Origin of the sequence: Nocardia crassostreae, from assembly GCF_001613405.1 — a bacterium.
In the GTDB taxonomy this organism is placed as follows: domain Bacteria; phylum Actinomycetota; class Actinomycetes; order Mycobacteriales; family Mycobacteriaceae; genus Nocardia; species Nocardia crassostreae.
In genome coordinates this window covers 1-57671 of record NZ_BDCH01000001.1, presented here as the reverse complement: position 1 = coordinate 57671, position 57671 = coordinate 1, and the positions used below count along the sequence as shown (strand labels likewise).

The 57671-nt window shown below is 69.3% G+C and carries 42 protein-coding genes and 6 pseudogenes (1 of these 48 running past the window's edge); 28 read left to right on the top strand and 20 right to left on the bottom strand.

All coding sequences use genetic code 11. From position 1 onward, the window contains the following. The 6 genes and pseudogenes from ctaD to NC4_RS42040 all read left to right on the top strand — a co-directional run. On the top strand, positions 1–934 hold the 3' portion of the coding sequence (gene ctaD, locus NC4_RS00220; RefSeq protein ID WP_067531087.1) for an aa3-type cytochrome oxidase subunit I. Its footprint begins 803 nt before the window's first position; only the last 934 of its 1737 coding nucleotides appear in the window; its start codon lies off the left edge, out of view; it ends in the stop codon at positions 932–934. A 208-nt stretch (positions 935–1142) separates the two neighbouring features. Next, complete coding sequence (locus NC4_RS00215; protein WP_067530961.1) at positions 1143–2582, top strand: condensation domain-containing protein; 1440 nt, start codon at positions 1143–1145, stop codon at positions 2580–2582. Next, positions 2558–6106: pseudogene (locus tag NC4_RS38565) on the top strand (amino acid adenylation domain-containing protein); the annotation flags it as partial. The gene NC4_RS00215 and the pseudogene NC4_RS38565, both read left to right, overlap by 25 nt. 142 nt (positions 6107–6248) lie before the next feature. Further along, a pseudogene (locus NC4_RS42045) lies at positions 6249–13778 on the top strand (amino acid adenylation domain-containing protein); the annotation flags it as partial. A 32-nt stretch (positions 13779–13810) separates the two neighbouring features. Continuing rightward, positions 13811–14173: pseudogene (locus NC4_RS44330) on the top strand (thioesterase domain-containing protein); the annotation flags it as partial. A gap of 54 nt (positions 14174–14227) precedes the next feature. Then, positions 14228–14509, top strand: coding sequence for a hypothetical protein (locus NC4_RS42040; protein ID WP_245721413.1), 282 nt, complete (start codon positions 14228–14230; stop codon positions 14507–14509). A 1-nt stretch (position 14510) separates the two neighbouring features. On the opposite strand, the gene NC4_RS00200 is transcribed toward NC4_RS42040, so the two are convergent. Together NC4_RS00200 and NC4_RS00195 are read right to left on the bottom strand one after the other, a co-directional pair. Further along, positions 14511–15440: a hypothetical protein gene (locus NC4_RS00200; protein ID WP_157554094.1), complete on the bottom strand. Its 930-nt coding sequence runs from the start codon at positions 15438–15440 to the stop codon at positions 14511–14513. A gap of 54 nt (positions 15441–15494) precedes the next feature. Beyond that, entirely contained in the window at positions 15495–16766 is a 1272-nt protein-coding gene (locus tag NC4_RS00195; RefSeq protein WP_169814708.1) for a M28 family peptidase, read from the bottom strand. A 115-nt stretch (positions 16767–16881) separates the two neighbouring features. On the opposite strand from NC4_RS00195, the gene NC4_RS00190 reads away from it, so the two are divergent. After that, positions 16882–18093: an FAD-dependent monooxygenase gene (locus NC4_RS00190; protein ID WP_169814707.1), complete on the top strand. Its 1212-nt coding sequence runs from the start codon at positions 16882–16884 to the stop codon at positions 18091–18093. On the opposite strand, the gene NC4_RS00185 is transcribed toward NC4_RS00190, so the two are convergent. Continuing rightward, positions 18063–18650, bottom strand: coding sequence for a hypothetical protein (locus NC4_RS00185; protein WP_067530949.1), 588 nt, complete (start codon positions 18648–18650; stop codon positions 18063–18065). The two genes, NC4_RS00190 and NC4_RS00185, sit on opposite strands and share 31 nt — an antisense overlap. 71 nt (positions 18651–18721) lie before the next feature. Here NC4_RS00185 and NC4_RS00180 point away from each other — a divergent pair, with 71 nt between their 5' ends. Both NC4_RS00180 and NC4_RS00175 read left to right on the top strand, forming a co-directional pair. Next, positions 18722–19954 carry a sensor histidine kinase gene (locus NC4_RS00180; protein ID WP_067530948.1) on the top strand — a complete coding sequence of 411 codons (1233 nt, stop codon included), beginning with the start codon at positions 18722–18724 and terminating at the stop codon, positions 19952–19954. Beyond that, on the top strand, positions 19951–20586 hold the full coding sequence (locus NC4_RS00175; protein ID WP_067530944.1) for a response regulator: 636 nt from the start codon (positions 19951–19953) through the stop codon (positions 20584–20586). Before NC4_RS00180 ends, NC4_RS00175 begins: the two co-directional genes overlap by 4 nt. Positions 20587–20591: 5 nt before the next feature. Here NC4_RS00175 and NC4_RS00170 read toward each other — a convergent pair whose 3' ends face one another. After that, positions 20592–21500, bottom strand: coding sequence for an NAD(P)-dependent oxidoreductase (locus tag NC4_RS00170; protein WP_067530942.1), 909 nt, complete (start codon positions 21498–21500; stop codon positions 20592–20594). 63 nt (positions 21501–21563) lie between these two features. Between NC4_RS00170 and NC4_RS00165 the strand changes: the two genes are divergently transcribed. Then, on the top strand, positions 21564–21950 hold the full coding sequence (locus NC4_RS00165; protein WP_067530940.1) for a MerR family transcriptional regulator: 387 nt from the start codon (positions 21564–21566) through the stop codon (positions 21948–21950). A gap of 13 nt (positions 21951–21963) precedes the next feature. Here the strand turns inward: NC4_RS00165 and NC4_RS00160 are convergent, their stop codons facing one another. From NC4_RS00160 to NC4_RS00155, 3 genes are read right to left on the bottom strand one after another with little or no spacing between them, the layout of a single operon-like run. Beyond that, positions 21964–23325: an aldehyde dehydrogenase family protein gene (locus NC4_RS00160; RefSeq protein WP_067530938.1), complete on the bottom strand. Its 1362-nt coding sequence runs from the start codon at positions 23323–23325 to the stop codon at positions 21964–21966. After that, on the bottom strand, positions 23325–23612 hold the full coding sequence (locus tag NC4_RS42035; RefSeq protein ID WP_245721412.1) for a hypothetical protein: 288 nt from the start codon (positions 23610–23612) through the stop codon (positions 23325–23327). The genes NC4_RS00160 and NC4_RS42035 overlap by 1 nt, the downstream gene beginning before the upstream one ends. Then, positions 23613–24383 carry an acyl-CoA synthetase family protein gene (locus NC4_RS00155; protein WP_245721411.1) on the bottom strand — a complete coding sequence of 257 codons (771 nt, stop codon included), beginning with the start codon at positions 24381–24383 and terminating at the stop codon, positions 23613–23615. A 216-nt stretch (positions 24384–24599) separates the two neighbouring features. Here NC4_RS00155 and NC4_RS00150 point away from each other — a divergent pair, with 216 nt between their 5' ends. From NC4_RS00150 to NC4_RS00125, 6 genes are read left to right on the top strand one after another with little or no spacing between them, the layout of a single operon-like run. After that, on the top strand, positions 24600–25064 hold the full coding sequence (locus NC4_RS00150; protein WP_067530936.1) for an SRPBCC family protein: 465 nt from the start codon (positions 24600–24602) through the stop codon (positions 25062–25064). Positions 25065–25092: 28 nt separating this feature from the next. Beyond that, positions 25093–26061, top strand: a complete 969-nt coding sequence (locus tag NC4_RS00145) for a cucumopine synthase-related protein (RefSeq protein WP_067530934.1) — start codon at positions 25093–25095, stop codon at positions 26059–26061. Further along, positions 26058–27161, top strand: a complete 1104-nt coding sequence (locus NC4_RS00140; protein WP_067530932.1) for an NAD(P)/FAD-dependent oxidoreductase — start codon at positions 26058–26060, stop codon at positions 27159–27161. Before NC4_RS00145 ends, NC4_RS00140 begins: the two co-directional genes overlap by 4 nt. Next, complete coding sequence (locus NC4_RS00135; RefSeq protein ID WP_067531085.1) at positions 27109–28908, top strand: carbamoyltransferase family protein; 1800 nt, start codon at positions 27109–27111, stop codon at positions 28906–28908. Before NC4_RS00140 ends, NC4_RS00135 begins: the two co-directional genes overlap by 53 nt. Beyond that, positions 28905–29543, top strand: a complete 639-nt coding sequence (locus NC4_RS00130; protein ID WP_084528301.1) for a histidine phosphatase family protein — start codon at positions 28905–28907, stop codon at positions 29541–29543. Before NC4_RS00135 ends, NC4_RS00130 begins: the two co-directional genes overlap by 4 nt. A gap of 28 nt (positions 29544–29571) precedes the next feature. Next, complete coding sequence (locus NC4_RS00125) at positions 29572–29922, top strand: hypothetical protein (RefSeq protein ID WP_067530931.1); 351 nt, start codon at positions 29572–29574, stop codon at positions 29920–29922. Positions 29923–29929: 7 nt separating this feature from the next. On the opposite strand, the gene NC4_RS00120 is transcribed toward NC4_RS00125, so the two are convergent. From NC4_RS00120 to NC4_RS00110, 4 genes and pseudogenes are all read right to left on the bottom strand, one after another. After that, positions 29930–30394 (bottom strand): (2Fe-2S)-binding protein, encoded by a 465-nt coding sequence (locus NC4_RS00120; RefSeq protein ID WP_067530929.1) that lies wholly within the window; start codon positions 30392–30394, stop codon positions 29930–29932. A gap of 7 nt (positions 30395–30401) precedes the next feature. Next, the gene (locus NC4_RS00115) at positions 30402–31955 is read right to left on the bottom strand and encodes a molybdopterin cofactor-binding domain-containing protein (RefSeq protein ID WP_245721410.1); all 1554 of its coding nucleotides are present in this window, start codon (positions 31953–31955) and stop codon (positions 30402–30404) included. A 133-nt stretch (positions 31956–32088) separates the two neighbouring features. Continuing rightward, positions 32089–32478: pseudogene (locus NC4_RS42030) on the bottom strand (molybdopterin cofactor-binding domain-containing protein); the annotation flags it as partial. A 176-nt stretch (positions 32479–32654) separates the two neighbouring features. Next, positions 32655–33866: a PucR family transcriptional regulator gene (locus NC4_RS00110; protein WP_245721409.1), complete on the bottom strand. Its 1212-nt coding sequence runs from the start codon at positions 33864–33866 to the stop codon at positions 32655–32657. Positions 33867–34040: 174 nt separating this feature from the next. Between NC4_RS00110 and NC4_RS00105 the strand changes: the two genes are divergently transcribed. Next, the gene (locus NC4_RS00105) at positions 34041–34913 is read left to right on the top strand and encodes a bile acid:sodium symporter family protein (RefSeq protein ID WP_067530926.1); all 873 of its coding nucleotides are present in this window, start codon (positions 34041–34043) and stop codon (positions 34911–34913) included. A gap of 12 nt (positions 34914–34925) precedes the next feature. On the opposite strand, the gene NC4_RS00100 is transcribed toward NC4_RS00105, so the two are convergent. Both NC4_RS00100 and NC4_RS00095 read right to left on the bottom strand, forming a co-directional pair. Next, the gene (locus NC4_RS00100) at positions 34926–35423 is read right to left on the bottom strand and encodes a nucleoside deaminase (RefSeq protein ID WP_067530925.1); all 498 of its coding nucleotides are present in this window, start codon (positions 35421–35423) and stop codon (positions 34926–34928) included. A 141-nt stretch (positions 35424–35564) separates the two neighbouring features. After that, positions 35565–36881 carry a tyrosine-protein kinase domain-containing protein gene (locus NC4_RS00095; protein WP_067530924.1) on the bottom strand — a complete coding sequence of 439 codons (1317 nt, stop codon included), beginning with the start codon at positions 36879–36881 and terminating at the stop codon, positions 35565–35567. 125 nt (positions 36882–37006) lie between these two features. Here NC4_RS00095 and NC4_RS00090 point away from each other — a divergent pair, with 125 nt between their 5' ends. From NC4_RS00090 to NC4_RS00055, 8 genes are read left to right on the top strand one after another with little or no spacing between them, the layout of a single operon-like run. Further along, a complete protein-coding gene (locus NC4_RS00090; protein ID WP_067530923.1) occupies positions 37007–38098 on the top strand; it encodes a glycosyltransferase in 1092 nt (363 codons plus the stop codon). Next, positions 38095–39237, top strand: coding sequence for a glycosyltransferase family 4 protein (locus NC4_RS00085; RefSeq protein ID WP_084528299.1), 1143 nt, complete (start codon positions 38095–38097; stop codon positions 39235–39237). Before NC4_RS00090 ends, NC4_RS00085 begins: the two co-directional genes overlap by 4 nt. A gap of 32 nt (positions 39238–39269) precedes the next feature. Further along, on the top strand, positions 39270–40250 hold the full coding sequence (locus NC4_RS00080) for a glycosyltransferase family protein (protein ID WP_169814706.1): 981 nt from the start codon (positions 39270–39272) through the stop codon (positions 40248–40250). Then, a complete protein-coding gene (locus NC4_RS00075) occupies positions 40247–41419 on the top strand; it encodes a hypothetical protein (protein ID WP_067530918.1) in 1173 nt (390 codons plus the stop codon). The genes NC4_RS00080 and NC4_RS00075 overlap by 4 nt, the downstream gene beginning before the upstream one ends. After that, positions 41416–42096, top strand: coding sequence for an acyltransferase (locus NC4_RS39835; protein ID WP_157554088.1), 681 nt, complete (start codon positions 41416–41418; stop codon positions 42094–42096). Before NC4_RS00075 ends, NC4_RS39835 begins: the two co-directional genes overlap by 4 nt. Next, positions 42093–42782, top strand: a complete 690-nt coding sequence (locus tag NC4_RS39830; protein WP_067530915.1) for an SGNH/GDSL hydrolase family protein — start codon at positions 42093–42095, stop codon at positions 42780–42782. Before NC4_RS39835 ends, NC4_RS39830 begins: the two co-directional genes overlap by 4 nt. Further along, positions 42782–44152, top strand: a complete 1371-nt coding sequence (locus NC4_RS00060; RefSeq protein WP_084528297.1) for an O-antigen ligase family protein — start codon at positions 42782–42784, stop codon at positions 44150–44152. Before NC4_RS39830 ends, NC4_RS00060 begins: the two co-directional genes overlap by 1 nt. Then, positions 44122–45555 carry a glycosyl hydrolase family 28-related protein gene (locus NC4_RS00055; protein WP_067530912.1) on the top strand — a complete coding sequence of 478 codons (1434 nt, stop codon included), beginning with the start codon at positions 44122–44124 and terminating at the stop codon, positions 45553–45555. Before NC4_RS00060 ends, NC4_RS00055 begins: the two co-directional genes overlap by 31 nt. Positions 45556–45559: 4 nt before the next feature. On the opposite strand, the gene NC4_RS00050 is transcribed toward NC4_RS00055, so the two are convergent. Next, entirely contained in the window at positions 45560–46882 is a 1323-nt protein-coding gene (locus NC4_RS00050; RefSeq protein WP_067530910.1) for a UDP-glucose dehydrogenase family protein, read from the bottom strand. Positions 46883–47109: 227 nt separating this feature from the next. Between NC4_RS00050 and NC4_RS00045 the strand changes: the two genes are divergently transcribed. Then, positions 47110–48603 (top strand): sugar transferase, encoded by a 1494-nt coding sequence (locus NC4_RS00045; RefSeq protein WP_084528296.1) that lies wholly within the window; start codon positions 47110–47112, stop codon positions 48601–48603. A gap of 19 nt (positions 48604–48622) precedes the next feature. On the opposite strand, the pseudogene NC4_RS00040 reads toward NC4_RS00045, so the two are convergent. The 6 genes and pseudogenes from NC4_RS00040 to NC4_RS00015 all read right to left on the bottom strand — a co-directional run. Further along, positions 48623–49546, bottom strand: a pseudogene (locus NC4_RS00040) (alpha/beta hydrolase); the annotation flags it as partial. Positions 49547–49558: 12 nt separating this feature from the next. Beyond that, the gene (locus NC4_RS39825; RefSeq protein WP_157554082.1) at positions 49559–50233 is read right to left on the bottom strand and encodes a hypothetical protein; all 675 of its coding nucleotides are present in this window, start codon (positions 50231–50233) and stop codon (positions 49559–49561) included. A gap of 198 nt (positions 50234–50431) precedes the next feature. Next, positions 50432–52741 (bottom strand): carbamoyltransferase HypF, encoded by a 2310-nt coding sequence (hypF, locus tag NC4_RS00030; RefSeq protein WP_067530903.1) that lies wholly within the window; start codon positions 52739–52741, stop codon positions 50432–50434. 9 nt (positions 52742–52750) lie between these two features. Beyond that, positions 52751–53767 (bottom strand): hydrogenase expression/formation protein HypE, encoded by a 1017-nt coding sequence (hypE, locus tag NC4_RS00025; RefSeq protein WP_067530901.1) that lies wholly within the window; start codon positions 53765–53767, stop codon positions 52751–52753. Continuing rightward, a complete protein-coding gene (locus NC4_RS00020; RefSeq protein WP_067530899.1) occupies positions 53764–54348 on the bottom strand; it encodes a cysteine hydrolase family protein in 585 nt (194 codons plus the stop codon). The genes hypE and NC4_RS00020 overlap by 4 nt, the downstream gene beginning before the upstream one ends. A 43-nt stretch (positions 54349–54391) precedes the next feature. Next, complete coding sequence (locus NC4_RS00015) at positions 54392–55393, bottom strand: ParB/RepB/Spo0J family partition protein (RefSeq protein ID WP_169814704.1); 1002 nt, start codon at positions 55391–55393, stop codon at positions 54392–54394. Positions 55394–55820: 427 nt separating this feature from the next. Here NC4_RS00015 and fni point away from each other — a divergent pair, with 427 nt between their 5' ends. Together fni and NC4_RS00005 are read left to right on the top strand one after the other, a co-directional pair. Next, positions 55821–56930: a type 2 isopentenyl-diphosphate Delta-isomerase gene (gene fni, locus NC4_RS00010; protein ID WP_067530897.1), complete on the top strand. Its 1110-nt coding sequence runs from the start codon at positions 55821–55823 to the stop codon at positions 56928–56930. Between the two features lie 69 nt (positions 56931–56999). After that, positions 57000–57671, top strand: a pseudogene (locus tag NC4_RS00005) (Fe-S oxidoreductase); the annotation flags it as partial.

Here is a 57671-nt window from a genome sequence, read left to right as displayed (position 1 = left end):
GTACATCATCGCGCTGCCGTTCTTCGGCATCGTCTCCGAGATCTACCCGGTGTTCAGCCGTAAGCCGATCTTCGGTTACACCACCCTGGTCTACGCGACCCTGGGTATCGCGGCGCTGTCGATCGCGGTGTGGGCGCACCACATGTACGCCACCGGCGCGGTGCTGCTGCCGTTCTTCTCGTTCATGACCTTCCTCATCGCGGTCCCAACCGGTGTGAAGTTCTTCAACTGGATCGGCACCATGTGGCGCGGCCAGCTGACCTTCGAATCACCCATGCTGTGGTCGGTCGGGTTCCTGGTGACCTTCCTCTTCGGTGGCCTGTCCGGCGTGATCCTGGCCAGCCCGCCGCTGGACTTCCATGTGTCCGACAGCTATTTCGTGGTGGCGCATTTCCACTACGTGCTCTTCGGCACCATCGTGTTCGCCACCTTCGCGGGCATCTACTTCTGGTTCCCCAAGATGACCGGCCGCATGATGGACGAGCGCATGGGCAAGTGGCACTTCTGGGCCACCTTCGTGGGCTTCCACACCACGTTCCTGGTGCAGCACTGGCTGGGTAACGAGGGCATGCCGCGCCGATACGCGGATTACCTGGAAATGGACGGATTCACTGCGCTGAACACCATTTCCACCATCGGCGCCTTCATTCTCGGCGCGTCCATGCTGCCGTTCGTGTGGAACGTCTTCAAGTCCTACCGCTACGGCGAGGTCGTGACCGTGGACGATCCGTGGGGTTACGGCAACTCCCTCGAATGGGCCACCTCCTGCCCGCCGCCGCGGCACAACTTCTACGAATTGCCCCAGATCCGTTCCGAGCGCCCGGCATTCGAATTGCACTATCCGCACATGGTCGAGCGCATGCGCGCCGAGGCCCATGTCGGCTGGGGCTCCAAGTCGCATCGGATCGAGGAGTCGGAAACGGTCTCCAGCTAGCTTTCGGTTCACCGGAATCCGGCGGCTGTCACAAGGACAGCCGCCGGATTTTGTATTTTCACATGGATGTCGCTGTGCCCCAGCAGACTTTCAGCAACAGTGCGGTACTGTCCGGCGTATTCCGCAGGTCCGGACTTCGGGAGGGACAATGCTCGCCGATTCGCCTGACGTTTGCGACGCCGTACCGTTCGAATTGTCCCGCGCCCAAATGGAATTGTGGCTCGCGGACGATATCGGAGCGGGGGACGGAGCCGGACTCCGTCCGCGCGCATTACCCGGACAAGCGCATTACCTGGAACTACACGGCGAATTGGATGCGGAGCTGTTCGATACCGCCGCACATCGCGCCTTCGAGGAGTTCGGCGTCGGGCGGCTGCGCATCGGCCAGGCCGACGGCCGCCCGTATCAGTGGATGGCGCCCGATATCGGCGGCGCCCTGGAACGCGTCGACCTGGCCGACCGGCCCGATCCCCAACGGGCCGCGCTGGATTGGATGGACCGGCGGCACCGGGTGCCCATCGAACTGCTCGACGCCCCCCTGTGGGCGGCGGCGCTGCTGCGGCTCGGGCCGGACCGGCACATCTGGTACGCGCAGATGCACCATGTGGCCATCGACGGCTACGGCGGCCTGAGCCTCATCGCGCGCATTGGCCAGTGGTACGAGGCCCTGCTCGGCGGTATCGAGCCATCGGTCTTCGGCGGGCTCTCCCCGGCCGAGATCCAGGCCGCCGACGCCGAGTACCGGGCCTCCGCCCGCTTCCTCGCCGATCGCGCCTACTGGCGGGAACGCTTCTCGGACTGGACCACTCCGATCCCCGCGCCCGGTGCGCACCACCCGCGCCGTACCGGCGCGCTGCCGACCGCCCTGCGCGCCGCCGGTGCGCTCGCGGCCGAGGACTGGGCCGCGCTGGAACGCCGCGCCGCCGCATGCGCCGTCAGCCCGGCGCAGGTCCTGGTGGCGGTCATCTGTGCGTTCCGGGCGGGCATGACCGGCGAGGCCGAACCCCTGGTGCAGTTGGCCGCCTCGGCGCGAACCACCGCGGTGCTGAAGAAGTCCGGCGGCATGCTCGCGAATGTGCTGCCCGTCCGGTTGCGCTGCGGGGGCGCGGTGACGCTGCGCGAGCTCATCGCGGCCGCCGCCCGCGATATCACCGGCGGGCTGCGGCATCAGCGCTACCGATTCGAGGAGTTGCGCCGGGATCTGGGCGTGGGCGCGGATCAGGCGCTGGGGCCGAGCGTGAATCTCATGTTCTTCGATCGCACCAGCCGTTTCGGCAAGGCGATCGGCGAGTACCGCATTCTCGCTTCGGGTTCGGTGGCCGATCTGCATTTCAATCTGTATCGCGCGGGCACCGAGGCGGGATTGTCGGTCGATCTGCTGGCCAATCCACAGCGCCACGGTCAGCGGACCGTCGACGAGCAACTGCACCGGTTCCTCTTGTTCCTGCGCACCGTGATCGCCGCCGATCTGGACGAACCGATCGGCCGCATCAGCTTGCTGACACCGGCGGAACACGAACTCGCCGTGCGCACCCCGCACCGCGCCGGGCCGGGCGATCCAGTGCTGCTGCCGGATCTGCTCGCCGCCGCGGCCGCCCGTGATCCCGGTGCGCAGGCCGTGGTGTGTGGGGATGCCGCGCTCAGCTAGATTCGCTGTCGAATCGATTGGCGCGCACGCTGTGCGGGCACGGTATCGGCCCGGAGGATGTGGTGGCCGTGCCCATGGGCCGCTCCGCCGAATGGGTGGTGGCGGTCTGGGGCGTGGCCAAATCCGGTGCCGCGTATCTGCCGGTCGATCCGGGTCATCCCGGTGAGCGGCTGGCGGAGATGCTGGGGAAGGCCGGGGTGCGCTTCGGAATCACCACGGCCGCAACCGTATTGCCCGAGCCGGTGCGCGCCGGGCGGGATTGGCTGGAGCTGGACGCCACCGAACGCCTGCTCGCCCACGTCGATGCCGCCGCCCTCACCGACGCCGACCGCACCCGCCCGCTGCGTGCCCGGCACCCGGCCTACGTCATCCACACCTCGGGTTCCACCGGAATGCCCAAGGGCGTCATGGTCACCCATGCCGGTCTGGCCGATCTGCTCGCGGCGCAATCGGAGCGGATGCCCACCGCACCGGGTGACCGGGTGCTCTGCGCGGCGGCAACCGGTTTCGACGCCTCGCTCTGGGAACTGCTGGCCGCCGCCACCGGCGGCGCGACCCTGGTGGTCGCGGGCGGCGATGCCTACGCGGGCCCCCGGCTGGCCGACCTGCTGCGCTGGGAGCAGGTGACACACGCCTTCCTCACGCCCGCCGTGCTGGCGAGTACCGATCCCACCGGACTCGATGAGCTGCACCACCTCTCGACCGGCGGCGAACCCTGCCCGCACGCGGTGGCCGCCTCCTGGGCCCCCGGCCGCACCCTCCTGAACGTGTACGGCCCCACCGAGACCACCATCGCCACCCACCTCGGCCACCTTGCCCCCGACCGTCCCGCCGTCCTCGGCGCACCCGTGCCCGGCATCCGCGGGTACGTCCTCGACCCATGGCTGCGCCCCGTCCCGCCGGGCGTGCGTGGCGAGCTGTATATCGGCGGCCCCGCCCTGGCCCGCGGCTATCTCGGCCAACCGGGCGTCGCCGCGACACGATTCATCGCCGACCCCTTCGGCGGCCCCGGCGAGCGCCTGCACCGCACCGGCGATCTCGTCACCCGGAACGCCGAGGGCGAACTGGAGTTCCACGGCCGCGCCGACCGTCAGGTCAAGGTCCGCGGCCAGCGCATCGAGCTCGGCGAGATCGAAACGGTCCTCGCCGACTATCCGGGCGTCGCCCAGGTGGTGGCCGTCATCCGCGGCGGACCGCACGATCCGGCCCGTGAGCATTCCGCGACCTCGCCGCGAATCGTCGCCTACGCCGCTCCCGAGCCCGGTTGCCTGCTCACCACCCGCGAACTGGAATACACTGCGGCACAGCGGCTCCCAGGCCACATGGTGCCGACCGTCGTGCTGCTCGACCGCTTCCCGGTCACCCCCAACGGCAAAGTCGACCGCCGCGCCCTGCCCGCGCCCCTGCCCGTCACGCCCAGGTATCGCGCACCGGTCACCGAGGCCGAGCAGGTGGTGGCCGAAGTCTTCGCCCGCGTGCTCGGGTCGAGGACATCGGATGCGAACTTGACCGGGATCCATACCGGCGGCGGCCCAGCGGGTGCAATGGATTCCGGCGGTGAGCGTGCCGCGACGGCGGTGGCGGGGCGTTGGTCCGGGCGACGAGGTCGTGGGTTCGCGGTCGGTAGCGCTCTCGCGGTGTCCGGTGAGCTGGGCCGCACGATTGGTGGACGCCGAGTCGGGCTCGACGACGACTTCTTCGCGCTGGGGGGTGATTCGCTCTCCGCGACGTCGGTGGCGGCGCAGGTGAGCGCCGCGCTCGGGGTGGATGCCGGGGTGCGGGATCTGTTCGAGACCGGCACGGTCGGGGCGTTCGCCGAGCGGGTGAGCGCGCGCGCTTCGCTGCCGGGCCGGGGGCGGCCGGAGCCGCGGTCGGGTGCGGGTTCCGCTCCGGCATCCTTTGCGCAGCAGCGTCTCTGGTTCATCAACCAGCTGGATCAGGCATCCGCGCAGTACAACATGCTGCTGGGATTGCGGTTGACCGGTGCGGTCGACATCGTGGCGCTGACGGCGGCACTGACCGATGTGGTGGTGCGGCACGAGGTGTTGCGTACGTCGTTTCCGGAGCTGGACGGCGTGATCCGCCAGCGCGTGTGGGCCGCCGAGGAGGTGATCTCCGGACTGGTCGCGGAGCCGGTGTGCGCCGACCTGCTGGCGGGGCTGCTGGCGGAATTTGGTTCCGCCGGTTTCGATCTGGCCGCGCGCCCGCCGGTGCGGGTGCGGCTGTTCGCGGTGTCGGGGTCCGCCGCAGCCGATCACCACCTGCTGGCGGTCCTGGTTCATCACGCGATCGCCGATGGATACTCGCTCTGGCCCTTCGCCCGTGATCTCGCCCTGGCTTATCAGGCCCGCATGCGGAGCGCGGCGCCCGACTGGCCGCCCTTGCCGGTGCAGTACGCCGATTACGCGCTGTGGCAGCGCGCGGTGCTCGGCGCGGAATCGGATCCGGACTCGCTGCTGTCCCGGCAGCTCGCCTACTGGTCGGACATGTTGTCCGGGTTGCCGATCGAATCGGGGCTGCCGCCGCACCGTCCGCGCCCGGCGAGCGCTTCCGGGCGCGCCGAGCGGGTGCAGGCGAGCGTGCCCGCCGAAACCGTCTGGCGATTGCAGGATGTGGCGCGCCGGAATGGCGCGACGCTGTTCATGGTGGTGCACGCGGCGCTGGCGGCCCTGCTGGCGGCGGTCTCCGGCGGCCGCGATATCGCGGTGGGCACCCCGGTGGCCGGGCGCGGGGACGCCCGCCTCGAGGACCTCATCGGGATGTTCGTCAACACCCTGGTACTGCGCGTGGACGTGGATGGGTCCGAATCGTTCACCGAACTGCTGACGCGCGTGCGCGATACCGATCTCGGCGCGTTCGCCCACGACGAGGCCCCGTTCGAGCACATTGTCGAGCTGCTCGATCCGCCCCGCGAGCGGTTCCGGCATCCGCTCTTCCAGGTCATGCTGTCGTTCCGGAACTCGGATCGGGCCGCCTTCGAATTGCCCGGTCTGCGCGTGCATCCCGTCGAGATTCCGCTGCCCTTCGCCAAGTTCGATCTCGAATTCGCGTGTGCGGAGACGGCTTCCGGAATGTCACTGGCCGTCCATTACGCCGCCGATCTGTTCGACCGGGCCGGAACAGAGGCTCTCGTGCAGCGCCTGGTTCGGATACTCGAGCAGATCGGCCGGGATCCGCGCGTGCGGGTCGGCGAGCTGGACCTGCTGGCCGTGGACGAGCTGCGGCTGCTGCGCGAATGGAACGACACCAGCCAGGCGGTCCCGCTCACGCTGCCGCAACTGCTGACCCGGGCCGCCGCCTACGATCCGGAGGCCACGGCCGTCGTCTGCGAGGGTGACACGCTCACCTATCGAGAGCTGGGTGAGCGCGCCCATCGGCTGGCGCACCGGCTCATCGCGCTGGGCGCGGGACCCGAGGACGTGGTGGCGGTGGGCCTTCCCCGCTCCCTGGAATGGGTGATCGCGGTGTGCGCGGTGGCGCACTCCGGTGCGGCGTACCTGCCGATCGATCCGGGCGTCCCGGCCGCTGCGGCTGCAGCATCCGGCCTATGTCGTCTACACCTCCGGCTCGACCGGAGCGCCCAAGGGCGTCACCGTGACCCACGCCGGTCTGGCGAATGTGGTGGTGACCCAGGCCTAGCGCTGCGATGCCGATCCGGACGCCCGGGTGCTCGCGGTGGCCTCGCCCGGTTTCGACGCCTCCCTCTGGGAACTATTGCTGGCCTTGGCCTCCGGGGCGGCGCTGGTGGTCGCGCCGCCCGCGGTGTACGCGGGTGCGGAACTGCGGGAGCTGCTGGTGCGCGAGCGGATCACGCACGCCCTGCTGACCCCGCGCGTGCTGGCCACGCTGTCCGCGCCGGAGCGCCTGCCGCACCTGCGGCTGCTGGCCGCGGCGAGGGAGTCCTGTCCGCCGGAGTCGGCCGGAATATGGTCGGCCGGACGGTCTTTCGTCAATGTGTACGGTCCGGCCGAGGCGACCATGTGCGCCACCCTCACCCGTCCGGTGCGGATATCGGCGGCCGACGGCGCCGTCTCCATCGGCGGTCCGATCGTCGGCGCCCGCTGCCATGTGCTGGATCGCCGCCTGCGACCGGTGCCGCCCGGCGTGATCGGCGAGGTGTACGTGGCCGGGCCGGGTCTGGCCCGCGGCTATCTGCGCCGCCCGGGTTTCACCGGCGCGCGATTCGTCCCCGATCCGTTCGGTGCGCCCGGTGCGCGCATGTACCGCACCGGCGATCTCGGCTCCTGGCGCGGTTACGGGGAACTGGATTTCCACGGCCGCAATGATTTCCAGGTGAAGGTGCGGGGTGTACGCATCGAGCCGGGGGAGATCGAGGCGGCGCTGACCGCACTGCCGGAGGTGGCGGACGCGGTCGTGGTGCGGTGGCCCGGCGGCGCGGCGACCGGGGACGATCTGGTCGCGTACGTCGCGCCCGCACCGGGCCGGTCCGTGGATCCGATCGCGGTGCGCACCGCCGTGGCGCGGCGGCTGCCCGGCCCGTACGTCCCGGCCGCCGTCACGGTGCTCGAGCACTTCCCGCTCACGCTCAGCGGCAAGGTGGATCGAGAGGCCCTGCCCCCGCCCGCCATTCGCGCCAGCGCCGAGGCCCGGATGCCGGGCACCGCCATGGAGCGACTGGTGGCCCGCGCCTTCGCGCAGGTCCTCGACCGCGCCGAGGTGGGTGCGGCGGACGACTTCTTCGGTCTCGGCGGCAATTCGCTCAGCGCCACCCGCGCCGTGGCGCAGCTGCGCGCCGAACTCGCCGCCGCCGTCGAACTGCCCGGCGAGCTCGCGGCGGATCTCGGTGCGGTCGTACGGCTCCGGGATCTGTTCGACGAGCCGACCGTGGCCGGGCTCTCCTGGCTGCTGTCCGAACGCCTGTCCGCCGCCCCGGCGCTCCCGCGCGCGGCGGAACCGGTCGCGGCCGCCCGGCCGTGGCGGATTCCGCTCTCGCCCGCACAGCACGGCATGTGGCTGCTCGATCGCGCCGGTTCCGGCCGCGCCTATCACATTCTGCTGGCCGCGCGCCTGGGCGGCGCCCTGGATGTGGCGGCGCTGGCGGCGGCCGTGACCGATGTGGTGGGCCGCCACGAGGCGCTGCGCACCTGTTTCCCGGAACACGACGGTGAGCCGTATCAGGCGGTGACACAGTCGGATACCGGCGCGCTGGAGATCCGCCGGATTCCCGCGGACCGCCTCGAGCGCGCGCTCGCCGACTTCGAGTCCGAACCCTTCGACCTCGCCGCCGCACCGCCCATGCGGGTGCGGCTGTACGCCGTCGAGGCGGCCGACGGCGGGACGCGGCAGGCGGAGTGGGCGCTGGCCATGGTGGTGCACCACATCAATGCGGACGGCGCCTCGCTGGGCCCGCTCACCCGCGATCTGGCCGCGGCCTATGCCGCACGGACCGCCGGTCGCGCACCGGACTGGCCCGCACCGCCGCTGCGCTACGCCGACCATGTGCTCCGGCAGCGGGCGGCGCTGGGCGCGCCGGAGGATCCGGACTCCGAGCTGAACCGGCAACTGGCGTACTGGGTCCGGACGCTCGCGGGCGCACCGGCCGAGCTGGCGCTGCCGTTCGATCGGCCGCGCCCGGAGGTGGCCCGGCATATCGGCGCGGGCGTGGCGCTGACCCTGTCCCCGGAGTGCACGGCCGGGCTGCACGATCTCGCCCGGCGGCGCCGGGCATCGTTGTTCATGGTGGTGCACGCCGCGCTGGCCGTATTGCTGGCCAAGCTGTCCCGCACCGGCGACGTGGTCATCGGCACCCCGTCCGCGGGCCGCGACGCGCCGGGGCTGGACGAGCTGGTGGGCATGTTCGTCAATACCGTGCCGCTGCGGGTGACCATCGATCCGGAGGAATCCGTCGCGACCCTGCTGGAGCGGGTCCGCGCCACCGATGTGGATGCCCTCGCGCATGCCGGGACGCCCTTCGAACGGATTGTCGAGGCGCTCGGGCTGCCGCGCAGCGGCGGCCGTCATCCGCTGTTCCAGGTGGGCCTGGCCTTCCGTAACTTCGGACCGGCCGAGTTGCGGCTGCCCGGCATTCGCGTCGAACCGCTGCCGGGCCCGGTCCGCACCGTGCGCTTCGATCTGGAATTCGAAGTCACCGAGGCGGATTCGGGTCTCGCGGTGGCGCTGCGCTACGACACCGCGCTGTTCGATCCGGAGACCGCCGCCGCGCTGCTGCGGCGCTTCGACCTGGTCCTCGGCCAGGTGGCCGCCGATCCGGCGCGGCCGGTCCGCGCCGGGGACGTCATGACACCGGGCGAGCGCGCCGATCTCCTGCACGGCTGGAACACGACCGGCGGCGCGCCCGCGCGCACCCTGCCGGAGATCCTCGCGCGGGCCGCGGTGCTCGACCCGGAGGCGGACGCCGTGGCGTTCCACGGTCACACCCTCACCTACCGGGAACTGGACGAGCAGTCGAATCGACTGGCGCACTGGCTGATCCGGCGCGGCATCGGACCGGATCGGGTGGTCGCGCTGGCGCTGCGGCGTTCGGTGGAGTGGGTGGTCGCGCTGTGGGCGGTGACCAAGACCGGCGCGGCCTACCTGCCGCTGGATCCGAGCCATCCGCCGCAGCGGCTCGCGCACATGCTCTCCGATGCGCGCGCCTGCTTCGGGCTCACCGTCGACGGCCTGCTCGATCGGCTACCCGAATTCCCCGACACCCGGTCGAATTGGTGCTCGCTCGACGATCCGGACCTGGCGGCCGAACTCGCGGGCACGACCGCCGCGGCGGTGACCGATGCGGTGCGGGTCCGCCCGCTGCGGATCCTGGATGCGGCCTATCTGCTCTTCACCTCCGGTTCCACCGGTGTGCCCAAGGGCGTCACGGTCACCCATGCGGGTTTGGCGAACGTGGTGGCGGCGCAGGCGGAACACTGTGCGGTGGAACGTGATTCGCGCGTGCTGCAGCTGGCCTCACCGGGTTTCGACGCGTCGCTGTGGGAGCTGCTGCTGGCGGCCGGGGCCGGGGCGGCCCTCGTGATCGCGGATCCGGACGTCTACGGCGGCCCGGATCTGATGGATCTGCTGCGGCGGCAACGGATCATGCACGCCTTCATCACCCCGGCCGTGCTGTCGGGCCTGGATCCCGCCGAACTCGCCTCCCCGCCCGCGGGTTCCGCGCTGCGCGTGCTGGTGACCGGAGGTGAGGTGGTCGCCGCGGCCGTGGCGGCCCGCTGGTCGGCCGGGTGCACCCTGCTGATCGCCTACGGCCCGACCGAGATCACCATCATCTCGAATGTCAGCGCCCCGTATGCCGCCGGGCGGCCGGTCGATTTCGGCGGTCCCGGTATCGGCGTGCGTTGTTATGTGCTCGACGAGCGCCTCGATCCGGCGCCGGTCGGCATTCCCGGCGAGCTGTATGTGGCCGGTCCGGGCGTCGCCCGCGGCTATCACGCCCGGCCCGCGGCGACCGCCGCGCGCTTCCTGCCCGATCTGTTCGGGCGGGCGGCGGGCGGGCGCATGTATCGCACCGGCGATCTGGTCCGGTGGCGGGCGGATGGTGCGCTGGAGTTCGTGCGCCGCACCGATTCCCAGGTGCAGCTGCGCGGTATGCGCATCGAACTCGGTGAGATCGAGGCCGCCGTCGTGGCGGTCCCGGGCGTCGCACAGGCCGTGGCCATGATGCGCGAGGACAGTCCGGCCGCGCACCGTCTGGTCGCCTATGTGACCGCCGAACCGGGGGCCGATCCGGATGTCGCCGATATTCGCGCGGCCGTGGCCGCGCGGCTGCCCGGCCATATGGTGCCCTCGGCCGTCGTCCTGTGCGAGCGGCTCCCGGTGAACGCGCACGGCAAGGTGGACCGGGCCGCATTGCCCGCCGTCGCGACCGAACTCTTCCGGACCCCGCGGACCCCCGCCGAACTGCTGGTGGCGCGGGTGTACGCGGAGGTGCTCGAGGTGGATGAGGTCGGCGCGGACGATGACTTCTTCCGGCTCGGCGGCAATTCCCTCAGCGCCACCCGGGTGGCGGCGCGACTGGGCGCGGCGCTGGGCACGCGGGTCCGGGTGCGGGAGATCTTCGACGCGCCCACGGTGGCGGAATTGGCCACGCGCGTCGGCGCGGCGGCCGCTCCGGCCCGGCCGTCGCTGGTGGCCCTCACGCGCCCGGACGCCATCCCGCTGTCCTTCGCCCAGCAGCGGCTGTGGCTGCTGCACCGGCTCGATCCGGAATCCCCGGCCTATCACATTCCGCTGGTGGTGCGGCTGGACGGCCCGCTCGACGTGGCGGCCATGACCGCCGCGCTGCGCTGGGTGCTGGCCCGGCACGAGGCGCTGCGCACCTGCTATCCCGAATCGGGCGGCGAGCCGTGTCAGCGCGTGCTTCCGGTCGACCAGGTCTTCCCGGAATCGTTCGCGACGGTGACGGTGGCCGCCGCGCAGCTACCGGAACTGCTCGGCGAATTCTGTACGGCCCCCTTCGATCTCCGATCCGAGGCGCCCATTCGGATCGGATTGTTCGCCGTGGGCGACGCCCGCTATCCGGATCGGGAATGGCTGCTGGCCCTCACCGTGCACCACGCGAATGCGGACGGCTTCTCGCTGGGAATTCTCGCGCGCGAGGTGAGCGAGGCGTACACGGCCGCCCGCTCGGGCGCGCTGCCGGACCGGCCGCAGCCCCGGGTGCAGTACGCCGACTACACGCTCTGGCAGCGCGCGGTCCTGGGCTCCGCCGCCGATCCCGACTCGGAGCATCGGCGTCACATCGACTACTGGACAACGGCACTCGCCGGGCTGTCCGGTGATATCGGTCTGCCGCTGGATCATGCGCGCCCGGCGGTCGCCACGCATCGCGGGGCCACCTGCTCGCACGCGATCCCCGAGGCCACCCTGCGCCGCCTGGGCGAGGTGGAACGCGAACACGACGTGTCGCTGTTCATGATCCTGCACACCGGCTTGGCGCTGCTGTTGTCGGCCTGGTCGGGCAGCACGGATATCGCCATCGGCACCCCGGTGGCGGGACGCGGCGAGGCGGCGCTCGACGATCTCGTCGGCATGTTCGTCAATACCCTGGCGCTGCGCGTGAACACTGTTGCCGCCGAACCGGTCTCCGCTCTGCTGCGGCGCGTGCGCGATATCGATCTGGAGGCTTTCGCGCACGCCGAACTGCCCTTTGAACAGGTGGTGCGCGCCCTCGATCCGCCGCGCTCGCGCGCCGTGCACCCGCTGTTCCAGGTCATGCTGTCGGTGGAGAACCTGGACCCGGTGCGCCTCGACCTGCCCGGTCTGCGCGCCGAACCGATCACCGTGACCGATCCGACGGTCCGCTTCGACCTCGAATTCATTGTCGGCCGCGGTGATTCAGGTCTGATGCTCACCCTCCGGTACGCCGCCGAGCTGTTCGACCACGACACCATCGAGCAGGTGGCCGACCGCTACCTGCGCGTCCTGCACCGAGTCGCCGCCGACCCGGAAGCGCCGACGGCGCGCATCGGAATCCTGGACGACCGGGAATACCGGCAACTCGTCCACGACTGGAATGCCACCGGATCCGCGCCCGCCGCCGTACTGCCCGATCTCCTGGCCGCCGCGGTGCGCCGCGCACTCGGCGCCGCGGCCGTGCGCTGCGGCGAGCTCGCCCTCACCTACCGTGAACTGGCCGAGCGGGCCGGGCGGCTGGCGCGGCAGCTGACGGCGCGCGGCATCGGCCCGGAAGACGTGGTGACACTGGGCATGTCGCGGTCGCTGCCGTGGGTGGTGGCTTGCTGGGCGGTCGCCGAATCCGGCGCCGCCTTCATGCCGGTCGACCCGGGACTTCCGGCGGCCCGGATCGCGGACATGATCAGCGGGGCCGCGAGCCGGGTCATCCTGACGGCCCCGCACGAGTATCCGGCCTTCGCCGCGCAGGACGGTGAGGTTCTCCAACTCGACGCCGATGGGACGCTCGCCGAATCCGACGGCGCGCTCCAGCCCGCCGATTCGGCGCGCGGGGGGCGAATCGGCAATGCGGCGTACGTAATTCACACCTCCGGGTCCACCGGCCGACCCAAAGCGGTCGTGGTGACCCACGCGGGCTTGGCGAATATGGCTGCCGCCCAGGCACGGTGCATCGGCGCGGAGCAGGATTCGCGCGTTCTGTGCGTGACCGCACCGAGTTTCGATGCCTCGGTCTGGGAACTCGTGCTGGCCGCGCGCGCCGCCGCCACCCTGGTGGTCGCGCCCGCCGACGTGTTCGCGGGCCCAGCGCTCGCTCGGCTCCTGCGCGACGAGCGCGTCACGCACGCCTTCGTGACGCCCGCCGTACTGGCGGGCACCGAACCGATCGGACTGCCCGATCTCGCGGTGCTGATCACCGGCGGCGAAGCCTGCCCGCCGGGCGTGGCCGCCGCCTGGGGACGGGATCGGCGGCTGCTGAACGCCTACGGCCCCACCGAGGCCACGGCCGTCACCGGTATGAGCGGTCCGCTCGACGGCGGCCGGGCCGTCACCCTCGGCGGGCCCGGGGTCGGGTTCCGCTACTACGTTCTCGACCACGGCTTGCGGCCGGTGCCGGTCGGGGCCATCGGTGAGCTGTACCTCGGCGGCGCCGGACTGGCGCGCGGCTACCTCGGCCGCCCCGGTCTCACGGGCGCCCGGTTCATCGCGGACCCCTTCGGCGCCGCCGGTGAAAGGCTCTACCGCACGGGCGATCTCGTCGCCTGGACCGCGCGCGGCGAACTCGCCTGGCACGGCCGTGCCGATCTCCAGGTGAAGGTGCGCGGTATGCGCGTGGAACTCGGTGAGATCGAGGCCGCGGTGGCGGCGGCTCCCGGTGTGGCGCACGCGGTCGCGGTCCGCACCGGCGCGGGGCCGGAGGCGGCCCTGGCCGCGTACGTGGTGCCGCATCCGGAGCACCGGCTCACCGCGGAGGCGGTGACAGCCGCTGCCGCGCAACGGCTTCCGGACTACCTGGTGCCCGCGATCGCCGTGCTCGACGAACTGCCGCTGCTGGTGAACGGCAAGGTGGACCGGGCCGCGCTACCGCCGCCGCCCGTCCCGCAGCGGCAGTACCGCCCGCCGACGACACCCGCCGAGCACGCCGTCGCCGCGGCCTTCGCACACGTTCTGGACCTCGAATGCGCCGGACTCGACGATGACTTCTTCGCCCTCGGCGGCAATTCGCTCAGCGCCGCCCGGGTGCTGGCCCGGCTCGACGGCGGTATCGCACTGCGGGATCTGTTCGAGGCCCCGACCGTCGCCGGACTGGCGGCCCGACTGGGCGATGGCGATGCCGACGAATCCTTCGCGGTGCTGCTGCCGCTGCGGCGCGCCTCCGCCGCGGCGCTGTTCTGCGTGAACCCCGCGGCGGGCTGGCCTGGCCCTACGCGGGTCTGCTCACCCATCTCGATCCGAAGATCTCGCTGTACGGGCTCCAGGATCCGGGGGTGGTTCGCGCGGAGCCCGCACCGGATTCGCTCGCCGACTACGCCGAACGGTATGTGCGCGAGATCCGCCGCGTGCAGCCGTCCGGACCGTACCGCCTGCTGGGCTGGTCGCTGGGCGGCCGCATTGTCCACGAGGTGGCGGTGCGGCTGCAGGATCAGGGCGCCCAGGTGTGCCTGCTGGCCCTCATGGATTCCGCGCCCGCGGACGGCGTCTTCGAATCCGCCGGGCATCCGGGCGATACCGCGGCGGCCTGGGCGGAACTGCGCGGCGTGGTCAGCGCCGACAGCTTTCCGCCGGACCTGGTGGACCGCGCGGTCGCCGCGCTGACCCGCCGCGTCCCGGGCGCGCCGAGCGGCAAATTCCACGGCGATCTGCTGCATTTCACCGCCACCCGGGAGGCCGATCCGGCGCGCTGTCCGGCCGCGGGCTGGGCCGACCACGTCACGGGGACGGTCGTGGACGTGCCGGTCGAGGCCACGCATATCGGTATGGCGCAGCCGATTCCGCTGGCCCGCATTGCCGCCGCCCTGAGCGAATGGTGGCGGCGGTAGCTCAGAGACCGGGAATGCCGACGGAGACCACGGCGGCGCTGCTCTGCATGAGATAGGCGTCCTCCGGCGGATTCCGGAAAGCCGCGACACCCGAACCCGGCAGCCAGGAGTAGTCGGCCAGCCGCAGCGGCAGCGGCCCGGCGGGCGCGACCAGTTCGACCTCGATGCCCTCGGCGGGCGGTGCGAAGAAGCGGAAGCCGCGCTCGGGCACCTCGGTGATCTCGCGCCCGGCCACCCGCAGCGCCCGCACGCCATCCGCCGCCCACCGCAGATCCAGCCGCGTCGCGCCGCGCGGGGAACCCAACAGCAGGCGCACCGTGCGCTGCCCGGACTCGGTGCGGTCGGACAGGATCCGCGCGGTCGGCGGCGACAGGGCTTGCGCCGGTGCGGGTCCGCTGGATTTCGCCTGCGGGAACAGCTCGGCCGTCGACCCTTCCGGTGCGCGGTCGGTGACGAAGCTCTCCGTCCACGGATTCGGGGTGAGGGTGGAGATCCACTGTGCCGCATTGCGATCGGCGTCCAGCGCGTAGACCAGCTGGGACGGCCGCGGATGCCGCGCGTCGACCGTGTCCACCGCCAGTCCGGCCGCCGCCAGCGCCGCGGTGAGCGCGAGCGCGAGCACCGGAATCGGCCAGCCGCGCCGGGGCCAGGCGTGGGTGAGCGGGAACAGCAGCAGGCCGCCCAGCAGCATGACCAGCGGGGCCATCAGGAAGTAGCCGGTCTGCAACCCGACCTGGAGCCCGCCCCAGCCGCCGTCCGCGAAAATGGCGGCGGGCAGCAGGAATACGGTGAGCACCGGCAGCCGCCACCGGTCCGGCGCCAGGAAGGTGAGCGCCACACCGGCTGCCGCCGCGATCCCGGGTACGACGAGCACGTGCGAGGCCGCGGGCAGCAGCGCCGCGACCAGCGCGCCCAGTACCGCCACGCACACCAGCAGTCCGACCGGCGTGGCCGTCGGCCCGAAGAACCGGCGCGCGAACGCATACTAGGCGAGCAGCGCGAACACCGCCGCCATGACCATGGCGGCCTGGAAGAACTCGGGGCGGTACGGATCGATCGGCATACCCGCGTAGCGCGGTTCGATGAGCTGCACCAGCCACCACATGCCGTAGGCGGCGGCCACGGTGATCGGCACCGCGATCAGGGCCACCCCCGCCGCGGCGAGGACCCGCTTGATGCTCGCCTCGCCGGTGCGGCGCACCTGCCACACCACCCACGCCACCACCGCGACCATGACGACCGCCAGCGCGATCAGCACCCACGGCGGCAGTGTGATCAGCACGCCGAAAGGCAGTGCGAAGTAGGCCAGATCGGTGTCGCCGGAGGCGTCCGTGAGATCCCGCTGCCCGAATTCGCGCGCCTGGGCGAGGGTGTTGTCGCCCATCTGCTGCACGGTGGCCAGATCGATGTGGTCCGGATCGTCCAGCCGATTGTGGTAGTAGGCGCTGTGTCCCGCGTACGCCCAGTCCAGCATGCGCAGACCGGTCGCGTCGAAGGCCGCGAAATCGGTATTGCTGCCGGTCTGTTCACCCGTGGCCAGCTGGGTATTGAGCGAGTCGGTATTCGGATGCGGCGCCACCTTCCGCGCCACCTCCACCAGCCCCGAGTCGGGATGGGTGAGCCGCCACAGCATGACCGGGCCACCGGCCCCGCGCGCCTCCAGATTGATGATCACGCCATTGCGGTCGAGCGCACCGGAGTGCACGAGGGCCTCCGCCCCCAGCAGCCCCATCTCCTCGCCATCGGTGAGCAGCGCGACCACATCATTGCGCAATCCGGTCTCGCTCGACCGCAGCGCGCGAACGGTTTCCACAATGGCGGCCACCCCGACCCCGTCGTTGTTCGCCCCCGGACCCGACGGCACCGAGTCGTAATGCGCGACCAGATAGACCGTTCCGGTCGGATCGCTCCCCGGAATTCGCGCCACGATATTGTCGACCCGCCCCACCCCGATGGTGTCGGTCCCGAAGTTCCCCGGCCACGTGCCGATCCCGGACCGAATCTCCGTCTCCAGTCCGAGCCCCCGCAGCTCCCCGGCCAGATAGTCGCGCACCCGATCGTGCTCGGCCGTCCCCACCGGATGCGGCCGCTGCGCGATCTCCCCGACCGTCCGCGCCGCCCGCCCGGCGCTGAACTCGCCCCCCGCCACCGACTCCGACGCATACCCGCGCGGCTGCTGCTCCCACGCCGCCGCCACCGCCACCAGCACCAACACCGCGAATGCCAGAAATCCCGAAAGCCCTCGACCCACCCGCACCCCTAGATCGTAAGCACCCGTCCCCACCGGCGAACCCTGATCTTTCCCCCATTTCCGTGGTCGGCGAATACGCCGCTCGGGTGATCTCATCTCCCTGTCGTCGCGAAAGGCTTCGGTGTCTACTGGATTCGTAGACATCAGGATCGGGATCGTCGGCGGGAGTATTGCCGGGTGCGCCATGGCGATGGCGGCCCGGTTCGCGGGTGCGGATGTGGTTGTCTTCGAGCGCAGTGCGGGGCGGTTGCAGGAGCGGGGGTTCGGGATCGGGGTGCCGCAGGCGCTGCGGGGCACGCTCATCGAGGCCGGGTATGTGGATGCCGGGATGCGCGGACAGGCCATGTCGGAACGGATCTGGATCACCAAGGGGGAGGGCGGGGACGAGCGGGTGCTGTGGCGGCAGCCGAGTCCGGTGATGGGGTGCAATTGGGGGCTGTTGTGGCAGGCCCTGCGGGACCGGGTGGCCGAGGTCGACTACCGCGCCGGGGTGACGGTGGAGCGGATCGAATCCGATGGTTCCGCCGCGGCGCTGGTCACCGCGGCGGGTACTGAGTCCTTCGACTGCGTGGTCGGCGCGGACGGCCATCGCTCGCTGGCGCGCGCCGAAATCGACGGCCGCTCCGAGCCGCACTACGCCGGGTACGGGCTGTGGCGGGCCAGCTATCCGGAGCCCGCGCTCCCCGTGCCGGTGCCCGAGCTCGAAACCGGTTTCGCCACCGTGGTTTTCCCGCACGGTCACGCCGTCTTCTACTTCATCCCCGACGCTCCGCCGCCGCACGGAACGGGTGGTCGCCGCCTGAACTGGGGCATCTACGCCTACCCGCCCAGCACGCCGCGATCCGAGCACGGCCATCCGCCCGGTTCCGCGCCCGAACTGGCCAACTTCGTCAAAGCTCTGGCGGCACAGCATTTCCCGCGCCGCTGGGCCCGGATCATCGAGGCCACCGCCGATACCGAGATCGCCATGCACCCGGTCTACGACCTCGCTGTCACGGCCTATACCCGCGACAGCCTGGCCCTCGCGGGAGACGCGGGCGCGCTGGCCCGCCCCCACACCGCCTCGGGCGCGATGAAGGCGATCGACGACGCCCGTAGCTTCCAACAGGCGCTGCGCGACGCCGATACGCTTCCCGCCGCCCTGACCGCCTACAACGAATCCCGTTGCGCGGAAGGCAATCGCCTCACCGCTCTCGGCCGCCGCATCGGCCGCGCCCAAGTCGAGCGAACCCCCGACTGGACGCGGATGGACGCCGCCGCCATGGACGAGTGGACCCGCCAGACCCTCGCGGGCACCGGCCACTACCTGTACGCCAACCTCGACGAACCCTGATCGGTACGGGACCAGACCGCCGCGGCCAGCCAGATCATGCCCGCGCCCGCCACGATATGGCCGACGCGGACGATCGGGGCGGGCAGCAGGAAGGTGAGGCAGAGCAGGGACAGGCCGATGGCGTACAGGGCGGTGGCGGCGCGGGGGACCGCTCCGGCGCGCAGCAGGGCGGCGGCGAACAGCAGCGTGCCGAGCAGCGCCGTCATCGCCGTCGCGAGGAATGCGAATCGCGCCGGGGTTTCCAGCAATTCGTCGACGGTCGCGCGATCGAGATGGACCAGGACGAAGTTGCGCGTGTAGGCGACCCCGGCGAAGTAGGCGAAACCCAGGAACTGCACGACGAAGGCCACTGCGCCGAAGCGGCCCAACCGGTTTCGTTGCAGCAGGTACAAGCCCACCAGCAGGCCGATGCCGAAGGGCGCCGCGCCACCGTTGAGCAGTTGGGTGAGGGTGGTCTTGTGGCCGGTGACCAGTTCGGTGAGTCCGGCGAACGCGATGGCCGCGCCGCAGACGAGGCCGCCGATCGCGCTGAGCCGCAGCAGTGCTCGGGTGTCCATGACAGATCCTTTCCTCGGATGCCGCCGAGGTTAGGAATCCGGTGGTCATGCCCGGAAGTGCCGTGGGACCCATGACTTTCGGCCAGACCTGCGGTCGAACGCCGCCGCCGCGCGGGCCGCTCTCCTACGCTCTGACCATGATTCGGCCGCGCGCGCTGACCTGGGTGGCGTGCTTTCTCTACGTGTCGGTCCTGATCGCCGGGATCGCGGTCGCCTGGACCGAGCCCTGTCCGGGCGGGGCGCCGCGGGTGGGCGCCTTCATCGGCGTGCTCGGGCTCGCCGTCGGACTGGAATTCGCCGAAACCCGGCTGCCCGCGACGCGCGCGACCGCGGTCGCCTGGCTGTTCGTGCGGGCCGCCGTATTCACGGTGATCACGGGCCTCGACTGCGCGGGCAATGCCAAGGTGCTGTTCGTCTTGATCCCGCTCACCGCGTATTTCACGGTGGGGCACCGCATTGCCTTCGCCCTCGGCGCGGCGGGCCTGCTCGCCGCGGGCGGGCTCGTCGGCGCGCGGGCGGAGCTGCGCCGGGATCCCGAAGCCCTGTCCGATCTGCTCATGCTGGCGGTCGGCGTGGTGTTCGCGCTGGCGATCGCCGTGGTCGCCCACCGCGAGGAGGTGGCCCGCCGCCGGGCCGAGGCGCTGCTCACCGAGCTCACCGAGGCGAATATCCGCCTGCGCGAGTATGCCGATCAGGCCGTGTCCTCCGCCGCCATTGCCGAACGCAGCCGTCTGGCCCGCGATATCCACGACAGTGTCGGGCACCATCTCGTCGTGGCGGCAATCCAATTGGAGAAGGCCGCCGCCTATCGCGACGTGGACGGGCCCGCCGCCGATGCGGCGCTCGCCCAGGGCCGCGATTCGACTCGCCGTGCGCTGGAAGAGATCCGCCGCACGGTCGGCGCACTGCGCAGCGACGATACCGAATTCACCCTCGCCCCCATTCTGCGTGCGCTGGTGACGCGGCTCGACGAGCCGGGATTCCGTATCGCGCTGGAGATCGACGGCACCGATGCCGAACTCCCCGAAACGGTCCGGCTGACCGTGTACCTCATTGCCCAGGAAGCCCTGACCAATGCCCGCAAGCACGCCGAGGCCACCGCCGTCACCGTCCGAGCCGCCCTCGACCCGGCTGCCTGCACCCTCGAAATCGCGGACAATGGCAAGGGATTCGCGCCCGAGACGGCGGACGGGCAGGGCCTGACCGGAATGCGCGAACGCCTCGCCCTGGTCGGCGGCGAACTGGCCATCGATTCCGGCGAGTCCGGCACCCGGCTCACCGCCACCATCCCGGGCCCCGCATGACCGGCCCGTCCGCCCCGGTCCGCGTCCTGATCGCCGATGACGAACGCCTGGTGCGCGAGGGCATTGCCGCCCTGCTCGCCCTGCAACCCGGCATCGAGGTGGTGGCCACCGCCGAAACCGGTTTCCGCGCGGTGGAACTCGCCGCGGAACTGCATCCCGATGTGGTCCTCATGGATATCCGCATGCCCGGCGGCACCGGCCTCGAGGCCGCCGAGCGCCTGCGCGGCCGCACCCGCGTCCTCATGCTCACCACCTTCGACGAGGACGACTACATCATGCGCGCCCTGCACGCGGGGGCCTCCGGCTATCTGCTCAAGGATCTGCCCGCCCCCGAACTGGCCCAGGCCGTTCGCCTCGCCCACGCGGGCGTGGACCAGTACTCGGCCGCCGTCACCCGCCGCCTGGCGGACCTGGTCCGCACCCGCCCCGCCAAGCCCGCCACCACACTGACCGAACGGGAATCGGAGGTGCTCCGCCTGCTGGCGGGCGGCGCCGCCAATCGCGAGATCGCCCGCGCCCTGCACCTGAGCGAAGGCACCGTCAAGAACCATATTTCGGCCATCCTCACCCGGCTCGGCGTCCGCGACCGCACCCAGGCCGCCATCTACGCCCACGAGCGCGGGCTGCTCTGAGCGGGCTAGCCGAGGTCCGGCTTCTTGAAGGTCTCGTAGACGGAGAACAAACCGTTCTCGCCGTAGCCCGCGGCAATGGTGCGTTCGGCGATCTCCTGCAGGAATCGCGGCTGGGCGGAGTGCACGCCCTGTTCCACGCTGGTGCGGGTGATGTGCCGCAGCCCATTGAGATTCATCACCATCGTGCCGAGTGTGCCCGGGTACTCGGCGGCGTCGAGGGTGGGCGCCCTGCGGGCCAGTGACTCCGGATCCAGCACGGTCGGCATGAACCAGCCCTGGGCCAGATCGGCGAACTCGGTGGCGGACACACCCGCGGAGCCGACCAGGGCGGTGGCGTGCAGCCAGCCGTACAAGGTCGTGTACATCATCTCGAGCATGGCGGTGTTGTAGAGCACCGCCAGACCGATGTCCTCGCCCAGATAGCGGGGGTCGCCCAGCTCGGCCAGGACCGGCCGGTGCCGATCGAACAGCTTGCGGTCGCCGCTGTAGAGGAAGACGGCATGGGATTCGCCGATCAGCGGCGGCGGCACCATGATGGCGCCGTCCAGGTAGCCGAAGCCGTGGCCGCTCGCCCAGTCGAGCGCGGCGCGGGCCTCGCCGGGCGTGCCCGAGTTGAGGTTGACCAGCACGCGATCCGCGAGCGCCGCGGTCGCGGAGCCGAAGACCTCGTACATGGTGTCGTAGTCATTGAGGCACATGAGGGTGATCGGGCTCGCGGCGATCGCCGCGGCCACGGTGTCCGCGCGCCGCGCACCCAGCGCGACGAGCCCGTCGGCCTTCTCCGGGGTGCGGTTCCAGACCGTGACCGTATGGCCCTTCCGCACCAGCGCCGCGCCCAGTGCTACACCCATGGGGCCGAGGCCCACGAGGCTGATGTCCTTGTCCTGCGGTTTGATTGGTTGCTGAGGTGTCATGCGATCACGCTAAAGTCTCACATGGATGTGAGAGTCAACTCGAATCTCTGTGGGGAGCCGCACATGCGCATCGGAGACCTGTCCAGCCGCACCGGCGTCAGCGTGCGCCTGCTGCGCTATTACGAGGAGCAGGGCCTGCTGCGGCCGGTGCGCCGCCCCAGCGGCTATCACGAATACCGCGACGACGATATCGATACGGTCCGCAATATCCGCACCCTGCTGGCGGCGGGCCTGAACACCCAGACCATTGCGGCAATGCTGCCCTGCATGATCGACGAGGACGGCACGCTGGCGCCCGCCTGCCCCGATATGGTTCCCGGACTGTCCCGCGAGCGGGACCGAATCGACCGGGCCGTGGCGGATCTGCTGGCCGCGCGCGCCGCGCTCGACGTGATTATCGGGGCCGCGCCGCAACCGGTTGCCGAGTCGGACGCGTGCCGCGCGGCGTGACTCCGCGTGCCGGTCAGCGCAAGACGGTCTTGGTGCGCATGAGGAATTCGGCGAGGTAGCCGTCGTGCGGGAGGCCGGGGGCCATCCACGGCGTCGGATGGTCGCCGATGTGGACATTGGCGATGGTCGGTTCGGCCACGAGTGCGTCGATCAGATCGGCGTCGCCGGTGACGGCGGTGAGGACGAGAGTGTCACGCAGCGGCCGGATTCCGGCGGTGCGGTCCCAGGGCGCGATCCAGGCGCAGGGAAAACCCAGTTCCGCGCCGAGCTGATCGGCGAAGGGGCTGTCGAGCTGATGGACGGCGGGCCGGAGCACGGCGCTGCCGTCGCCGAGGTCGTCGATGATGCCGTCACCGCCGAGCCACGGTTTCGTGCCCGCGGCGCGCTGCCGAAGGTGGTTGTCCCACCGGCGCGCCAGAACGATCGGGGCCACCGGCAGGACCGCGCGGTCATCGGTCGCGGGCAGACTCGGTAGCGCGGCGAGGCGTTCGGCGAGCGCGGCCGCCACGGGGGTGGGATCACCCTCGACGAGAATGCCGGTGGCATTCACACAGCCGACACCCCCGCCGCCGCTGATCGACTCCACCAGGGTGTCGAGGATCGGCTCCCACGCCGAATCGGCGGTGATCAGAATCTTGGAGCGGCCCGGACCCTGCGGCAGGATGCGCGGATCGCCCGCGTATTTGCGCACGACTTCCGCACCGCCGTAGACCATTCCGAGGTCGGCGTGCCGGAGCACATCGTCGGCCGCACTGTGATCGGTGGGCAGCAAGACGATTCGATCATCGCCGAATCCGGCCTCGCGCAGGGCGGTGATCAGCCGGTGCGGTGTGAAGGGCTCCCGCCGGGAGGGCCGCACCGCGACCCGGTAGCCGAGGGCGAGGGCATCCAGCCAACCCTGGTGCACCCCCGGATGATTGCCCGCCGCGTGCACGGCGAACACCTCTCCGCGCCGCGTCCACACCGCCGCACCGGCCCGGGTCAGCGGATCACGCCACGAGCCGACCGCGGCGGACGGCCGCGCGTTCCGCACGCTGTGCCCGATCCGCTCGGCGGCCCGCGCGATATCGCCGCTGGCGGCGCGCACCGCCGTGATCGGTATCCCGGTGACGGTACTGACGGTGTGCTCGTATTCCGCCGCCGTCGAACCCCCGACCGATCGGGTGGCGAAAGCCTTGCCCGCCGCCGCGAGGGCCGTGATCCGTGCGTCGAGGGGCAGTTCCGTCGCCCGGCGCAACGCCCCCATGGCGCGGCCGACATAGAGCGGCGGCGCGAGACTCAATGTCGCGAGAGGGTTTCCGGCGAAGTCCGTGAGCGTCTCCGACCGCCGGGACCGGTACGGTCCGCCGGGTCCGAGCACGTCGAGGGACAGCATCAGTACACGCCCTCGATGACCGGCGCACCGCTGAAGGAGGCCACGGGCGCGACATCGGCGACGGCATCGCCGAATCCGCCCGCCACCGGTGCGATCCGGGTGGCGAAGTCGCGCTCGACATTGTTGACCAGCAGGGCGGTCCGGCTCATATGGTGCACGACGACCTGCCCGCGCTCGCCGTAGGGAACGACCGCGCCGGTGTCGGGGTCGATCACCCGGAAGGTGGTGTACGGGGCGAAGGAATCGAAGACGCACGCCTCGTCCGGGCCGAGGCCGGGCCGCTCCACCTAGGTCCCCAGCATCATGGCGCTGCCGTACCCGCCGACCAGCTTGATACCGGGAAACACCTCGTCGCGCAGGAGATCCCGGGTATCGGCGTCCAAATGCGTACCGCCCCAGATGATGGCGCGGACCTTCCGGTTCACCTGGTCGACCAGCTCGTCGTGCTGGGCGAGGCGTTCCAGCAGCGGCGGGGTGGCGAAGAGCACGCCCACCTGTTGCCCGGCCAGGATATAGCCGATCTGTTCGATGAGATGGTCGGTATAGGCGGCGGCCATATCCCTGTGGCCCTCCGCAATGAGCTTCTTCACCCAGCGCGGATCCAGGTCGATGCCGAAATTCAGCCCGCCCCGCGCGGCCGCGGTATCGGCCGCCATGGCCCCGACATTGTGCGGACCGGTGGGAACCGCGCTGAGCCAGTCCACATTTCGCGGCACCCCGTGGGCGTCCAGGCGCTCGCTGAACCAGGCGATGCTGCGCCGCTGCCACTCCGCGGTGAACATGACCCGCTTGGGTTCGCCCGTGGTGCCGTCGCTCTCGTAGACGCTGGCCCCGTGCCCCGCGCCGTAACCGCGCGGAATCAGATCGCGCACAGCGACATCGCGCAGCTCGTCCACCACATTCGGAAATCGGCCGAGGTCGTCGAAATCCCGGATATCGGTCAGCGTATCGAAATCCAGTGCCGCGGCCCGCCGCAGCCAGAATGGCGATCCGGTCTCCGGGCCGAAATGCCACCGCATCATCTCCCGAACGAATTCTCCGCCACCCTGCTCGGCCATAAACAATCCTCTCGAGATATTCGAATGACAGCGGAAAGGATTATAGCACAAGGGAATACGTGTACGGCCCTTGTAGAAGTCTACGAAATGCCCGGTGCGGCCCGCGACCGTTTTCGTGGCTTCGGGCCCTGGCCGCCGCCGCTCGCCCGGCTGTTGAGTGGATCACACGAGTTGTGACGAACGCAGGGGAATTCCCTTGCTGGACAAGGAGTTTTCTTGGCGATCCAGCGGAAGCACACGATGTATCACTCGACCATCATCGAGGCCGAACCGGACGCCGTCTGGGCCGTGGTCCGCGATGCCCTGCGGGTGGTGTCCATCGTGTCCGGGCCCGCCGCGAAGGATGTGCACTGGGCCGAAGGCGGTTCGCCCGACAAGGTTCCGTCGCTGTACAACTTCACGCTGGTGTTCTCCGACGGCCTGGTCCAGCAGGAGGTGGCGGGCCGCAATGAGGTGGAGCGCTCGCAGACCTACCGGTCCATCGAACCGACCATGGGCGTGGACCGCTATCTCGCCACCATTCGCGTGCGGCCCATCACCAATGATCCGAACCGCTGTTTCTTCGATTGGACCCGCGGGCTGACCATTGCCGAGGACGCCGATACCGAGGTCGTCGAAACCATTATCGCCATGATGGCAAAGCAAACCGATTCCGTGCGTGACTTTTTCGCGCAGCGCTGACCGCCTCGCACCGAACCAAGGAGAAATCTTGTCCGAGACGCTGCCCGGCCGACAGCTCGAAATCGCTTGGCCCGAACTGGATATCACCGTGACCGCGGAACTCGACGGCCGCAATGCGGAACTCGCCGACGCGCTGTGGGAGGCCCTGCCGTATCAGAGCCTGCAAGGGCACGCCCTGGTGGCGGGTCAGCATCTGTATCACGTGGCGCCGATTCCGTCGCTGCTGCATCTGCCCGCCTCCACCCGGATCGCGGATCGGCGCGAAGCCCCGGACGGGACTGTCTTCTGTTCCGCGCTACAACATTTGGGCATCAAGTACGGCGCGCTGACCGAACCCATGCCCGCCTCGCCGGTGGGCCGGATCCGGGAGGCGGGCCTGCCGGGCCTGCTCGCGGCCGGGGAGGCGATCTGGGAGTCGGTCTATTCGTCGAAGCGGCCCATTATCGCGGAGGTCCGCAAGGCGGGCGAGCCGGGCGGGCACCGCATTCCGCATCTGACGGCCGCCGATGCGGAGGCCAACCGGCTCATCCACGAGGTGTACACCGCGACCGAGCAGGCCTGGCTGTCCGAACCGCGGGAATTCGCCGACCTACACCGGGGGCTGATCCCTTCCGGGGCGGGAACATTCGAGACGGTGCTGCCCACTTTGCTGTTCGTCAATGGCGAGACCCGCCCGCTGGGCTATGCCACCTACGGCGGCCTGGTCCGCGCCGCGGTGCAGGGCATGCCGCTGGACTCGCTGCGGCAGATGACCCGCCTGCTGGTCGGCATTCCGGCCGAATTCCTGGGCTACTGCGGCCTGGAGCGGCTGTGGGCCTTCACGGAGCGCTTCCTGGCCTGCCTGGACCGGCTCGACCGCGACGACTTCCTGGCCGTGACCAGCCAGCTGGCGCTCTACGTCAACTGCCTGGGCGCCTGGAATCTGCATTTGTTCCCTTGGGACGCAGGCGATTACCTGCGCCAGCAGCGCCCCGCCGAAGTGGGCCGCCAGTCGTGAACCGGCTCCCCGAGCACACCGACGCGCTCGTCATCGGCGGGGGAGTCATCGGCACGTCGATCGCGTACCGGCTCGCCGAGGCGGGCGTGGGCACCGTGCTGCTGGAGCGCGGTGCGCTCGGTTCGGGATCCTCCGGGACCACCGCCGGGGTCATCCGGACCTACTTTCCCGGCAATGCTCTCGTCAGCGGTCTCGCCGCCCGGAGCATGGCGGACTATCACGCCTTCGCCGAGCGGACCGGGGTCGATCTCGGATTGCGGCGCATCGGCTTCCTGGTGTTGTTCACCGAGGAAGCCCAGGTGGAGGACTTTCGCCGCGACCACGCCGCGCAGGGGGCGGCGGGGGTGGACGTCGAGCTCGTGACCGCCGCCGAAGCGGCGCAACGCAATCCACTGCTCGACGCGCGCACCGTGGTGGCGGCCTGGTCGCCCGAGGCCTACGCCTGCGATCCCGCCGCCATCGTGCGCGGTTACGCCACCGCCGCCGAGCGGGCCGGGGCCGTTCTGCACACGGAAACACCCGTCATCGGCATCGACCCCGACGGGCAGGTGCACACGCCCGCGGGCAGCATTCGCGCGCGCACCATCGTGTGCGCGGCCGGTCCCTGGGCGGAGTCGGTCGCCGCCATGGCGGGGGTATGCCTGCCCGCCACCACGTACCCGGTCGACATGCTCCTGGCCCCGGCCCCCGCGGGCGCGCCGTCCGCCCTGCCGATGACCCTGCACCCGTCCGGCCTGCGGATTCGCAGCTGGGGGGACCGCATTCTGGTGGGCATGGGCCGACCCAGACCCGGTGAATCCCGGGAGACCTGGCGGCAGCGGGTCGCCCGGCAACTCGGCGCCGCCTTCCCGGCCCTCACCGGTGGCCGCCTGGAGCGCGGGTGGAGCGGGGACCTCGATGTGAGCCCGGACGGGATGGCGCTCATCGGCCGCGATCCCGTCCGCCCCTTCGTCTACGCGGCCGGATTCTCCGGCCAGGGACTGTGCCAGGCGCCCGCCGCCGGTGAGCTCGTCCGCGACCTCGTGCTCGACAAAGAAGGAAATGGTCATGATCGTCTTGGGGTGCAACGGCTTCACCCGCGTCTCGGAAGTCTTCGCTGAGAATTTCGGCGCGGTCGGCATCGACAAGCACTACCTGCTCGGCCACGATGCGGGCGCCGCGCTGCTGATCGACGGCGACGTGGTCGCCGCCGTGGAGGAGGAGCGGCTCAATCGGGAGAAGAAGACCACCGATTTCCCGTTCCATCCGGTGCGCTGGTGCCTCGCGCACGCGGGCCTGGAATTCTCCGATATCGACCTGATCGCCATCCCTTTCGACTTCTCCGCCGAAGTGCTGGACGAGATGCTGTCGGGCATCGTGGCCGCGCCTATGCCGCCCGCCGCGAAATTGGTGCTGGTGCGCGATATCGGCAAGCTCTACACCGATGTCGTGAGCCACGAGGCGATCCTCGCCGACTTCGCCGCCCGCACCGGTTTCACCCCCGATCCGGACAAGGTGGTGTTCGTACCGCACCACCTCGCGCACGTCATGACCGGCTACTACGCGGCGGGCATGCGCGATAGCGCGTTTCTCATCAGTGACGGTCGCGCCGAAGTGCTTTCGACGCTCATGGGTGAGATCCGCGACGGCCGGATCCGCGTCTTCGAGGAGACCGCGATCGGCGCGGAGTATTCGATCGGCATCCTGTTCAGCGCGATCACGCGCTTCCTGGGCTTCGTGCCCAACAATGACGAGTACAAGGTGATGGGCCTGTCCGGATTCACCGCGCCCCCGGCCCCGAACCCGTTCGTCGAGGACTTCGTGGAGCTGCACCCCGACGGCCGGTACGCCTTCCGCATACCGCTGGCGACGGATGACCCGCACAGCCTGGATTCGCTGTTCGAGCAGTATTTCGGGCCTTTCCGGGACACTCTCGAATACAAGGCCGTCGTGGCCGCGGCGGCACAGGAAATACTGAATGTCGTGACCCGCCACCAGTTCCGCGCGCTGGAGGCCAAGACGGATCTGACTCACGTGCTGTTCGAGGGCGGCGTGGCGCTGAACTGCCTCAACAACACTCCGCTGTTCGAAGGCTCGCGTTTCGACGATATGGCTGTGAGTTTCGGCGCCAGCGATACCGGTATCGTCCTCGGCGCCGCGGTCCACGCGTGGATCAACCATCCGGACAATGCGGGCAAGCAGCTGACCGCGCCGCCGGTAACCCCGTATCTCGGACCGGAATACGACGACGCCGCCATCGAGCGGGCGCTGCGGGAGTTCGGCGATCGCGTGGAATGGAGCAGACGCGACGACGACGAGATCGTGGATCTGGTCGCGAAACTGCTCACCGAGAAGGTCGTGATCGGCTGGTACGAGGGCCGGATCGAGCACGGCCCGCGCGCCCTGGGCCACCGCAGCATTCTGGCGAACCCGAACTTCCCGGATATCAAGGACGTCATCAATACCCGGGTCAAACACCGCGAGCCGTTCCGCCCGTTCGCCCCGATCGTGCTGGAGTCCGACGCCCCGCGAATCTTCGATATGGGCCGCAAGACCCGCTCGCCCTACATGACATTCGTCTTCCCGGTGCGCCCGGAATTCCACGAGGTGATTCCCGGCGCGACCCATGTGGACGGCACCTCCCGCGTGCAGACCATTACCGACCGGGACACCCCGCGCCTGGCCGCGCTGCTGCGCCGTTTCACCGCCCTGACCGATGTGCCCTGCCTGCTCAACACCTCGTTCAATGTGGCGGGTGAGCCCATTGTCTGCACGCCGTTCGACGCTCTGAGCTGCTTCCTGGGCACCGAGATCGACTACGTGGTGCTGGGCAACTATCTCGTCGCGAAATCCGGTCCCGCCGCATGACATTCGACGACCCGGGCGTCCCCGCGACCTTCGTGCTCATGCGGCACGGCGAAACCGCGCTGACGCCGGAGAAACGCTTCTCCGGCAGCGGTGGCGCCGATCCGTCCCTGTCGGCCGCCGGGCGTCCTCAAGCCGAGGCCGCGGCGTCCGTGCTCGCCGCGCTCGGCACGGTGCGGGCCGTCGTGTCCTCGCCGCTGCGGCGCTGCCGGGAAACCGCCGAGGCGGCGGCCGCCCGCCTGCATCTCGACGTCCAGGTCGACGCGGGCCTGCGCGAGGCCGACTTCGGCGTGTGGGACGGACTCACGATTGCCGAAGTGCGGCACCGCTATCCGGACGATCTGGCCGCCTGGCTCCGCTCGTCCGCGGTCGCCCCGCCCGGCGGCGAATCCCTCGACGAGGTCGCGGGGCGCGTCGTCCTCGTGCGCGACAAACTCCTGGCCCGCCACCCGGCGCGGACCATCCTGGTGGTCACCCATGTCACGCCGGTCCGCCAGCTGATCCGCCTGGCCCTCGGTGCACCGCCCGAGTCGCTGTTCCGTATGGAGACCGCGGCGGCATCGCTGTCGACGGTCGCCTACTACCCGAACGGGAACACCGCACTGCTGTCGCTCAACGACACCTCGCACTTGCGCTGATCCGGCCGCCCCGCACTAGGCTGGCCGGATGCCCTTGATCGAGGTGACCTACGCGGCCCATGTCCCCGAAGCCACGTTGCGCGAATTGGCCGACAGGCTCCCGCATCTGGTGTCCGTGGCGGTCGAATGCCCGGAGGAGCCCTATGACGGGGATCTGCAGCCGGGTGATGTCGAGATCCGGTTCCGGGCGCTCGGGCCGCTGGATCGCAGCGGGCTGGACGCGGTGATCGAGATCCGGTCGAAGTACTTCGAGAGCCGGGCGGCGAATCGGCAGGAGCGGGTCGACGAACTGCACGAGCGCATTGCCGAGGCGACGGGGCTGGAGGATTTCGGGATCTACCTGTCGATGCCGGTGGCGGCGTGGGCGCAGACCGAGTGAATGCGGTTCAGTCGTCGCGGAGCAGTGCCGCGGCGTGTTTGATGGCCTGCCGGATGCGGTAGTAGGTGCCGCAGCGGCAGACGTTCTCGATCTCGTCGATGGCGTCGTCGTCCGGATCCGGATCGCGGGTGAGCAGGGCGACGGCATTCATGATCTGGCCCGGCTGGCAGTAACCGCATTGTGCGACATCGAGATCCAGCCAGGCCTGCTGCACGGGGTGCAGGGTCTCGCCGTCGGCCAGGCCCTCGATGGTGGTCACGGCGTGGCCGTGCACGCGGTCCATCGGTAGTCGGCAGGGCAGTACGGCGGCCTGGTCGAGCAGGCAGGTACAGGCGTGGCAGACCTCGATACCGCAACCGTATTTGGGGCCGCGGACGCCGAGGACGTCGCGCAGCACCCACAGCAGCGGAACCTCGGCGGGAACGTCGACGGTGACCGGTTCGGCATTGAGCGTGAACGTGTACTCGGGCATGCGGCTTCTAGCGCGGGAACGGTTCGAAATCGATCTCGGATCGCGCCGGGAACCGTTGTGCGCGTTCACCGGTCGCATGGCTCAAGGCGGTGGCGACCGCGCCTGCGGCAACGGGGACCGCCAGCTCGCCCGCACCGCCGGGGCGGTCACCGGAGTCGAGGATGGACACCTCGAAAACCCGTGGGGTGTCCCGCATCCGGGCGAAGTGGGAGTGCGAGTAGCTGCCTTCGAGCGGTAGCCCGCGATCGATGTGCAGCCCGGCGGTGAGCACGGTGGAGATGGCGTCGGTGAGCCCGCCCATGAGCTGCGCCTCCAGGCCGAGCGGATTCACCGCCAGCCCGACATCTACGGCGAAGTACGCCTTGGTGACTCGCGGCGCGGCGCCGGTCGCATCGAGCTCGACCACGCACGCGATCACCGAGCGGTGCTCGGTGTGCAGGGAAACGCCCAGCGCCACACCGGGTTCGGTGGTGCGCCCCCAGCCGCTCATGCGCCCGACCTCGGTGAGCACCCGGCGCGCCCGCTTCGATTTCGCGGTGTGCAGGCGGTAGGCGAGCCGGTCCTCGCCGAGAATGCGCGCGATCTCGTCGACGGCGATCTCCTCGGCCACCCGGGTATTGGCCGAGTACACCGAGCGCCAGCTGCCGGTGTGCATGCGCAGCGGAGCCTCGGTGAGGCCATACGTGACGGCGCCCATCTCGTAGGGGCACACCACCGAGGTGAGGAAGACCGTCTCGGCGAAGGACAGATTCCCGATCACCGGAATCCGGGCGGCCATGGCGGTCAGGCAGTCACCCAGCCCGTGCCGGAAATCGGTCTCCACCGCGGCCACCCGGTGCTCGTACCCGACCACCCGGCCGCCCGCGATATTGGCCCGCACCCGGTGGTGGCTGGCGGGGCGCGCCCGGCCGTGCCGCATATCGTCGACCCGGGGCCACAGCAGCCGCACCGGCCGCCGCAGCGCCCGCGAGGCCTGCGCCGCCTCCAGCGGTGCGTCGTAGAACAGCCGCCTGCCGAACGAGCCTCCGGCCGCGACGACATGGGCGCGTACGGCATCGGGCAGCAGCCCGAGTTCGGCGGCAATGGCCGCGGCCGCGACGATCGGCGTCTGCATGGGCGCCCACACGTCGGCGCGGTCGGCGCGGACATCGGCCACCGCGCAATTGGGCTCCAGGGGTGCGTGCGGCACGAAGGCGAAATCGAAGTCCAGCTCCACCGTGGCGCTGCCGGGCACCACCTCGTCGAGCCGGGGAATCAGGAAGGGCGCGACGGTCTTTCGCAGGGTCGCCCGGATGGTCTCGTCGGATTCGCCGTCGACCGTCCCCGGATTCCAGGCCGCCCGCGTCGCATGCCGGGCCGCGATGGCGTCCCCGAAGGTCCGCGCGCAGATGGCGATGCCGGTGTCGATGAGGGCGGCGTCGACCACGCCCGGCATGGCCCGCACGGCCGCGAGATCGACCGACAGGACGGTGCCCTTGATGGTGGGCGGGCGCACCACGACCACCGGGAGCGCATCCGGAATGCGCAGATCCATGGTGTATTCGTGACGGCCCGTCACCATGGCGCGCGCATCCGGCCGCCCGTGCGGGCGGCCGATGATCCGGTGCCGGGCGCGGCATGGCGAACGCGCCGAACAGGCCCGGATCCGCGGCCGCACCGCTCAACTCGCCGTACGACAGGCGTTGCCCGTCGGCCGCCACCACGAAGCCCTCGGCGGTGTGCAGGGTCCCCGCCCCGATCCCCATTCGGGCCGAGGCGGCGGCCAGCAGGCGCGCCCGCACGGCGGCCGCCGACCACCGCACCGGATCATAAAGACTGCGAACCGAATTGGAGCTTCCGGTCATCTGATTGAACAGCAGTTCCGGTCGCGCCGGGGCGAGCTCGACGGTGACCCGCTCCACCGGCAGTTCCAGCTCCTCCGCCACCAGCTGCGCGCCCACCGTGACAATGCCCTGCCCGACCTCCGCCCGCGGCAGTTGCAGGGTGACCCGTCCGTCGGCCCGAACCGTGATGACCGCCAGCAGCGCGCTGGTCGGTGCGCCCGCCAGGGTGAGAATGTCGCCCAGATCCAGGAATTCGGGCACCGGCGGCGCCTGCCGCCATCCGGGGACGGTCTCGGCCGCGGCCCGCGGCGCGATGGCGGCGACGGTCAGCAGCGGTGCGGCGACCAGGCAGGAGAGGAAGTCGCGCCGCGTGGTCACGGCGCCATCCTCTCGAGTGATAGCGAAACGGCATTACGACACGCCGAGTGTCCGGTGCGTCAGCGATCCGGAGTGGCGGCCAGCGCCGCGGCTATGCGCAGCAGATCGCGGGTCTTGGCCGGGTCCAGACCGGTGAGATCGGTGATCTTGCGGAGGCGATAGAGCACGGTATTGGCGTGCACGTGCAGGGCCGCCGCGGTGGCGGTGGTATTGAGATCGTGCGCCAGATAGGTTTCCAGCGTCCGGCGCAGCGCCAGTTCGGCGGCATTGAGGTGCGAGACCCGGGTGGGGCGGGTGAGCTGATACTCCAGCGCCAGGTCGCGGAAGCGGACCACCCCCGCATCGCGGTGATAGCGCACCGCCACCCGCAGCAGTTCGGCGACCTCGGCGTGCACGGCCGGAATATCGTGCGGGACGGCGAGTTCCACCGCGCACAGGGTGGCGGCCCCCGCGGCCCGTTCGAGATCGCCCAGCTGCCTTGCCAATTCATCGAACCGGGATTCGGCGGCGGCGGTCTCGGGCGCCGGGATGAGCGCGCAGCCGCCCTGGGCGGTGACCGTGTGCAGCGTCTCGCCCCGGCCCAGCCAGTCGAGCTCGTACTCCAGGCGGCGCGTCTTGCGGCGCGAGGCGACGGTCGCGTCCACGCCCTGCACCTGCTCGTCCGGATGGGCCGCCACCCGCAGCGCGACCACCCAATAGCGCGGCGCGACAACCAATCCCAGGGAGCGGGCGGTGTCCTCGACCGCCGCGCCCGTGGTGAGGGCGCGATAGAGCTGGCGGCGGTGGTGATCCTGCGGCGGCAGCGGCGCCTGATCGGCGCCGTATCCGGCCAGCACGGCGTGGGTCACCGCCTGCAGATGGCGTTGCAGCAGGACGCCCACCCGCACCAGGGCATCGGAATCACCGGGCTCGGCCCATTCGACAATGGTCTGCCACCACAGTTGCGTGCCCAGGTGATACGTGGTGATCACATCGGTGAGCGGGACGCGCTCCTCGGCGCGGCGGCGCGCGGAGCGTTCGATGGGCGCCAGTTCGGCGGCGCGCAGATCGCGATCCTCGCGCAGCGTGGTGACCAGCAGTTCGAGATTGCGCCCGACAATGGCGGTGACATCGCGGCGGATGGCCTCGGGCGGCAGGGTGCGATAGAAGGCGACCTGCGCGCTCACATGCTCGACGGTCGCGGTCACGATCATGTGCGTGCCTTGCGCCAGCCGATCGGCCAGCGGTCGGCCGCTGACGGTCAGCGGACGGGCCGCCAGTTGCCTGTCCAAGCGCACCTCTCGGTCCGATCTTCCTCCGTGGGATCACCTTGCCACGTGCGGGTTGTGGACGGACACAATACGGCCGAGGTTCTTTATTGCCGACCACAAGCGCGCGGGCGCCGGAATCGGTCAGTATTCGGCGTAGCCCGGTACCGCCGGTCGTACCGTCCTCAGGAGATTCGCATGGGTTCCTCGATTTTCGCGGTATTCCTACCGCTCGCTCTCGCCCTGGTCATGTTCGGTCTCGGGCTGACCCTGACCGTTGAGGATTTCGTGCGCGTGCTGCGCTATCCCAAGGCCGCCGCGGTGGCGCTGGTCTGCCAGATCGTGGTGCTGCCGCTGCTGTGCCTGGGCCTGGTGTACGCGTTCGGGCTCGAGGGCGCGCTGGCGGTGGGCATGATGCTGCTGGTCGCCTCGCCGGGCGGCACCTCGGCGAATCTGTTCAGTCATGTCGCGGGCGGGGACGTGGCCTTGAACATCACGCTGACGGCGATCAATTCGGTGCTGGCGGTCTTCACCATGCCGATCGTGGTGACCCTGTCCATTGCCGCGTTCCTGGACGACGGCGCGGGCATTGGACTGCAACCGGGCAAGTTCCTGCAGGTCATCGCCATTGTGCTGGTGCCGGTCGCGATCGGCATGTGGGTGCGGCGGCGCTTCACCGCCTTCGCCGAGCGCATGCGCACGCCGGTCAAGATCGCCTCGGTGGTGGTGCTGGTGCTGGTCATCCTGGCCGCCGTCATCAGCGAGTTCGACACTCTGCTGGACCATATCGGGCAGCTCGGCGGAATCGCGCTGCTGCTGTCGATCCTCAGCCTGACCATCGGGTACTTCGTGCCGCGCCTGTTCCGGATCGATACCGGGCAGTCCATCGCCTCGGCCATGGAGATCGGCATCCACAACGCCACCCTGGCCATTGCCGTCGCCGTCTCGGTCCTGGACAACGAGACCATGGCGATCCCGGGCGCGATCTACGGCATCATCATGTTCTTCCCCGCCGCCGTGGCCGCGGCGCTCCTGGCCCGGCGGTCGAGGGATATGGCGCCGGCGCGGTAGTCCGGCGAATTCTCAGTAGTCGATGCGGTCGGTCTTGGCCAACCAGGCGTCGAACGGGGCGGTCCGGTTCGGCAGGTCCAGCTGATCGACCGGCGTCGGCCACAGCTCGCGGGGCTTCTTCTCGAACAGGTCGTAGAACTTCAGATCGTCGAACCCGGCGACCGCGGCATCGTGGCGATCGGCGGCGTAGACGATCCGGTCGACGCGCGCCCACAGCGCGGAGGACAGGCACATCGGGCACGGTTCACACGAGGTGATGAGCACGCAACCCTCCAGCGAGAAGGTGTTCAGCACCTTGCAGGCGGCCCGCATGGCGCTCACCTCGGCGTGTGCGGTCGGATCCAGGGTCGCGGTGACCTGGTTGTTCCCGAGCGCCACGACCTCGCCATCCTTCACGATCAAGGCACCGAACGGCCCGCCGCCATTCGCCACGCTGTCGGTGGCCAACTTGATCGCTTCGTCCAGCCAGGCGTGTTCGAGCTCCTGGATGCTCACTTCTTGGATGGCCACGAGAACTCCCTTGTCAAATGAAACTTGTGTGAAGGAGTACACAGCCAATCGGGCGGTAGCAGCTAGCGGCGGAAACCCTGAAGATCCCCGGGACCGGGCCCCCCGTTTTCGTAGACTTTCACAAACGATGTCGGCCCGGTGTCATTCAGGTGGGGCGCAGGTGAAGACCGAGCCGAGGAGTGTGGTGTCGGCGGTGCGGAGGTCGGCGATGGCCGATTCCAGGCTGGTGGGGTTGGTGCGGCCGTGGCGGGCCACCAGGATGGTGGCGTCGGCGCGGGTGGCTATGAGGGTGGCGTCGGTGTAGGGGAGGGCGGCGGGGGTGTCGATGACGACGTAGTCGTAGTGCTTGGCGAGGGTGGACCAGAGGTCGGCGGCCTTTTCGGAGGCGAGCAGTTCGCTGGGCTCGAGGGTCTTGTGGCCTGCGGGCAGTATGTCGACCGCGGGCATGGCCTGGAGGGGGCGGACGGGGAGTCCGTCCGTGGCGCGCTGGAGGAAATCGGTCAGGCCGGGTTCGTTCATCAGCGCGAGGTGTTCGGTGAGGGCGGGGTGGCGCAGGTCGGCGTCCACCACGGCGACGCGGTGCCCGGCCTGGGCGAGAGTCACGGCCAGGCCCGCCGCCGTGGTCGTCTTGCCTTCGGCCGGTTCGGCACTGACCACGGCGACCAGTCGGGAGGGGCTGTCGGCCAGCGCTTGGGTGACATTCGTTCGAACTCGCTTGTAGGCCTCGGAAACTCGGTGATCTCCGGTGACCAGGGGCAGGGGTCCGCCGCGGCGCGTGCGGGCGGGCGGGATGGCGCCGAGGGTGGGGGCGCCGACGACCTCGCGGAGCGTGCGGGCGTCGCGGAGGCTGCGGTCGGCACGGTCGCGGAGGTTGGCCGCGGCAATGCCCGCCAGGAGTCCGCCCAGCACGCCCAGGCCGATATTGCGCGTGGTGTTCGGGGACACCGGCGTGGACGGCGCGAGGGCCGGTTGGATGAGGCTGACCTGCGCGGCGGGGAGCATGGCGACCGAGGTCCGGTTGAGTTCCTCGACGTAGTCGGCGAATTCGAAGGCCAGGGTATTGGCTATCTCGCGGGCGGACTCGGGTGCGGAGTCGGTGACGGTGATATCGATGAGGACGGTTTCGGGCTGCACCGTTGCGGAGATATTGCTCGCCAGGCCGCTGGGTGAGGTGTCCAGGTGCAGACTGCGCACCACGCGTTCGGCGACGACCTCGGTTTTCAGCAATTTCGCCAGCGACAATGCCAATTGCTGTGAGGCGCCGGGCTCTTGGTAGCTGGCATTGGCTACCTCCGGGCCCGCCTTGGTCGAAACATACAGCGTAGCATGGGCTTCGTATTGGGGGGTTGCGGCCAGCGAGGCCGCCAACCCGAACAGTCCGCCGAGCAGTCCGGCGCCGACGGCCAACAGCCAGGCGGGCCGGACCAGTCCTGCTACGCGTTTGATCCACCCGTTCATGCGTCCCCCTAACTGTTGCGGAAAGTGTAGCGCCAGAGAGGTAATCGCACGGTTTACATTGCGCGCTACCACCGGCCGCCGTAAATTCATTCGAAATCGGTGTGGGTCGATGGGAGGACTGCCACATGCCGAGAAGAGTCGCCGTTATCGGCACACGGGGGTATCCGAGTTACTACGGGGGATTCGAAACGCTGGTGCGGCGTTTGGTTCCACATCTCGCGGACGAGGGGTGGGAGGTGACGGTCTACGGGCGCCGGGGCGCGACCGTAGCCGACGATCCGGCCCGCGACCCCCGCATCGTCCGGGTCGTCACGCCGGGCGTGGAATCCAAATCGCTCAGCACCCTGTCCTACGGGCTCACCTCGTGCCTGCACGCGGCCCGGCAGCGACCGGACGTCGCGCTGATCATGAACGTGGCCAATGGTTTCTGGCTGCCGTTCCTGGCCGCCCGCGGCATCCCCACCGTCGTCAATGTCGACGGGATCGAATGGGAACGCGCCAAATGGGGCCGCGCCGCCAAGGCGGTGTTCCGGGCCGGTGCGCGGCTGACCGCGCGCTGGGGCGATACCCTTGTCTGCGATTCACACGAGATCGCCCGGCGCTGGCGCGAAGGGTTCGGCCGCACCAGCGAATTCATCCCGTACGGGGGTTCGACGGCCGCCCCCGATCCGCTGCCGGAGCTGCCGCGGCGAGGTTACGCGCTGCTGGTGGCGCGGTTCGTCCCGGAGAACACGGTGGTCGAATTCTTCGATGCGGCAGGCGAATTGAGCAAGGACTGGCCGGTGGTGATCGTCGGATCCTCCGGCTACGGCGGCGAACTCGACGAGCGCGCCCGCGCGCTCGCGGCCGAGCATCCCGGCGTCCGCTGGCTGGGTCATCTCAGCGACGACCAGAAGCTGTTCGCGCTGTGGCACAACGCGGGCGCGTACTTCCACGGGCACAGCATCGGCGGCACCAATCCCGCACTCGTGCAGGCCATGGCCTGCGGCGCGCCGGTGGTGGCGCGGGACACCGTCTACAACCGCGAGGTGCTCGGCGATGCCGGGCGATTCGTCGCACCGGACCCGCACTCCATTGCCGAAGGGCTGCGCGCGGTGCTGTCCGATCGGGCGTTGCAGGACCGGCTCGGCGCCGCCGCCTTCGACCGCCAGCAGCAGGGGTATACGTGGAAGCTGGTGCTGGACAGCTACTCTCGCACGCTGAAGGCAGCGTTGTGAAGGTGCTGCTCACCCACCCCTCGGCCGAACTGTACGGCGCGGACCGCATGGCGCTGCTGGCGCTGGACGCCCTGGTGCGATCCGGGCATACGGTGACCGCGGTCGTTCCGGTGGACGGGTCGCTGGTGGATCGGATGCGAGAGTCCGGCGCGACCGTGATCGTGGCTGACGTGGGAGTGCTGCGCAAATCCGATCTGCGCCCCCAGGGCTTTCTCCGGCTGCTCCGCACCGTGCTGGCCGGGCTCGTGCTCATCGCCCGGCTGCTGCGATCGATCGATCCGGATGTGGTGTACGTCAATACGATTGTGCAGCCGTGGTGGATCGTGGCCGCCCGGCTGCATCGCCGCCGCGTGGTGGTGCATGTCCGCGAGGCCGAACCCCAACTGCCCCGGGCGGTGCGGACCGTGATCAATGCTCCGCTGCTGGCCGCGCACGTGATCGCCTGCAACAGCGCCTCCACCCGCGACGAGATCGCATCGGTCGTCGCGCCGGTGCGCGATCGGCTGCTGGTCGTCTACAACGGCAAGGACTGGTCCGACTACCACGTCGATCGAGAAGATTCAGGACGAAATTCCTTGCGGTTAACGGTGATCGGCCGGTTGAGTCCCCGCAAGGGCCAGGATGTCGCGGTGCGGGCGCTGGCCGAACTCGCCGCGGACGGGACGGACGCGACCCTGACGCTGGTCGGCGCCGTATTCGACGGCTACGAGTGGTTCGAGCGCGAATTGCGGGACCTCGCCAAGGAACTCGGTGTCGCCGACCGGGTCGAGTTCGCCGGTTTCCACGCCGATATCCGGCCGGTGCTGGGGCGCACCGATATCGCGGTGGTGCCGTCGCGGATCGAACCCTTCGGCACGGTGGCCGCCGAAAGCCTCGCCGCCGGAGTGCTGACGGTGGTCTCCGAGGTCCAGGGCCTCACCGAGATCCTCCTCGACGGCCGCACCGGGCTCACCTTCCCCAGTAACGATCACCGCGCCCTGGCTCGATGCTGTAGCTGGGCGGCGACCCACCCCGAGGAGTCGAGGAGACTGGCCATGACGGGACAACGCGATGTGCTGGAGCGGTTTTCGCTCGCACGCTACGAGAAGCAGATTCTCGACATCCTCGAATCGGCCGCCGCGGGCCGGGCGGTGCGGTGATGAGCCCGGCGCGCCCGCTCACGATCGCCATCGTGACGTTCAATTCCGCCCATCAGATCGCGGGCTGTCTGCGCCCGTTCGCCGATCGCGGGCCGGATATTCGAATCCGGCTGCGCGACAACGGATCCACCGATACCAAGACGCCCGGCGTGCTGAAGCAGCTGGCCGCCGACGGCCTCATCGACGAGCTGATCCTGGTCCCCGAGGATCCCGGGTTCGCGGTGGCCGCCAATGACGTTATCTCCCGGTCGGGTGACGACGACATTCTGCTCATCAACCCGGATGCCCGCTTCACCCTCGAGGGCATCGCGGCCCTGCGCGCCGCGGTCGCGACGGAACCGGACCTGGGGCTGGTCACCCCGCTGGTGTACGGCGGAGACGAGATCAGCGTGATCTCGGCCGGTCGCCAGCCCCGGCTGTGGCCGCTGTTCACGCACTATTCGGGGCTGTCGCGCCTGTTCCCCACGTCGGCGCTGCTGCGCGGACGGCACCTGTTCCTGAGCCGCCACGCCGACGAGGACCAGTACGTGGAGTGGTCGTCGGGCTGCGTCATGCTGATGCCGCGCACGACCATCGACAAGGTCGGGGTGTTCACCGAGCGGTACTTCCTGTACGCCGACGACACCGAATACTGCCAGCGCGTGCTCGACGCGGGCCTGAAGATCAAGGTGCTGGCCGGTGTTCGCGCCTTCCACGAAGTGGGCGGTTCGGGGCAGGACGTCCCGGTGTCCGAGGAGCAGCCGGATGCGGCTGCCCCCGAAGACATTCCGGCCGTCGAGCCCCCGTCGACGACCACCCCGGCCGAGCCCATCGATATCAGCACGATGTGGGGACGCCACCTCTACGACTACTACGTGCGGCAATTCCAGCCGCGCGCGCTCACGCGGCTGGCCTGGCGCACCACCTTCACGGCCGGGCTCGCCGCGCGCGCCCTGGTGCGCGGGGCCCGCCATCCCGGCGACGCCAAGGCCCGCCATCTGATGAAGAATGCGCTCGCGGTCTGGCGCGTATGAGCCTGCAGACCACCCGGATCTCGCTGCGGACCTATGTCGGCGTCGTCGCCCTCACCGGGTCCCTGGCCGTGGCCCAGTTCTATTTCCTGCCGAACAATCTGGGCATTCGCGGATTCGGCATGGTCGCGCTGGGTCTGTCGGTCATTCAGGCGGCCTTGCAGTTCGGCGATCTCGGGGCGATCAATGCCTCGCTGCGCACCGATGTCGACCCGGATCTGCGGGCGGCGCTGCGGGAGCAGGCCGTCGAGATCAGCACGCTGGCCTGCCTGGCCGGAATCGCGGTGTCGTGCGTGTTCGGTGTGGCGGGCGTGCCGCTGGGCTATGTGTGCGCCGCCGCGTTCGCCTCCGCGCTCCTGGTCGTCGGCGGCCGGGCGCATGCGTCGGCGGCGGCGCAGCGCGGTGACGAGCAGTCCTCCACCCGGCACAATATCGTCTGGCAGAACGCGCCCAAACTCGGTTCCATCGCGGGCAGTTTCGGCGGCTCGGCGCTGGCGTCCATGCTCGGCGCGGTGGCCAGCGCGACGCTGTTCGGCCGTCCCGGCATGCCGCCGCGGCCGCGCTGGGAGCTCTGGCGCGACACCCGCCGTTACTGGCTACCCGGTTTGGCGGTATCGGGCACCGCGTTCGCCATGTCGTGGGCCGATACTTACGCGCTGTCGGCGCTGGCGGGCCTCGACGAGGCCGGGCAGTACCAGGCCATCGTGCGCCCGCTGACCGGCATCACCTATCTGTATCTGCCGGTGGTGGCATTGATCCAGGCCGCCCACAATGCCGCCGCTCAGCGTCGGGAACGATTGCTGACCATGGCCGGGGTGGGCGCCGGAGCGCTGGGCGCGGTGCTGGTGGCGGCCTTCCTCCTCGGGTTCGGCCACCGGATCTGGCCGGACTTCCGGTTCGATCCGGCGGTGGTGGCCGCCGCATCCGTCGCGGCCGTCGCCATGTGCGTCGCGACCGTGGTCGGAGTGCAGCTCATCCTGCGCGGGATGCAGGTCATCGCGTCCGCCATAGCGATCGTGGGAGCCATTGTGCTGCTGGCTGTTTCGCTCGGCACCGTCGGATCCCTGGGCGCGCTCGGCGCGGGCCTCGCGGCGGCCGTCGCGTGGACGGGCGTGGCGGCGGCCAATGGCCTCGCGCTGGTGCGACGGGACGACCGGAGGGGGACACAGTGACGTTGATCGAGCGGGTGATCAGATCCGCGGGCCGGAGCTACGAGGTCGACCCCTGCATACCGCGGGCCTTCCTGTACGGGGAGATGGCCCGGCGCGGGCTCGAGCTGTCCCGCGGCGTTCTCACCCTGTGCGCGACGGTGTTCCGGGGTCGCGGGGTTCGCTTACGCTGCAAACGCCATCTCACCGCGGGGCCGCTGTCGGCCATCGGCGCGGAGTCGATCATCGATGCCAGCGGCACGCGCGGCGTGCGCCTGGGGCGCGGCGCCAAACTCGGGCGGCGCTGCATCGTGACCACCACCAGTTCGCTCGGCAAGCGCGGAGTGGGTTTGGTGATAGGGGATTTCAGCGGTATCGGCGACGGCGCGCACATCGGCTGCAGCGGCGGCGTCACCATCGGCCGCGATGTCATCGCCGGTCCCTATGTCACCTTCCATTCGCAGGAGCACATCACCGACGACACCACCGTCGCCATCCGCCATCAGGGCACCCGCGAGGCGGAGATCGTCATCTCCGACGATGTGTGGATCGGCGCCCGGGTCACCTTCCTCGCGGGCGCGCGGGTGGGAGCCGGATCGGTGGTCGCGGCGGCAATCGTTGTTCGCGGGGAGTTTCCACCCGGATCCGTGATCGGCGGCGTGCCCGCCCGCCTCCTCAAACGACGGGAGCCGGGATCGTGAACGCCCGATTGGCGATCGGGATCGCCGCAGTGGTGGTCGTGCTCGCCGCCACCGTCGCCTATATCCGCATCGGCAGCGGCGCACCGCCGCCGCACGACGCGACGATCGAACTGCGCCTGGCCACCGGCGAAGCGCTGCAGGTCAGTTTCCTCGGGGATTCGCTCGATCACGGATTGTCCGCCACCACACAGGAACTCGGCTTCCGGCCGCTGGTGACCGCCGCCTGGCGGGAGGGCGGGCCCGTCGAGGAGCACAAGGCCAACCGCATCGGCGGCACCGTCGGCGAGGCGCTGCTCGGACCGGCGTTCCCCGCTGATCAGGATCTGTTCATCGTCGAACTGGGCACCAACGACACCCCGCAGGTGGACCTGCGCACCTTCCGGGACCGCTATCGCGAACTCCTGGACAGAACCGTCGCCGCGTCCCCGAATACCGCCCTGCTGTGCCTGGGACTGTGGCGGCCGATCGAGACGGCCCGCAGTTTCGACACCGTCATAGCCGATCTGTGCGGGGCGCACGGCGGGGTGTTCCGGCCCCTGTTCGATCTGGCCGAGTACCCGCGCATGCGCGGACCCGCGGGCCTGCCCACCTTCTCCGGGACCTCCGACGATTTCCATCCCAATGATCTCGGGCACCGGTCGATCGCGGACCGCGTGCTCGACAGCGTCACGGTGCACCGGGGGTGATGATGACGTCGCAGTCGCCCGCGCGCACCTGGGGCTGGTATCCGTTCGCGTGCAGCGTGTTCGTCGCGCTCGTGGCCGCCGAGTACGTCGGCCCGGTCATCGGGCTGGCCATTGCTGGCGCGGTCGCCGGGTCCGGAGTGATCTGGATCCGGCGGCTGCCGTGGCCGCGGTTTCCGCCCGCGGGCGGCTGGCTGCTCGCCATCCTGATTCTGGGGCTGGCTGGCGCGATCGTGGCGAACGCGTTCGGTACGACACCGCTGGATATCGACCTGGAACGCGATATCGGGATCACGCTGACCTACCTCCTGTTTCTGGGCATCGGGTATCTGTTCGCCTACGACCGGGCGAGCCTGCGGGTGATTCTCACCGTCATCGCCGCGGCGGGCCTGGTCATCTCGATCGCGCACCTGGTCCGGTTCGGCATCGTGGTGTCCGGCGGGGTGAACGATCTGTATGTGCTGCGCCTGGAGGCCGGGCGCGGATCCCATACGCAGTACGCCGCACTGGGCGCGTGCCTGCTGCTGGCCGCCGACGGCGAGCTGCGCCGGTGGCGGCGGGTGGTCCAGGTGATCGGGGTGGTGGTCGCCGTGTCCATGCTGCTTACGCTGTCGCGCGGGCTGATGCTGAACCTCGTCGTCCTGCTCGCGGTCATGGCGGCGCTCACGGTGACCACGAACCGGACGCTGATTCCCAGCCCGCGGCAGCTGATCTCGGCCGTCGTGCCCGCGGCGGCGGCCATCTACGCGACGCTGCTCGCACTGCGGTGGTTCGCGCCGCCCGCCTATCAATTCCTCGACGAGGTGTTCCTGGCGAAGGTCGAGAACTCGTTCACGGAGGTGGCCACCTCGAATCTGGAGACCCGCGACCAGATCGCCGACAACTACCGCGCCTTCGAATCGCGGCGCGCGCTGGCGCAGGTCGACCGGTCGTCGATCTTCGCCCAGTGGTTCGGCCAGGGCTGGGGCGCGGTGGTGCGGTTCGATATCGAAACCGCTTCGACGCGAGCGAATTTCAGCCGCACCGAGGCCGCGTTCCTGCACAACGGGTACGTCTACTACCTGATGAAGACCGGTTTGGTGGGCCTGGTCGCGTATCTGGGGTTCCTGGGTCAGCTGGCGCTCCGGGCGATTTCGGGAAAGTATTGGCCCGCAAGCCGCCTCGCCTCCACTCAGCGCAAGGTTCTGTTGGCTACAGTGATCGTGCTCGCGATCGACACCCCGGTGACCGGCGGGCTCGGCTACCCGGCCACCTATCTGGGTCTGGTCACATTGCTCGGAGCCTGCTGCGGGCCGTTGTGGGGTCGCGCGGGCGCCCCGGATTCGGCACGCGAGGAGCAGGGATGGCCATCAGCAGACGCCGGGCGCTCCTGACCGGAATGACCGCGACCGCGGCCGCCGGGGTCGCCGGATGCGCGGCCCAGCCCGCGGATCCGCCGACGGTGGTGTCGGACCTCGGCGGATTGGTCGCCAACGCACGGGATTTCGGTATCGCGGGCGGCGAGACCGACGAATCCGCGCGCCTCCAGAACGCCATCGACTACGCGCACGAGAACGGTCTGGCCCTGTTCCTTCCGGCGGGCCGGTACACCGCCGACGGACTGCTGCTGCGGGAGGGCACACGCCTGATCGGCGCGGGGCCCGAGGGCACGGTGATCCGGGCCGTTCCCGGATCGGGCAACGGCCCCGTGCTGGGCATCGGGCGCGGACCCACCCGGTATGTGACCGTCGAGGGAATCGGCATCGAGGATGCGGGCAATCCGGACCAGCACGGTATCCACATCCACGCGCGGCGCGGGGGTGAGGACACCGCATCGGGACTGTGGCACTCGGCTTTTCGCCTGCTCCGCGTGGCCGGATTCGCGGGCGCTCAGCTCTGGCTGCAGGGCGGCGGGCACGATGCGCGCGATCCCTTGCAGTTCCTGACCTTCGACGGCGTGATTCTGGAGCGGCGCAACGACTCCGAACGGTCGCTGGGGCTGCTCATGTCCGGGCAGGTCAATCAGACCGCGTGGACGGGCGGGCGGATCGACGGGTTCGGCGCCGCCGCCACCGCCGCACCGGGCATCAATGTGAAGATCTGCCGCCAGTTGAGCGGGTACGACGCGTCGGACAATGGCGGGCCCTATCTGTCGGATCGCATCGGGCACAGTCACGTGTTCACGGATGTGACCTTCCAGCAGGCGGCGCTGGGGGTGTTCGTGGACCGGGCGGAGTCGATCACCTTCGATACCTGCCATTTCGAGGGTCTGGGCAGCGGATTGCTGTTCTCCGGCGTGGACCACTGCCGCGTCGATCGCTGTCACTTCGCGAATTCGGCGCTGGGACAAGGGGAACCGTTCTCGGTTCGAGCCGTCGCGGGCGCGCGGGTATCCGGTACGGGCAATGTGTTCCTGGGCCGGTTCGGCGATATGGCGTCGGCGGACGACAGCGGGGCGAGCGTGCTCATGTCCAATGGGGTTGGCCGCGATATGGCGGTCACCCGGAATCTGACCCAGCGCATCGAGCCCGCGGTCGAGATCGATGTGGGCGCCGCCGTGACGGTCGCGCTCAGCGCCTCGCCCACCCCGGTGCGGGTGGTCAAGGCCACCCACTTCCCGGGGGAGCGGGTGGTGCTGAAGGCCGCGGGCGGGTCGGTGTTCTTCGAATCCGGCGGCAATATCGACTTCGAGAATGTGGCCACGCCACTGGAATTGCGGTCGGGGGGAACGCTGACCCTGGTGCGGTTCGACAGCGGGCCGGAGTGGTCGATCGAGGCGATCCACGGCGCCCGCTGAGAGGTTATCCGCGGCCGACTCCGCGGTAATCCCAACCGGCGCCGCGCCATTGGCTCGGATCGAGGCAGTTGCGGCCGTCCAGGATGCGACGGCGGCGCACCACATCGTCGAGCATGGCGGGAGCGAGCTCGCGGAACTGTGCCCATTCGGTGAGCACCAGCACCACATCCGCGCCGTCGCACGCCTCGATCATGGTGTGCGCGTAGCCGAGTGTGGGGAACAGGGCCCGTGCGTTGTCCATGGCCTTCGGGTCGAAGACGGTGACCGTGGCGCCCTGAAGTTGCAGCTGGCCAGCGATATTGAGCGCCGGTGAGTCGCGCACATCGTCGGAATCCGGTTTGAAGGCGGCGCCGAGTACGGCGGCGCGCGTGCCGATCAGCGAGCCGCCGACGGTGTCCCGGGTCAGCTCCACCATCCGGGTCCGGCGCCGCATATTGATGCTGTCCACCTCGCGCAGGAAGGTCAGTGCCTGGTCCGCGCCCAGTTCACCGGCGCGGGCCATGAACGCGCGAATGTCCTTGGGCAGGCAGCCGCCGCCGAAACCGATGCCCGCATTGAGGAAGCTGCGGCCGATGCGCGGGTCGAGGCCGATGGCATCGGCCAGGACGGTCACATCCGCGCCGCTGGCCTCGCACAGTTCGGCCATCGCATTGATGAACGAGATCTTGGTCGCCAGAAAGGAATTGGCGGCGGTCTTCACCAGTTCCGCGGTCTCGAGATCGGTGACCAGCAGTGGCACCCCGTCGTCGAGGAGCGGGCCGTACACCGCGCGGGTGACCTCCTCGGCGCGGCCCGGGCGGTCGCGGTCGATGCCGAGCACCATGCGATCGGGCCGCAGGGTGTCGGCCACCGCGTGGCCCTCGCGCAGGAACTCCGGATTACACGCCACTTCGACGGTGTCGCAAGCCAATTCGCGGGCTCGCGCACCGAGGCGCGCGGCCGTGCCGACCGGAACCGTCGATTTGCCGATGATCAGCGCCGGGCCGGTGATCCGGGGCGCCAACTGCTCGACGACGGTGTCGACCTGACCGAGGTCCGCGGCGAATTCGCCACGGCGCTGCGGTGTCGCGACCGTGACGAAGTGCACGTTCGCGAAATGCGCGGCCTCGGCGTAGGAGTCGGTGAACCGCAGTCGCCCGGATTCGACTTGGGCGGTGAGGATTTCCTCGAGACCTGGCTCGTAGAACGGGACCCGCCCCTTTTCCAGTTCGGCCAGCTTGCGCGGGTCGACATCGACCCCGAGCACCTCGTGCCCGAGTTCGGCCATACACGCCGCGTGGGTAGCCCCCAGGTAGCCTGTGCCGATTACAGAGATGCGTTGGCCCATAACGATTCTCCGGTTCCTCCCCGCCCCCGAGGCCACTATACCGGGCGGAACCCGTTCCGGCACCGTAACGAGCGGTCGGTCTGTTCGCGAAATGGTTTGCATTTCAATCTATTCGGGTTCGTCTTTCATCCTCCGCTCGGACCGAAAACCCAGTAATATTCAGCATCGGCGTCCATTTTTTACAGGGGGGACTGCCGCAATTTCGCGTGGCTTGACGGAGTTCCGAGATGGTCGTTCAAATCGATGAGAACCAGTCGATCAAGAAGTCCGGGAAGCCGCTGTGGCTGGCCGAGTATCGCCGACGGCTCCGGATCACCGACTCGGCGGTCATCGCCGTCTCGGTGGCTCTCGCCCAGTTCATCCGCTTCGGCGGGTCGACCTATGACGCGCCCGTGGACTGGAACGGTGACACGCGCGTGGGATACACCGCCATCTCGGTCGCGCTCGTTCTGGCCTGGGTCGGATTCCTCGCGGCCGGCGGCGCCTGGTCGCCGACCGTGCTCGGATCCGGCGCGGAGGAATACCGTCGCCTGGTCGCGGCGACCATGCGGCTGTTCGGATTGATAGCGATCGTCTCGCTGCTGCTGAGCGTGGAGTTCGCGCGCGGCTATCTGGCCATCGCCCTGCCCATCGGCCTGCTGGCCCTGGCCGCGAACCGGCTGATCTGGCGGAAGTACGCGGTCCGCCAGCGCCGCCTCGGCCGGTATCTCACCTCGGTGCTCGTCGTCGGCCGCCGCGATTCGGCCCGGCAGATGCGGCGGTGCTTCGAGCGCGATCCGGCGGTCGGGTATTCCGTTGTCGGCGTGTACATCCCGTACGGCGCGGACGACGATCCGGATCCGGAGGGGATGGTCACCGAGGACGATCCGGACGCACCGCTGCTCGTGACCAAGTCGTCGATCATCGAAGCGGTCCGCACCACCGGAGCCGATTCCGTGGCCATCGCGGCCACCGAACAGCTGGGCGCACAGGGCATCAACGAGTTGCTGTGGAAACTCTCGCCCCTCGGCATCGAACTGGTCGTCACCCCGGGCGTCGTCGACATCGCCGACCAGCGCCTGTCCATCCGCCCCGTGTCCAACCTGCCCCTGCTGCACATCGAGAAACCCCAGTACGACCGCGCCAGGTCCTACCGCAAAGCGGCCTTCGACATCGCCTTCGCCGCCGTCGCACTCCTGCTGGTGGCCCCCGTCATGCTGGCCACCGCCTTCGCGGTCAAACTCAGCAGTCCCGGCCCGATCTTCTACAAGTCTTCCCGTATCGGCTTGAACGGCAAACCATTCCGCATGATCAAGTTCCGCAGCATGCGCAACGACGCCGACCGCACCCTCCCCGCCCTACTCGCCGAGAACGAGGCCGCGGGCCCCCTCTTCAAGATGCGCACCGACCCCCGCGTAACCCCGGTAGGCCGCATCCTCCGCAAATTCAGCCTCGACGAACTCCCCCAGTTCATCAACGTCCTCCGCGGCGAAATGAGCGTAGTAGGCCCCCGCCCACCCCTCCCCGGCGAAGTAGAGGACTACGACTGGAAAGTCCGCCGCCGCCTCCTCGTCAAACCCGGCCTGACCGGCCTCTGGCAAGTCTCCAGCCGCTCCGACCTCCCCTGGGACGAGGCAGTCCGCCTGGACCTCTCCTACGTAGAAAACTGGTCCATGATGCAAGACCTCCTGATCATCAAGAAAACCATCACCGCCGTCGCCCGCAGCACGGGCGCGTACTAGACCCGTGCGCGCCGAACCGTCATCGGTCGGGGCGGCAGGTGGTGTCGGTGTCCGGGAGCCGGTTGTGCACAAGGTATTCGATGACGGCGGAGGTGGCGCAGGCGCTGGTGGCGGGGATCGAGCCGGGTAGGCCGTTGGGCATGGTCTGGGGGAGGGCCAGGTGGCGTTGGGCGCCGGAGACCGTGACGAGTCGGGAGGCCGGGATGGCGGCGTGGACGGCTCGGGCCCCGGATATCGGGGTTACCGGGTCCTTCTCGTTGCCGATCAGCAGGGCGGAGGTGATGCGTTCGAGCGGTGCCGGATTCGGGGCGCGGGGTGGTTCGGGCCAGAACGCGCAGGCGGCGGTGAAACCCATGCCGAGGTAGGTCAGTGGTGTGCGAGCCGCGAGTTGTGCCGCGGTGGTCACGATTTCGTCGAGGTTGCGGCTCCAGCCAGCGTCATTGCAGGTGCGTGCGGTCCACCAGCCGACACGGGAACCGGCCTGGACGAGATCACCGCCCAGCTCCTCGACCAGCGGCGAAACGCGAAAGGTCATGGCCGCGTTGAGTTGCGTGGCCAGCGACGGGCGATCCATCGCGGCCCGCAGGGTGAGCAGCTTCCGTTCCAGGGCCTCGAAGGGTCCGTTGCCGACACCGAAGATGACTGTGTTCAAGTCGTTTCCGCTGAAGGTCCGATCGAGCGGCAGCGCGAGGGGGCGGGCCGTCAGATCGGCCCGCATTCGCGTGAGCGCTCCGAGGACGGCTTCACGACTGTCTCCGAAAGTCGTACCGCGGCCAGCGAGCCACGGAGCGAACTCGTCCTCGATCGTCCTCTGCTGGTTCAGGACCCGGTCTCGATAGCCCTCGGCGAGCGGTCGGCCCGGATCGATGACCGAGTCGAGCACCAGCCGGTCGATCCGGTCCGGGAACGTGCGCGCCAATTCCAATCCGAGCGCGGTCCCCTGCGAGGCGCCGAGTTAACTCCACGTGGGACTCCCCAGCAGCGACCGCACCAAATCCAGATCCCGAACCGTCTGCCAGTAGTCCACAGCCCCCAGTACGGTGCCCCCGCCCGGCGTCCGCTCCACACAGGACCGGATCCACGCGCCCGCCTGCTCCACCTGCCGCTGCACCGACTCCGCCGTGAAATCCAGGACATCGGCGCCGTCATTGCGTCCGGTCGCCAGCAACTGCGGATCACCGGAGCTGTTCGAGTCGCAGTCGACCGCGGTTCCGGACAGCCGTGTCCCGCGCGCATCGAATCCAATGAGGTCATAGGAGCCCCGCAGCTCCGGAAACGCCGCAGCCCATTGAATCGGATTCAGCAAGGTCCCCGCACCGGGCCCGCCCGGACTGGTCAGCAGCGGCCGCCCCCCATCCCGCCCCGGCAACCGCGAAATCTCGAAACTCACGGTCGCTCCCGCCCCAGGATCCGACCAGTCCAGCGGCGTCCGCACACTCGCACACTCCAGCCCGTCGAGCAATGCCGCACGCACCCCCGCCGCGACCTCCCCACCCAGCAAGTCCCGGCCCCCGGTCGCCGCACAAGGCTCCCAAACCAGACCCTGCCCCGCAATGGCCGCCGGAACCCCCGGGTCCGCATTCGCATCGCCGACCGCATACCCGCTCGAAAGACTCAGCGCCAGAACCAAAGCCGATATCCCGGCAGCAATCCGCCCCCGACCCCGCATCGGCAAATCCCCCCTGATCCCGCGGCGATACCTCGTGCGATCCGTGGCGTGAGCCCGGGTTCGCACCTCCCCGACTGATCGACACTGTACCGACACCGTGCGTCGGCTTGTTCACCTCCGGCGCAGCGCCGCGGCCAGTGCCGCCCTCGAACGTCGCGGTCAATCCGTTCCCGATCGTCCGCTGGCGGCGACCATCACCTGGCCGAGGGCTATGCCTCCGTCGTTCGGGGGCACCTGGTGGTGGGCGTATGCCTCGAATCCGTCCTGCTCGAGCATTACGAGGCAGTTGACCAAGAGGAATTCATTGAGGAATACGCCGCCGGAGAGCACCACCTGACGTATTCCCGTCGTGCGGGATATCGCGGCGCACCGGCTTCGCACCATGGTGACCACGCTGGAATGGAACCGACGGCTGATCTCGGCGACCGGTACGTCGGCGGCGAGGTCCTGCGCGATCGCGCGGATCACCGGCCGGAAGTCGACTTCTGGTTCGTCGTAGTCGAATTCGTAGACGTCGGTCATGTCGAGGTCGCGGTCGAGCAAACCCTCCAGCTCGATCGGGCCCTGGGCTTCGTACTCGGCGTGCGAGCACACGCCCAGCAGGGCGGCCACGCCATCGAACAGTCGGCCCATGCTCGACACCTCGGGTGAGTTGATGCCTCGTGCCCGCATCGTCGAATACACGTGGCGCCGGTCCCGATCGAGCCGGGCGAGCGCCGGGAAGGCCTTGACGGCCGTGTCGATATCGCCGAACGCGTCCACGGCGATCGACAGCCCGGTGCGAATGGGTTCGTACACCGCGCGGTCGCCGCCGATCAGCGCCAACCGCCGCAGATGCGTTGCCCGCTCGAACCTTTCGAAGCCGCCGACCAGGAATTCCCCACCCCATATGGTGCCGTACGAGCCGTAGCCCGCCCCGTCGAAGACCACGCCGATGGCCTGTCCGGCGAGCTGATTCTCCGCCATGCACGCGGCCATATGAGCGTGATGATGCTGGACGAACACGGGATCGCCGGATTCGCCGATGCCTGCACGCGCACTACTGGTGCGGAACTGCGGATGCATGTCGTACACCCCTGCCTCGGGGTGCAGATCGTAGAGCGCAGCCAGGTGGGCCGCGGTCTTGCGATGCGAGGCGAAGGTTTCGTCGTTCTTCAGATCGCCGATGTGCTGGCTGAGGTAGACCCGCGAACCGGCGGACAGCGCCACCGTCGTCTTGAGCTCGGCGCCATAGGCCACGAGCGGCGCCAGCGGACGGCCCACGTCCACGGGATACGGCGCGTAACCGCGCCCTCGGCGCAGGAATGTCGTGAGCGGGCGGGGCAATTCGGGATGCGTGGACAACCGGACCACGGAATCGTCCACCCTGATCTCGATGTCGCGATCGTGGTAGAGGATCACATCCGCGATATCGAAGAGCTGCCGGAGGGCATCCTCGTTGCGGTGGACGATGGGATAGCCCGAGACGTTTCCGCTCGTCATCACCACCACGTCCAAGCCGGATTCGTCCAGGAGCAGGTGATGATGCGGCGCCGAGGGCAGCATGAGACCCAGATTCGGATTCCGCGGCGCGACCCCCTCCGGAACCGATCCGGAACGCTTGCGCGCCAACAGGATCGGCCGCGCGGGCGAGCACAGCATGGCTTCCTCCGCCGCGGACAGTTCCACGATCCGGTGCGCGGCGGCCAGATCCCGGACCATGACGGCGAAGGGCTTCGAATCCCGGCGTTTGCGCTCGCGCAGCAGGGCCACCGACGCGGCGCTGGAGGCATCCACGGCGAGGTGGAAGCCCCCGACGCTCTTGATCGCCGCTATGCGCCCCGCCGCCAACTCCTGTGCGCACCGCCGCAATGCCTGCTCGCCCTCGAGCACCGTTCCGCCTCGATCGGCCAGCGACAGCCGAGGTCCGCACTCCGCACAGGCATTGGGCTGAGCGTGGAAGCGTCGGCTCATCGGATCCCGGTACTCGCGGTCACACCGCTCGCACATGGCGAAGGACGCCATCGTGGTGTGCGAGCGGTCGTAGGGCAGCGCCCGCACGATCGAATAGCGCGGACCGCAGTTCGTGCAGTTGATGAACGGGTACCGGTACCGGCGGTCGGCCCGATCGCGCAATTCGGCCAGGCAGTCGGCGCACACGTGCGTATCAGCGGGTACCAGAGCGACTTTCGCCCCGCTGTGCTCGCTCTCCACGATGTCGAAGCCGGTGGCCTCCGAGGTTCCGGCCGACCTGCTGAGCGCCCGCACGCCCTCGACCCGGGCCAGCTCCGGCGCCTTGCTCGTCAGCTCCTCGCTGAACAGCCGCAGCGTCGACTCGCGGCCGCTGGCCTCGATGAGCACGCCCTCGGGATCATTGCGAACCCATCCGGTCAACTGCCGCTCGCGAGCCAGTTTGTAGACGAACGGGCGATATCCCACGCCCTGGACAACTCCCGTGACCCTGATCTTCCAGGTTGCCTGTTCGGTCATGGCGAGGATTCAGCACAACCGGGGCAGCTCTGCGCCGCGCAGAGGTTGCAGGATGGATTCGCGACCCGCGGCGTCCCGGAGAACGACCGCGGCGCCGTCTCGGTCGGTCACCGCGCCGATCGCCACGGCGTGCCGTCCGTACTCGTGCTCGCGCAGTGCGGCGAGCACGGCGGCGGTCGCCTCGGGATCGACGAAGATCGCCAGGCAGCCCTCGTTGGCGCAGTGCAGCGGGTTGATCCCGAGCATGTCCGCCGCCATGGCGGTCTCGTGTTGGATGGGCAGGGTCGGCGCCTCGATCACGATGCCTTTGTCCAATCTGCCCGCGTACTCGTGCAATACGGCCGAGAGCCCGCCGCGCGTCACATCCCGCATAGAGCGAATCGACCCGGCGGGCGCCGCGGCGAGCAATCGATCGATCAGGGTGTTGAGTGGCGCGCAGTCGCTGAGGACCCGGCTTTCGAAGCCGAGCCCTTCCCGGATCGACAGCAGGTGCACCGTGTGGTTGCCGAGCGGGCCGGACAGGATGACCGCGTCCCCGGGGCGCACGGAATCCATCCGCAACGGCTCCCGCGAGAAGAATCCGACGCCACTCGTATTGAGGTACAGCTGATCGGCTTCCCCGGCGCGGACCACCTTGGTATCGCCGCACACGATCTGCACACCCGCCTCACGCGCGGTCTCCCGGATGGAGGTGAGTACCCCGAACAGCCGGTCGAAGGGCAGTCCCGTCTCGAGGATCAATCCGAGCGTGAGATAGCGGGGCGACGCTCCGGAGACCGCCAGATCGTTGACGGTCCCGCACACCGCGATCTTTCCGATGTCACCGTTGCCGAAGAACGGTGGATCGACCACGAAGCTATCGGTGGTCATGGCGATGCGGGTGCCCTCGACGGGGAGGACGGCGCTGTCCTCCATCTCGCCCACATACACATCGCCCAGGGTTTGCGCGATGAACTCCACCAGCTCGCCCGACAGTGTCGCGCCGGTCCCGTGGTCGAGTTGGATCTGCTGGGTCGCGACAGTCACGGTGTCTTGGTTTCCTTCCTGGGGAGACCGCCGTTCTCGTCCAGGGTCCGCAGGATCTCCGTGGAATCGGCGACCGTGGCGCAGTAGCCTTCGAGCCATTCGAGTGCGCGCCGTCGATCGGCTTCCTGGGCCGAGAAGACGCAGTCGCTCGGCACCCCGACGATGTAACCGCGAAAGAATGCGTCGGCCGCCGTCGTCTGAATGCAGATCTGGGTCTGCAGGCCGATGAGAATCAAGGTTTCGACCCCGAGCGCCTGGAGTCTGGCGTGCAGATCGGTTTCGTAGAAGCCGCTGTCCTTGCTGCGTTCCTGAACAATATCCTCGTCATCGAGGAATTCGCGGACCACCTCGGCGCCCGCGGTGCCTCGCACGGCGGGGACGCGCCCGTCGTACCGCTCGGCGAGGGGATCGTCCGGCTCATTGAGAAGCTGCAGTTGAAACACGGGATGACCACGCTTTCGCATGGCGGACAAGAACTCCGTCACATGCGGGGTCGCCGCGGCGATCGCCGCCTGGCGCTCCGGGTTCTTTCCGACGATATCGTACTGCAAGCCGCTCGTCAGAACTGCGATTTTCGACATGCCGACTACTCCGTAATCAAAATGGGGACAGGTATTACGGGGCTCAAGCCGATTTGGAATTCGGCGAGCCGTTTTGGGAACGATTCTGCAGATACTGGGCGATGCTCGACCAATTTGCCGCGCATTGATTAGCAAATTCGACTATATGGTCCAGGGTGTGAGGAAGAATGGCCTCGGCTATTTTCTCGATATCGTTGGTTCGCACCGCGCGCTGATGCATCCAGCGGAGCAGGTCGCGACCGCTGGCGCTCATGCGCAGCGCCGGGTTCCGGGACAGCAGGGCAAGCAGGACAACGAGATCCGGGGGCTTGTCGGGGTAGGGGGCGGGTGTCAGTCGCTCGGGGGTGTCCGGGAGTTTGCTCTCCAATGCCGGTTCGGTGTTGGGGGCCTTGTTCTCGACCGAATGGAGAGCCGGGTCCTCCCCCCGTTCGAGTCTGGTGCGTACATCGCGAACAGTGGACGGGGACAGGCCCACCTCCTGGGCGATGCTGCGCAGGGACGCGTCGGGGCGGGCCAGGATCAGCTCGGCGGCGGTGCGCCGGGCCGAGTTGGTGTCGACCGGGCGGAGGCGGCCGTCACTGCCCAGTCGATGGCTCGACCGCGGATCGCCGTCGATGCGGCCGCGGATCGATGCGACCGTCTTGGCGGACAGACCGGTGGTGGTCGCGATCGAACGATCCGACCAGTGCGGATGCGTCTTGATAATGCGTTCCGCGGCGGTGCGCCGATCGTTCAGGGATAGCGGCAGACCGTGAGTTGTGTTCTCTCGGACCCCGATTGTGAATGCCAATTCCTCCGAGCCGTCCACCAGGTATGCATCAATATGTGTGAATCCCTTCAAGTGTGCGGCGAATGTGCGGTGAAACCCGTCGATCACTCGCATTGTCGGCCGATGAACGAGGATGGGCGGCAAAGGCCATTCGGCCTCGACCAGCCGCTCGATATGAGATTGGTCTACGCCCTCGGATCTGGGGGAGCCGACAGTCACGAGCGAAGCAATTTCCGAAGATGTATTTACGCGGTTCAATTTCGAGGACTGCTCCAAATGAGTAGTGCCCCTTGTACTTTCAAGATCATCGCTTGAAAAGTACCGCAGGGATGCACGTCCGGCAAGGGGGGCTCGACGTCGTTGGCTCGGCCGTTGGGATCTCCATCGATACCCCATGCTGCAGACCGTGTCGATCCACTGGTTTTGAGGGCACGCCGGGGTGTGCAACTGCGCGAAAGCCGCAGTTGTACACCCTGATTCGGCGCATCGTCACAGGTCAACGCGCCTCGGGCGAGTGCGGCCGGAGTCGGTAATGCCAAGGCTCACTGCCGGTTTCGTACGTGTGAATCGAAATCACACAAATTTGCCGGGGCTCGGTCCATCAGTAGCGGGGGAGCGAATTGAGGATATCCCCCAATGGAATTCACGATATCGCGTTGCGTACCGCGGGATTGATCCGGTACGAGAGGAAAGAGAGCATCGAATGAGCTATGCCAGTCGCAAGGACGATCACGTCCGCCTGGCCGTCGCGCAGCATCGTGAGCCGAGTACCGGGCAGCCCCCGACTCCGTTCGACGATGTCGCGTTCGTCCACCACGCCGTGCGGGGCGGGGCGGAGCACGCCGTCTCGCTCGCCACCGAGGTGGGCGACGCGATCTGGCCGGTGCCGCTCTACATCAACGCGATGACCGGCGGCAGCGCCCGCACGGGTGCGGTGAATCGGGGGCTGGCGATCGCGGCGCGGGAGACGGGAGTGGCGATCGCGTCGGGCTCGATGAGCGCATACCTGGCGGACAGTTCGGTGGTCGCGACCTACTCCGTCCTGCGCGAGGAGAACCCGCGGGGATACGTCATCGCCAATGTCAATGCCAACACCACCCCGGAGATGGCGGCACGGGCGGTGGAACTGGTGCGAGCCGACGCACTGCAGGTGCATGTCAATGCGATCCAGGAGATCGTGATGCCGGAGGGGGATCGTGATTTCTCGGCCTGGCCGGGCAATATCGCTCGCCTGGTGGAGGCGCTCGACGTGCCGGTGATCGTGAAGGAGGTCGGGTTCGGGATCAGCGCCGACACTGTCGCGCAGCTGGCCGGGCTCGGGGTGCGGATCATCGACGTATCCGGCAGTGGCGGGACGAATTTCGCGCTGATCGAGAACGCGCGGCGACCACGGGCCGATTTCGGCCTGCTCGCCGACTGGGGGCTGGCCACCCCGGCCTGCCTGGTCGACGGGGCCGACGCCGCTCTGGCGCACGGGGTTACGCTGCTCGCCTCCGGTGGCGTGCGAACGCCGCTCGATGTGGTTCGGGGGCTGGCGCTGGGCGCCCGGGCGGTGGGGGTATCCGGGCACTTCCTGGCGATCCTCGAGACGGAAGGTGTCGATGGGCTGATCGCGGCCATCGACACCTGGATCGCTCGGATCCGGCAGATCATGACGGTGCTTGGCGCGGAAACCGTACGCGCGCTGGCGAATACCGATGTGCTGCTGACCGGTGAACTCGCCGAGACTTGCAGACTTCGCGGTATCGACCCGGCGATCTACGCCCGGCGATCCCGGGCGGCGGCGCGCCCATCCTCCGTTACCGGTGAGTAACATGGGTCGGGTTATGATGCGCCGAGCGACGAACGACAGTGCGTCCCTTCGTAACTGAAAGGCCATTGCATGAGCCCCCTGCAACTAGCGCTGGGCATCATCTCCATTCTGATCGGTGTCCCCGCGTGGGCCGGGTTTGTCTTGGCGATTCGCAAGATGGTGCGCGTCATCCGGCTCGGGCAGCCGGCGCCCGACCGGTTCGGGCCGTTCCTGCCCCGATTCGCCACCATGGTCAAGGAATTCGCCGCGCACACGCGCATGGCGAAGTTCCGGACCGTCGGCTGGGCGCACTGGCTCGTCATGGTCGGCTTCCTGATCGGATTCGTCACGGTCTTCCAGGCCCAGGGGCAGATCTTCAACCCCACCTTCACGTGGCCGTGGGTCGGTGACACCCTCGCCTATCACCTCCTCGACGAGCTGCTGGGCCTGGGCACCATCGTGGGCGGGCTGACGCTGATCATCATCCGGCAGCTCAACCACCCCCGGGTGCCCGAGCGGATGTCCCGCTTCGGCGGCTCCAACTTCAAGGCGGCCTACTTCGTCGAGGCCGTCGTGCTCGTCGAGGGCATCAGCATGATCGGTGTGAAGGCGCTGGTGGCGGCCTACACCGGTGAACACCACGCCGCCAGCGACTTCGTCAGTATGCATATCGCCAAGGTGCTGCCCGCAAGTGCCGAAGCGGTGTCGGTCTTCGCGTTCTTCAAGCTGATGGCGGCGCTGGTGTGGGTCGTCGTGGTCAGC

What these genes read in the sequence shown, in the direction of transcription:
- NC4_RS00215 (WP_067530961.1), top strand. Translation starts at nt 1,143, where the DNA reads ATGGAATTGTGGCTCGCGGACGATATCGGAGCGGGGGACGGAGCCGGA.
- NC4_RS00185 (WP_067530949.1), bottom strand. Translation starts at nt 18,650, where the DNA reads ATGGACACCCGAGCACTGCTGCGGCTCAGCGCGATCGGCGGCCTCGTC.
- NC4_RS00180 (WP_067530948.1), top strand. Translation starts at nt 18,722, where the DNA reads ATGACTTTCGGCCAGACCTGCGGTCGAACGCCGCCGCCGCGCGGGCCG.
- NC4_RS00175 (WP_067530944.1), top strand. Translation starts at nt 19,951, where the DNA reads ATGACCGGCCCGTCCGCCCCGGTCCGCGTCCTGATCGCCGATGACGAA.
- NC4_RS00170 (WP_067530942.1), bottom strand. Translation starts at nt 21,500, where the DNA reads ATGACACCTCAGCAACCAATCAAACCGCAGGACAAGGACATCAGCCTC.
- NC4_RS00165 (WP_067530940.1), top strand. Translation starts at nt 21,564, where the DNA reads ATGCGCATCGGAGACCTGTCCAGCCGCACCGGCGTCAGCGTGCGCCTG.
- NC4_RS00160 (WP_067530938.1), bottom strand. Translation starts at nt 23,325, where the DNA reads ATGCTGTCCCTCGACGTGCTCGGACCCGGCGGACCGTACCGGTCCCGG.
- NC4_RS00155 (WP_245721411.1), bottom strand. Translation starts at nt 24,383, where the DNA reads ATGGCCGAGCAGGGTGGCGGAGAATTCGTTCGGGAGATGATGCGGTGG.
- NC4_RS00135 (WP_067531085.1), top strand. Translation starts at nt 27,109, where the DNA reads ATGATCGTCTTGGGGTGCAACGGCTTCACCCGCGTCTCGGAAGTCTTC.
- NC4_RS00130 (WP_084528301.1), top strand. Translation starts at nt 28,905, where the DNA reads ATGACATTCGACGACCCGGGCGTCCCCGCGACCTTCGTGCTCATGCGG.
- NC4_RS00125 (WP_067530931.1), top strand. Translation starts at nt 29,572, where the DNA reads ATGCCCTTGATCGAGGTGACCTACGCGGCCCATGTCCCCGAAGCCACG.
- NC4_RS00120 (WP_067530929.1), bottom strand. Translation starts at nt 30,394, where the DNA reads ATGCCCGAGTACACGTTCACGCTCAATGCCGAACCGGTCACCGTCGAC.
- NC4_RS00115 (WP_245721410.1), bottom strand. Translation starts at nt 31,955, where the DNA reads ATGGTGACGGGCCGTCACGAATACACCATGGATCTGCGCATTCCGGAT.
- NC4_RS00105 (WP_067530926.1), top strand. Translation starts at nt 34,041, where the DNA reads ATGGGTTCCTCGATTTTCGCGGTATTCCTACCGCTCGCTCTCGCCCTG.
- NC4_RS00095 (WP_067530924.1), bottom strand. Translation starts at nt 36,881, where the DNA reads ATGAACGGGTGGATCAAACGCGTAGCAGGACTGGTCCGGCCCGCCTGG.
- NC4_RS00090 (WP_067530923.1), top strand. Translation starts at nt 37,007, where the DNA reads ATGCCGAGAAGAGTCGCCGTTATCGGCACACGGGGGTATCCGAGTTAC.
- NC4_RS00075 (WP_067530918.1), top strand. Translation starts at nt 40,247, where the DNA reads ATGAGCCTGCAGACCACCCGGATCTCGCTGCGGACCTATGTCGGCGTC.
- NC4_RS00060 (WP_084528297.1), top strand. Translation starts at nt 42,782, where the DNA reads ATGATGACGTCGCAGTCGCCCGCGCGCACCTGGGGCTGGTATCCGTTC.
- NC4_RS00055 (WP_067530912.1), top strand. Translation starts at nt 44,122, where the DNA reads ATGGCCATCAGCAGACGCCGGGCGCTCCTGACCGGAATGACCGCGACC.
- NC4_RS00050 (WP_067530910.1), bottom strand. Translation starts at nt 46,882, where the DNA reads ATGGGCCAACGCATCTCTGTAATCGGCACAGGCTACCTGGGGGCTACC.
- NC4_RS00045 (WP_084528296.1), top strand. Translation starts at nt 47,110, where the DNA reads ATGGTCGTTCAAATCGATGAGAACCAGTCGATCAAGAAGTCCGGGAAG.
- hypF (WP_067530903.1), bottom strand. Translation starts at nt 52,741, where the DNA reads ATGACCGAACAGGCAACCTGGAAGATCAGGGTCACGGGAGTTGTCCAG.
- NC4_RS00020 (WP_067530899.1), bottom strand. Translation starts at nt 54,348, where the DNA reads ATGTCGAAAATCGCAGTTCTGACGAGCGGCTTGCAGTACGATATCGTC.
- fni (WP_067530897.1), top strand. Translation starts at nt 55,821, where the DNA reads ATGAGCTATGCCAGTCGCAAGGACGATCACGTCCGCCTGGCCGTCGCG.